Source organism: Paenibacillus sp. FSL W7-1088 (assembly GCF_037969855.1).
In the GTDB taxonomy this organism is placed as follows: Bacteria; Bacillota; Bacilli; order Paenibacillales; family Paenibacillaceae; genus Paenibacillus.
Window position 1 is genome coordinate 692,056 of sequence record NZ_CP150216.1, and the last position, 57,671, is coordinate 749,726.

General features: G+C 48.0%; 52 protein-coding genes (2 of these 52 only partly in view). 38 read left to right on the top strand and 14 right to left on the bottom strand.

Translation table 11 applies throughout. The annotated features are described in order from the left end of the window. The 3 genes from MKY42_RS03265 to MKY42_RS03275 form a co-directional block, all read left to right on the top strand. Positions 1-647 carry the 3' portion of an ABC transporter permease gene (locus tag MKY42_RS03265; protein ID WP_090904246.1) on the top strand. 649 nt of this gene lie to the left of the window's left edge, so the window shows 647 of its 1,296 coding nt (coding positions 650-1,296); the start codon falls outside the window, past its left edge; it ends in the stop codon at positions 645-647. 166 nt (positions 648-813) lie between these two features. After that, the gene (locus MKY42_RS03270) at positions 814-2,034 is read left to right on the top strand and encodes a TraB/GumN family protein (protein ID WP_339848498.1); all 1,221 of its coding nucleotides are present in this window, start codon (positions 814-816) and stop codon (positions 2,032-2,034) included. A gap of 464 nt (positions 2,035-2,498) precedes the next feature. Beyond that, positions 2,499-3,728 carry a glycosyl hydrolase family 8 gene (locus MKY42_RS03275; protein ID WP_339848500.1) on the top strand — a complete coding sequence of 410 codons (1,230 nt, stop codon included), beginning with the start codon at positions 2,499-2,501 and terminating at the stop codon, positions 3,726-3,728. 255 nt (positions 3,729-3,983) lie between these two features. Here the strand turns inward: MKY42_RS03275 and MKY42_RS03280 are convergent, their stop codons facing one another. The 6 genes from MKY42_RS03280 to MKY42_RS03305 all read right to left on the bottom strand — a co-directional run bounded on the left by MKY42_RS03280 (position 3,984) and on the right by MKY42_RS03305 (position 10,756). Further along, positions 3,984-5,309, bottom strand: coding sequence for a 6-phospho-beta-glucosidase (locus MKY42_RS03280; protein ID WP_339848502.1), 1,326 nt, complete (start codon positions 5,307-5,309; stop codon positions 3,984-3,986). Positions 5,310-5,364: 55 nt separating this feature from the next. Continuing rightward, positions 5,365-6,357, bottom strand: a complete 993-nt coding sequence (locus MKY42_RS03285) for a BadF/BadG/BcrA/BcrD ATPase family protein (RefSeq protein WP_339848504.1) — start codon at positions 6,355-6,357, stop codon at positions 5,365-5,367. Positions 6,358-6,392: 35 nt separating this feature from the next. Next, positions 6,393-7,406: a LacI family DNA-binding transcriptional regulator gene (locus tag MKY42_RS03290; protein ID WP_090904250.1), complete on the bottom strand. Its 1,014-nt coding sequence runs from the start codon at positions 7,404-7,406 to the stop codon at positions 6,393-6,395. Between the two features lie 130 nt (positions 7,407-7,536). Further along, a complete protein-coding gene (locus tag MKY42_RS03295; protein ID WP_177185877.1) occupies positions 7,537-8,928 on the bottom strand; it encodes a sugar ABC transporter substrate-binding protein in 1,392 nt (463 codons plus the stop codon). A 53-nt stretch (positions 8,929-8,981) separates the two neighbouring features. After that, a complete protein-coding gene (locus MKY42_RS03300) occupies positions 8,982-9,866 on the bottom strand; it encodes a carbohydrate ABC transporter permease (protein ID WP_339848508.1) in 885 nt (294 codons plus the stop codon). Next, positions 9,863-10,756 carry a sugar ABC transporter permease gene (locus MKY42_RS03305; RefSeq protein ID WP_339848510.1) on the bottom strand — a complete coding sequence of 298 codons (894 nt, stop codon included), beginning with the start codon at positions 10,754-10,756 and terminating at the stop codon, positions 9,863-9,865. Before MKY42_RS03305 ends, MKY42_RS03300 begins: the two co-directional genes overlap by 4 nt. Positions 10,757-11,209: 453 nt before the next feature. Here MKY42_RS03305 and MKY42_RS03310 point away from each other — a divergent pair, with 453 nt between their 5' ends. Beyond that, positions 11,210-11,566 carry a FlxA-like family protein gene (locus tag MKY42_RS03310; RefSeq protein ID WP_179261852.1) on the top strand — a complete coding sequence of 119 codons (357 nt, stop codon included), beginning with the start codon at positions 11,210-11,212 and terminating at the stop codon, positions 11,564-11,566. 128 nt (positions 11,567-11,694) lie between these two features. Here the strand turns inward: MKY42_RS03310 and MKY42_RS03315 are convergent, their stop codons facing one another. Continuing rightward, entirely contained in the window at positions 11,695-16,200 is a 4,506-nt protein-coding gene (locus tag MKY42_RS03315) for an AAA family ATPase (RefSeq protein WP_339848513.1), read from the bottom strand. Between the two features lie 316 nt (positions 16,201-16,516). Between MKY42_RS03315 and MKY42_RS03320 the strand changes: the two genes are divergently transcribed. The 11 genes from MKY42_RS03320 (at position 16,517) to MKY42_RS03370 (ending at position 28,911) form a co-directional block, all read left to right on the top strand. Then, complete coding sequence (locus MKY42_RS03320) at positions 16,517-20,197, top strand: invasin domain 3-containing protein (RefSeq protein WP_339848515.1); 3,681 nt, start codon at positions 16,517-16,519, stop codon at positions 20,195-20,197. 105 nt (positions 20,198-20,302) lie between these two features. Further along, positions 20,303-21,037: a class I SAM-dependent methyltransferase gene (locus tag MKY42_RS03325; RefSeq protein WP_339848517.1), complete on the top strand. Its 735-nt coding sequence runs from the start codon at positions 20,303-20,305 to the stop codon at positions 21,035-21,037. Between the two features lie 175 nt (positions 21,038-21,212). Then, positions 21,213-21,791, top strand: a complete 579-nt coding sequence (locus MKY42_RS03330; RefSeq protein WP_339848519.1) for an RNA polymerase sigma factor — start codon at positions 21,213-21,215, stop codon at positions 21,789-21,791. Next, positions 21,788-23,056, top strand: coding sequence for a hypothetical protein (locus MKY42_RS03335; protein ID WP_339848521.1), 1,269 nt, complete (start codon positions 21,788-21,790; stop codon positions 23,054-23,056). Before MKY42_RS03330 ends, MKY42_RS03335 begins: the two co-directional genes overlap by 4 nt. Positions 23,057-23,116: 60 nt before the next feature. Then, positions 23,117-23,575, top strand: a complete 459-nt coding sequence (locus MKY42_RS03340; RefSeq protein ID WP_090904259.1) for a DUF523 domain-containing protein — start codon at positions 23,117-23,119, stop codon at positions 23,573-23,575. 270 nt (positions 23,576-23,845) lie between these two features. After that, a complete protein-coding gene (locus MKY42_RS03345) occupies positions 23,846-24,523 on the top strand; it encodes an NAD(P)H-dependent oxidoreductase (protein WP_339848523.1) in 678 nt (225 codons plus the stop codon). Between the two features lie 123 nt (positions 24,524-24,646). Then, a complete protein-coding gene (locus MKY42_RS03350) occupies positions 24,647-25,069 on the top strand; it encodes a MarR family transcriptional regulator (protein WP_339848525.1) in 423 nt (140 codons plus the stop codon). Positions 25,070-25,248: 179 nt separating this feature from the next. Continuing rightward, positions 25,249-25,830: an NAD(P)H-dependent oxidoreductase gene (locus MKY42_RS03355; RefSeq protein WP_090904261.1), complete on the top strand. Its 582-nt coding sequence runs from the start codon at positions 25,249-25,251 to the stop codon at positions 25,828-25,830. Between the two features lie 93 nt (positions 25,831-25,923). Then, positions 25,924-26,235 (top strand): helix-turn-helix transcriptional regulator, encoded by a 312-nt coding sequence (locus MKY42_RS03360; RefSeq protein WP_063567799.1) that lies wholly within the window; start codon positions 25,924-25,926, stop codon positions 26,233-26,235. A 164-nt stretch (positions 26,236-26,399) separates the two neighbouring features. Beyond that, on the top strand, positions 26,400-27,434 hold the full coding sequence (locus MKY42_RS03365) for an LLM class flavin-dependent oxidoreductase (protein ID WP_090904262.1): 1,035 nt from the start codon (positions 26,400-26,402) through the stop codon (positions 27,432-27,434). 316 nt (positions 27,435-27,750) lie between these two features. After that, on the top strand, positions 27,751-28,911 hold the full coding sequence (locus MKY42_RS03370) for an AI-2E family transporter (protein WP_179261837.1): 1,161 nt from the start codon (positions 27,751-27,753) through the stop codon (positions 28,909-28,911). A gap of 139 nt (positions 28,912-29,050) precedes the next feature. Here the strand turns inward: MKY42_RS03370 and MKY42_RS03375 are convergent, their stop codons facing one another. Continuing rightward, entirely contained in the window at positions 29,051-29,422 is a 372-nt protein-coding gene (locus MKY42_RS03375) for a metalloregulator ArsR/SmtB family transcription factor (RefSeq protein WP_053779670.1), read from the bottom strand. A gap of 263 nt (positions 29,423-29,685) precedes the next feature. On the opposite strand from MKY42_RS03375, the gene MKY42_RS03380 reads away from it, so the two are divergent. From MKY42_RS03380 to MKY42_RS03410, 7 genes are all read left to right on the top strand, one after another. Then, positions 29,686-32,067: a heavy metal translocating P-type ATPase gene (locus tag MKY42_RS03380; protein ID WP_339848533.1), complete on the top strand. Its 2,382-nt coding sequence runs from the start codon at positions 29,686-29,688 to the stop codon at positions 32,065-32,067. 117 nt (positions 32,068-32,184) lie between these two features. After that, positions 32,185-32,544 carry an SdpI family protein gene (locus MKY42_RS03385; RefSeq protein ID WP_090904265.1) on the top strand — a complete coding sequence of 120 codons (360 nt, stop codon included), beginning with the start codon at positions 32,185-32,187 and terminating at the stop codon, positions 32,542-32,544. 244 nt (positions 32,545-32,788) lie between these two features. Then, positions 32,789-33,229: a MerR family transcriptional regulator gene (locus MKY42_RS03390; RefSeq protein WP_339848536.1), complete on the top strand. Its 441-nt coding sequence runs from the start codon at positions 32,789-32,791 to the stop codon at positions 33,227-33,229. Positions 33,230-33,490: 261 nt separating this feature from the next. Next, positions 33,491-34,711 (top strand): MFS transporter, encoded by a 1,221-nt coding sequence (locus MKY42_RS03395; protein WP_301247467.1) that lies wholly within the window; start codon positions 33,491-33,493, stop codon positions 34,709-34,711. Between the two features lie 19 nt (positions 34,712-34,730). Continuing rightward, positions 34,731-35,153, top strand: a complete 423-nt coding sequence (locus MKY42_RS03400; protein ID WP_339848542.1) for a universal stress protein — start codon at positions 34,731-34,733, stop codon at positions 35,151-35,153. 90 nt (positions 35,154-35,243) lie between these two features. Next, complete coding sequence (locus tag MKY42_RS03405) at positions 35,244-36,668, top strand: aldehyde dehydrogenase family protein (protein WP_339848544.1); 1,425 nt, start codon at positions 35,244-35,246, stop codon at positions 36,666-36,668. A gap of 366 nt (positions 36,669-37,034) precedes the next feature. Continuing rightward, on the top strand, positions 37,035-37,850 hold the full coding sequence (locus MKY42_RS03410; protein WP_179261825.1) for a TipAS antibiotic-recognition domain-containing protein: 816 nt from the start codon (positions 37,035-37,037) through the stop codon (positions 37,848-37,850). 154 nt (positions 37,851-38,004) lie between these two features. Here MKY42_RS03410 and MKY42_RS03415 read toward each other — a convergent pair whose 3' ends face one another. Further along, positions 38,005-38,493, bottom strand: coding sequence for a GAF domain-containing protein (locus MKY42_RS03415; RefSeq protein WP_076290504.1), 489 nt, complete (start codon positions 38,491-38,493; stop codon positions 38,005-38,007). A gap of 186 nt (positions 38,494-38,679) precedes the next feature. On the opposite strand from MKY42_RS03415, the gene MKY42_RS03420 reads away from it, so the two are divergent. From MKY42_RS03420 to MKY42_RS03440, 5 genes are all read left to right on the top strand, one after another. Next, a complete protein-coding gene (locus MKY42_RS03420; protein ID WP_090904270.1) occupies positions 38,680-38,976 on the top strand; it encodes a hypothetical protein in 297 nt (98 codons plus the stop codon). A 197-nt stretch (positions 38,977-39,173) separates the two neighbouring features. Then, on the top strand, positions 39,174-39,746 hold the full coding sequence (locus MKY42_RS03425; protein WP_090904271.1) for a GNAT family protein: 573 nt from the start codon (positions 39,174-39,176) through the stop codon (positions 39,744-39,746). Positions 39,747-39,950: 204 nt separating this feature from the next. After that, positions 39,951-41,459, top strand: a complete 1,509-nt coding sequence (locus MKY42_RS03430) for an MDR family MFS transporter (protein WP_256222442.1) — start codon at positions 39,951-39,953, stop codon at positions 41,457-41,459. Between the two features lie 118 nt (positions 41,460-41,577). Then, positions 41,578-42,066: a hypothetical protein gene (locus MKY42_RS03435; protein ID WP_090904273.1), complete on the top strand. Its 489-nt coding sequence runs from the start codon at positions 41,578-41,580 to the stop codon at positions 42,064-42,066. A 31-nt stretch (positions 42,067-42,097) separates the two neighbouring features. After that, positions 42,098-42,283, top strand: a complete 186-nt coding sequence (locus tag MKY42_RS03440; protein ID WP_143067085.1) for a hypothetical protein — start codon at positions 42,098-42,100, stop codon at positions 42,281-42,283. A 90-nt stretch (positions 42,284-42,373) separates the two neighbouring features. Here the strand turns inward: MKY42_RS03440 and MKY42_RS03445 are convergent, their stop codons facing one another. Continuing rightward, complete coding sequence (locus tag MKY42_RS03445) at positions 42,374-42,835, bottom strand: MarR family transcriptional regulator (protein WP_062326256.1); 462 nt, start codon at positions 42,833-42,835, stop codon at positions 42,374-42,376. A 342-nt stretch (positions 42,836-43,177) separates the two neighbouring features. Between MKY42_RS03445 and MKY42_RS03450 the strand changes: the two genes are divergently transcribed. Beyond that, positions 43,178-44,494: an MFS transporter gene (locus MKY42_RS03450; protein WP_090904275.1), complete on the top strand. Its 1,317-nt coding sequence runs from the start codon at positions 43,178-43,180 to the stop codon at positions 44,492-44,494. Positions 44,495-44,597: 103 nt separating this feature from the next. On the opposite strand, the gene MKY42_RS03455 is transcribed toward MKY42_RS03450, so the two are convergent. Continuing rightward, positions 44,598-44,876 (bottom strand): hypothetical protein, encoded by a 279-nt coding sequence (locus MKY42_RS03455; protein ID WP_256222423.1) that lies wholly within the window; start codon positions 44,874-44,876, stop codon positions 44,598-44,600. 299 nt (positions 44,877-45,175) lie between these two features. On the opposite strand from MKY42_RS03455, the gene MKY42_RS03460 reads away from it, so the two are divergent. The 3 genes from MKY42_RS03460 to MKY42_RS03470 all read left to right on the top strand — a co-directional run bounded on the left by MKY42_RS03460 (position 45,176) and on the right by MKY42_RS03470 (position 47,678). Next, complete coding sequence (locus MKY42_RS03460) at positions 45,176-45,907, top strand: ABC transporter ATP-binding protein (protein WP_179261813.1); 732 nt, start codon at positions 45,176-45,178, stop codon at positions 45,905-45,907. A 21-nt stretch (positions 45,908-45,928) separates the two neighbouring features. Then, on the top strand, positions 45,929-47,179 hold the full coding sequence (locus tag MKY42_RS03465; protein WP_339848560.1) for an ABC transporter permease: 1,251 nt from the start codon (positions 45,929-45,931) through the stop codon (positions 47,177-47,179). A gap of 112 nt (positions 47,180-47,291) precedes the next feature. Continuing rightward, positions 47,292-47,678: a hypothetical protein gene (locus tag MKY42_RS03470; RefSeq protein WP_090904277.1), complete on the top strand. Its 387-nt coding sequence runs from the start codon at positions 47,292-47,294 to the stop codon at positions 47,676-47,678. Between the two features lie 176 nt (positions 47,679-47,854). Here MKY42_RS03470 and MKY42_RS03475 read toward each other — a convergent pair whose 3' ends face one another. Next, positions 47,855-49,123, bottom strand: a complete 1,269-nt coding sequence (locus tag MKY42_RS03475) for an NAD(P)/FAD-dependent oxidoreductase (RefSeq protein ID WP_090904278.1) — start codon at positions 49,121-49,123, stop codon at positions 47,855-47,857. A gap of 169 nt (positions 49,124-49,292) precedes the next feature. On the opposite strand from MKY42_RS03475, the gene MKY42_RS03480 reads away from it, so the two are divergent. From MKY42_RS03480 to nadE, 3 genes are all read left to right on the top strand, one after another. Beyond that, positions 49,293-51,014, top strand: coding sequence for an ATP-binding protein (locus MKY42_RS03480; protein WP_090904279.1), 1,722 nt, complete (start codon positions 49,293-49,295; stop codon positions 51,012-51,014). A 168-nt stretch (positions 51,015-51,182) separates the two neighbouring features. Further along, positions 51,183-51,617 (top strand): BrxA/BrxB family bacilliredoxin, encoded by a 435-nt coding sequence (locus tag MKY42_RS03485; RefSeq protein ID WP_090904280.1) that lies wholly within the window; start codon positions 51,183-51,185, stop codon positions 51,615-51,617. Between the two features lie 137 nt (positions 51,618-51,754). Next, positions 51,755-52,564 carry an ammonia-dependent NAD(+) synthetase gene (gene nadE, locus MKY42_RS03490; protein WP_090904281.1) on the top strand — a complete coding sequence of 270 codons (810 nt, stop codon included), beginning with the start codon at positions 51,755-51,757 and terminating at the stop codon, positions 52,562-52,564. Positions 52,565-52,663: 99 nt separating this feature from the next. Here nadE and MKY42_RS03495 read toward each other — a convergent pair whose 3' ends face one another. Further along, positions 52,664-53,479, bottom strand: coding sequence for an alpha/beta fold hydrolase (locus MKY42_RS03495; RefSeq protein ID WP_090904282.1), 816 nt, complete (start codon positions 53,477-53,479; stop codon positions 52,664-52,666). A 186-nt stretch (positions 53,480-53,665) separates the two neighbouring features. On the opposite strand from MKY42_RS03495, the gene acpS reads away from it, so the two are divergent. Together acpS and mutY are read left to right on the top strand one after the other, a co-directional pair. After that, on the top strand, positions 53,666-54,082 hold the full coding sequence (gene acpS, locus MKY42_RS03500; protein ID WP_090904283.1) for a holo-ACP synthase: 417 nt from the start codon (positions 53,666-53,668) through the stop codon (positions 54,080-54,082). Positions 54,083-54,140: 58 nt separating this feature from the next. Then, positions 54,141-55,472, top strand: coding sequence for an A/G-specific adenine glycosylase (gene mutY / locus MKY42_RS03505; protein ID WP_090904284.1), 1,332 nt, complete (start codon positions 54,141-54,143; stop codon positions 55,470-55,472). Between the two features lie 117 nt (positions 55,473-55,589). On the opposite strand, the gene MKY42_RS03510 is transcribed toward mutY, so the two are convergent. After that, a complete protein-coding gene (locus MKY42_RS03510) occupies positions 55,590-56,201 on the bottom strand; it encodes a superoxide dismutase (protein ID WP_024632995.1) in 612 nt (203 codons plus the stop codon). Positions 56,202-56,738: 537 nt separating this feature from the next. Between MKY42_RS03510 and MKY42_RS03515 the strand changes: the two genes are divergently transcribed. Continuing rightward, positions 56,739-57,164 carry a GNAT family N-acetyltransferase gene (locus MKY42_RS03515; protein ID WP_024632996.1) on the top strand — a complete coding sequence of 142 codons (426 nt, stop codon included), beginning with the start codon at positions 56,739-56,741 and terminating at the stop codon, positions 57,162-57,164. Positions 57,165-57,597: 433 nt separating this feature from the next. Further along, on the top strand, positions 57,598-57,671 hold the start of the coding sequence (lepB, locus tag MKY42_RS03520; protein ID WP_256222425.1) for a signal peptidase I. 532 nt of this gene lie beyond the right edge of the window; only the first 74 of its 606 coding nucleotides appear in the window; the start codon lies at positions 57,598-57,600; the stop codon falls past the right edge of the window.

A 57,671-nucleotide genomic window follows, 5' to 3' on the forward strand; every position in this document is an offset into this window, starting at 1 on the left:
ATATGATTGCTTCCGAGATTACAGCTGAGAAGAGTTCGCGTATTATGGAGATTTTGATTACGAGTGTATCTCCGCTCAGTCAGATGTTTGGTAAAATCATCGGTATTTTCATGGTAGGTTTGCTGCAAATCGGTATTTTCGGTGCAGTAGTTGCTGGCAATATGCTGCTACCACATAACCGTGATGTATTGAGCGATTTCAATATGAATCTGAGTGATGTGAACGTCGCAGTCATTGTATATGGACTTATCTTCTACATTCTGGGTTACTTCCTGTATGCGGTGATGTTCGCAGCCATTGGTTCCATGGTGAGTCGGACAGAAGAACTGGGTCAGGCCGTGCTGCCAATTACGATGTTGTCCCTGGTGTCCTTCTATATCGCGATCTTCAGTATTGCTACACCGAACATCCTGTTATTGAAAGTAGCAAGCTTCATTCCGTTCACATCGCCAACGGCAATTCTGGTTCGGATCGGGGCAGGCGTTGCGCCAACCTGGCAGATCTGGACGTCCCTGGCCATTCTCGTGGTATCCATTATCATCTTCGGTTGGCTCGCAGCGAAAATCTATCGTACAGGTGTGTTGATGTATGGTAAACGCCCAACCTTCAAGGAATTGTTCAAAGCGATGAAGGCGTATAAAATTTGATGTAACTTTACGGAGGAGTAGTAGGTAGTGGTTTTTTGATCTCTCAGTAAAACAATTGAATGGGAGCAGGTGCTGCACTAAAGATAGTGGGTGTGGCACCATCTCTAATTTCTCTTCTAGTGAACATATCTTTTCATTATTTCATTCTTAAAGGAGAATACATAATATGAAAAACTGGAAACGTATGCTCTTGTCCCTGACAATCTCGGTCGGTTTGCTCGCATCGGCAGTACCGGCTATGGCCTCTCCGCAAGAGACATCGGTAAAGGTGAATGACGAAACGGTTGAATACACCGCAGGTGCACCGATTAACAATAAAGGAACAACACTTGTTCCGCTTCGTTCCACGCTGGATGCGATGGATGTGAAGCTGACGACAGCAACAGATGATACAATTACAGCCGTCGTTAACGGCAAGACGATTACTTTGAATAGCAAGCTTACACGTATTAATGGCGTAACATATGCGCCGATTCGTATTGTAGGGGATGCAACTGGTTATGAGGTCCGTTGGGATGCTGCTGCACGCACAGTGCTGCTGGTTTCCAAAGGTGGCGAAACAGAAACTGTTCAAACCGGTGGACGTGGCTTCATGTGGGAAGTCGAAAGCAACGGCAACACCGTGTACCTGGTAGGTTCTATGCATATTGCGGATGAAAGCTTTTATCCATTGCGTAAGGAGTTTGAAGAAGCCTTTGCCGAGGCAGATTACCTAGGCGTAGAGATCGATATCAGCAAAGCAGCTGAAGAAGCGCAGCAGAAGATTGTTCTGGATATGGGCTCGTATCAGGATGGCACAACACTGAAAGATCACATCTCCAGCGAGACGTATACTCAACTGGGCGATATTTTGAAGAAGAATGGATTGGAAGCGAACGCACTGGATACCTTTAAGCCTTGGGTGGTGGAGAGCACGTTAGCCAGTCTGAAGTCTATGAAATCTGGTTATGAAGCTTCTGCGGGGGTTGATCTGTATTTCATTCAGAAGGCAATCGAGCGCAAACTTCCGGTGATCGAGCTGGAATCCTATGAATCTCAATTGGGAATGTTCAATGACTTCTCCAAGGAGCTGCAAGAAAAAACATTGAAAGCGACTTTGGACAATTTCGATGTGTTGGATGACAGCGTGAACCAAATGGCCGAAATGTGGAAAACAGGGAATGACGAGCAACTGCTGGAGCTGACGAACAGCTTTTCTGATGATGAAGAGTACAACAAAGCAATGCTCACTGATCGTAATGTGGGGATGGCTGACAAGATCGATGGTTACCTGAGAAACGGCAAAGGTGAAGAGTACTTCATCGTAGTTGGTGCAGCGCACTATCTGGGTGATCATGGGATCGTGAAGTTGCTGAAAGATAAAGGATATACAGTGGTACGAAAATAAAAGAATTATAGCTCCTTTTATGGGAGCCTGGTATTCTCCCCTCATGGTAGACAATAGATAGTGAAAAAAGAGATCAGTAAAATCCCCCTCAAGCACTGGAAGAGGGGGATTTTTGTATGCCTGTGAAGAAAGGAGTACTGTTCCGTCCGTGAGTAAGGCTGGATGTACAGCTGGATTATGGAGAAAATTAATTAGGGTAAGAAAACGGTGGTCTCTGCCAAAATGTCGAATCAGGACTTTAGATTCAATCTCGGAAATGTCTATTTACAAATATTAGAAGAACAATTAAAATAAATGTAAGCGTTTTAAAAGTTAAAGCGCTTTAACTTTTAGATGGAGGTGATTGTGTCTCTGGATGCCAAAAACGAATCATGGTTTCTCCATCAAGATGCTGCACTGAATTTTCGGCTTAAAGGTTATGTCACGGATCAAGACCCATTTGGATCTAAAAGGAGCGTAAATTTATGAGAAAAAGTAAGGGATTTTCGGTTAGCAGCAAGGCTGTTATGATGTGTTGTCTCGCTTTTCTTCTGATTCCGGCGGGCTTTGCCTTCGCCGCTCCAAACAAGCCATTCCCGCAGCATACGACATATACCAGCGGTTCGATCAAGCCGAACCATGTTACGCAAAATGCGATGGACAGCGCCGTGAAAGCGAAATGGGACAGCTGGAAATCAGCATATTTGAAGACAGCAGGCACAGGCAAGTATTATGTGAAATATCAGTCCAACGGGGATACTGTATCTGAAGCTCACGGGTATGGAATGCTGGCAACGGTTCTAATGGCTGGTTATGACAGCAACGCGCAGACCTATTTCGACGGACTTTATCAATATTATAAGGCTCATCCGAGCGCCAACAATTCGAAACTGATGGCATGGAAACAAAACAGCAGTTTTCAGAACATTGAAGGCGCCGACTCGGCCACGGATGGAGACATGGACATTGCTTATTCGCTCCTGCTTGCGGACAAGCAGTGGGGGAGCAGCGGCAGCATCAACTACCTTCAGGCCGGCAAGGACATCATCAATGCCATTATGCAAAGTGACGTGAATCAGTCTCAATGGACGCTGCGTCTTGGCGACTGGGCAACGGACAACACCTACAAAAATGCTACCCGTCCATCAGACTTTATGCTGAATCACTTGAAGGCGTTCCAGGCTGCAACGGGTGATGCCAGATGGGCGAACGTGATCGACAAAACCTATACCATTATCAACTCCTTATACAACGGGTATAGTTCATCAACCGGATTGCTTCCAGACTTCGTCGTTCTGTCGGGTTCAACGTACAAGCCGGCTTCAGCCGATTTTCTGGAAGGGGCCAACGATGGTAACTACGATTACAACTCGTGTCGTACGCCTTGGCGGATCGCAACGGATTATCTGATGACGGGTGACAGCCGGGCGCTCAATCAGCTCAGCCAAATGAACAGCTGGATTACGACCAAAGTAAGCGGCAACCCTAGCAGCGTAAAGGATGGTTATAAACTCAACGGCACGGTTACAGGTTCCGGTGGCAGCGGCGCGTTCTATGCACCGTTTGGTGTCAGCGCTATGACCTCGTCCACGAACCAAAACTGGCTGAATTCCGTATGGACCAAAACGGCGGGCAGCTCCAATGAAGGCTACTATGAAGACAGCATCAAGCTGTTCTCCATGATCGTGATGTCCGGCAACTGGTGGACATACTAAACAACTTGAAATGGATTGATTGCTCATATGCAAGCAGGCAGGGAGATTAGCTCCCAGCCTGCTTTTTAAATGGAAGGAGAGCTAGAAGAATGATTTATTGACCTATTGGAGCGAGTGATATAGATGGGCAAATGCTTGGAAACGACAAACCGCCATAGCTCAGGAAATCCTGGGATACGGCGGTTTCGTTTGGTGTGAAGGTACGCTGATCGACGTTTTTTATGGCATTAGGAAGAATGGGTCATAGCCGAATTATTATGCATTAGCTGCAGTTTCAGTAAAAAACTGCGGCAAATATTCCTTGTTGGCTTCGAGCATTTCATCCAGCATCTGAATCGCCACTTCGACCGAAGGGACCAGAGGATGATGGACCAATGCCTGTAGTGCCAATCCACGATCGCCGGTTACGGCAGCATCGATGGCGAGGCGCTCATAGGTTTTAACCGCATGGATCAGTCCGACGGCCATAGGAGGAACCTTGGTTAGCGGCAGGGGCAGCGGGCCGGTTTTGGTGACAACGCAGTTGACTTCAATGCTGGCATCGTCCGGCAGGAAATCAATAATGCCTTGATTGGCTACGTTCAACGTCTGAATGTCATTCGTTCCGTTGTACAGTGAGCGCATCAGGTTTACGGCTGCTTCGGAATAGAAGGCGCCGCCTCGCTGTTCCAGCTGTTTCGGTTTATCCTTAAGGTCCGGGTCATTATAAAGCTCGAACAGTTCTTCTTCGACACGTTTAACTACTTCCGCACGGTTGCCGCCTGTTTGTAAGGATTCCAGCTGCTCTTCAAGCATGGCATCAGTCATATAAAAGTATTTTAAATAATAGGAAGGCAGGGCATGCAGGGATTGCAGGAACTCCGGATTCCACTCCCGAGCAGGCACGTTCTTGGCGCTGTACCCGGCCGTATCGGCCAGCATGTCATCCAGTTTGTCTTCACCGTTCACATCGATACGCGTAATCCAGTGCAGATGGTTCAGGCCGACAAACTCGGCATAGATGCGGTCCGCTTCTACGCCGTATTTGGCCGAAGTCTGCTTGATCAGGCCGATCGGTGCATTACAGAGACCAATGCTTTTAACGTTGGAATACTTCAGAATGGCTTCCGTGACCATACCCGCCGGATTCGTAAAGTTCAGCAGCCAGGCATTAGGAGCGAGTTCTTCAATATCACGGCAGATATCAAGCAGGACCGGAATCGTCCGCAGCGCCTTCATCATGCCTCCGGGACCAGTGGTTTCCTGACCGATCACGCCGTATTTCAGGGGAATGGATTCATCGCGGCCACGGGCGTCAAGCATACCGACACGCATTTGAGTGCTGACGAAGTCCGCACCCTTGATGGCTTCGCGGCGGTCAAACGTCAGATGTACTTCAATGGGCAGACCCGATTTCTCCACCATGCGTTTGGCCAAGTTACCGACAATATTCAGTTTGCGCTGTCCTGGCTCAATATCGACCAACCACAGCTCACGTACCGGAAGCTCGGCATGGTGAAGGATGAACCCCTCAACGAGCTCCGGAGTATAGGAAGATCCACCACCAATTACTGCTATTTTCAGCCCTTGTTCATATGCCATTTTTGCACACTCCAGTCTTATAAGAATTATTTATGATGACAGTGTTTACTGACGTTTATCTTGTGGTTTGCTTAATATGTTCGAAGTCACGGAAGGCGCGCATTTTGTTATATACAACCTGGCTTACCGCATGTCCGCCCGCATCCATAGCAGACCATAAGGCGCCGACAACAGGCTCGGTGGCCAACGTTACGATGGTCGCATTCGGAGCGATGGTTGCAACAGTCTGTTCAATCTTGCTCCGAATCCAGCCACGATCCCCCCTTGTTAGCAGACTTCCAGCCAGGACTACGTCAAAAGTATCCTTTTCCATTTCAAGTTTGTGGATCACCGCAGCCGCTGAATTGCCAAGCTCTACGCCTTGACGGGTCAGAATTTCCAGAGCTACAGCATCGTCCTCTGCGGCAGCTTCAAATAGCAGCTTCGCTGCATGGACAGGCACATGTTTGCCATGATCCTGATAGTCATCGAACATATCGCTGACACTGTTATACCCAAGAAAGTTCAACAGCAGGGGAGTCAGGAGCGTTGGCTGCTCACGACCGTCCCAAGAACGGATGACAGAGCGGAACACCTCAATATTGAGGGAACCGCCACCGCCGAAATCACCGTACATATAATCAAAACCGCCGACCTGCACATGTTCTCCTGCCGGATTGCGGCCAGCGGAGTTGGTGCCTGTGCCGCAGATCAGTGCGACCCCGTAAGGTCGGTTCGTACCTGCGCGCAGGCTGATCATGGTATCACAGTTAATCGAGTAATTCTGGGTGAATCCGATTCCCTGAACCAGAGGGTGCAGGATTCGGTAATCTACTTCCCGGTCTGCTCCTGCAAGTCCAAAATAGGTGTGGGAGACTTCATGAATCTGCAGTCCTGCCTCGTTCAGGGCTCCTTCCGCGGCTTCTCGTATGCTTTGCGCGGCCAAGGCGCGGTCAATCTGGTGATTGCCGTTGCCGCCCATGCCTTTGCCAAGCACATTGCCGCAGTCATCGGTCAGCAGGGCGTATGTTTTTGTTCCTCCCCCGTCGATTCCCAAGTAGTAAGCCAATGGTCGTCACTCCTATATATAAGGTTATATTATTTTTATCCAGTTGTACTTTTGGTTGGTGATCCAGATCCAGTAGATTCTCTCACGATGAGTTCAGGGTCGATCTTTACATTAGCCCCGCGTTTCATCGTACCCTCCATGCGTTTCAGCAGCATATCTGCAGCAGCAATCCCGATGCGGTCGGCAGGCTGCCGGACCGTTGTCAGATGGGGGTGCAGCTTGGATGAAATATACTGATCGTCATAGCCGACGATAGCTACCTGTTCAGGCACCTTGATGCCTTCTTCCATGAGGGCGTTCACGACCCCAAGCGCGATATGGTCATCGCCCGCGAACACCGCGGAAGGAAGGCGTCCCTCTCGCAGCCATTTGCGGCAGATGTCATAACCAAAATCGATTTCGAAATCACCTGTAATCATGTCGAACGGTGCCAGGTCTTTTTCCTTGAGTGCATCCAGAAAACCGCTGCGGCGCTCCCTCGTACTGCGGAACATGTTCTGTCCGCTTAAGTGCGCGATGGAGGTATGGCCGAGATCAAGCAGATGCTTCGTAGCGGCATAGCCGCCTTTGTAGTTATCGATGGTTACCGAAAAAGCATCGTTCTCCGGCTTCTGATTGTCGATGAGCACATAAGGAATATTGCGTCGCTTCAGTTCCACAATGTAGTTATCCTCTTCCATCGGGGAGAGCAGGATCAGACCGTCCACCCTGTCCTCCTGGATCAGGTAATGGGTTTCATCAGAGCCAATGCCGGTAGAGACCGAGACGGCAAGAAAATAGCCGTGAAGTGCAAGCACTTCGTTCAGCTCTTTAACGACGGTGTCGAAGAAGGAGTCCTGAAGAGTGGTCATGATCAAACCGACGATTCCTGTCTTGCCGCGAGCTAAACTCCGCGCAGCAGCGTTAGGATGGTAATCGAGTTCCTTGATGGCCTCCAGAACCTTTTGCCTATTTTTCTCTCGAACGGATTCGGCACCGTTTAAAACGCGAGAAACCGTCACGACGGACAGTCCTGATTTCTTTGCAACATCAAATATACTAACCTTCATTGTGTACTCTCCTTGCGGCAGATTTTCCGTACTTTATATTGACTTAACATTAGTATACATGTACGGAGGCTTAGCCGCGAAGCTAATTTGATAGATGTACCGCCCCTTGCGGGACGGCACAACTCTAGCGTTAACGATTGATAATTTCCATGACCTTTTTCTGAATCGTCGGCATCACTTCTTCAACGGTGTTGTGTCCGGTATCAATCGGCTGCATCTCGTTGATGAACATGTCGTTGATCTGAGAATAGTGGGTGATCAGGTGGTTATAGGATTCAAATCCGTATTTTACAGCACCTTCGTAAACCTTCTTCACATCTGCTGGATCGATGCCATCAAAATGCTTGTAATAGGTTTCGGCAGCCTTCGTATTTACAGGAGGGTTGCCACCGCTCAGTTCGATGGATTTTTCCTGAATCTCGTCGCTGACCAGATACTTGATCCATTCAAAAGCTTCCTTCGGATGTTTGGAGCCCTTCAGAATCAAGAGCGGATCGACGAAAAGTACACTGCGGACCTTGTCATTGCCGCCGGCAGGTACTGCAGCCACGCCAACCTTGAAAGGGAAGTCATTGGAGCCCGCAAGGCTCCATGAGCCGCTGACGGTCATACCCACCTTGCCGGTTACGAACGCATCACCGTTTTGCCCCGCTACGCTTTTGCTCCATTCCGTTGTCGGAGACACTTTATCTTTTAAGATCAGGTTGAACAGCTTGTTATAGGCTGCGATGACTTCCGGCGAATCGAAATGAGTCTCGGATGGTACACCGCCGTTGGTCCAGGTATCCTCGGAGTAGGGCTCAGCTCCGAAATAGAGCGGGCGCATATCGCGCTCGGACCATGTGAAGTCAACGCCATATTGAGTTTTGGCAATATCATTGGATACATGCGTCATTTGCTTCGCATCTTCAACCATTTTGTCAAACGTCCAGCTCTTGTCCTCGTAATCGCTTGGAGGATAAGGAACGTTGGCTGCGTCGAACATGTCTTTGTTGTAGAGCATTAGAGAGACGTACATGTTGACCGGGATACCGTAGACATGGTCTTTGACGGTATAGATTTTCATGAGATCATCCGGGATGCTGTAGTCAGATGCTTTAAATCCGTCTTCCTTAATCATGTCGTTCATGTCGAGCAGCATGTCTTTGTTGTAATACTCCGCAAAACCGCCGTAACCATAGTGGCTTGTGACATCAGGAGATTTGCCGCCGGCAATCAGCGTTTGGAGTTTACTGTCGAACTGCTCGTAAGGAGCTTTCTCGACTTTTACCTTAATATTCGGATGTTGGGCTTCAAAATCCGGAACCAGCTTTTCGATAAAGGTGCGATCCTCGGAATCAATGGTGTAGTGCGTTATGGTGACTTGCCCTCCTGAGGAGCCGGAGTTAGCGTTATCGCCATCGTTACCGGTTACGATATCTCCCGCAGATTTGCCGCCGCTACAGCCGGACAATGCGAATACGACGAGCATGCTGGTTGCAAGCAAAAGTGTAAAAGACTTTTTGATCCTTAGCGTTTTCATGAACTACAGTCCCCCATATATTCAAGTTTTTTGCCGCCCCTGCGGCGGAGCCTTTACTTGATGCCTGTAAGTACAATTCCTTCTACAAACCGCTTCTGGGCTATCGCAAACAGAGTCACGATCGGCAGCATGGCGAGCACGGAGGCAACCATGAGCAGATGCCATGGCGGGATTCGGAAACGCGAAGATGTGAAGGAAGACATACCGACCGGAAGCGTAAACTTATCCGATGAGCTTAAATAGAGCACAGGTGTCAGAAGATCGTTCCAGCTGTAAATGAAAGCAAAGATTGCAACGGTTGCAAGCGCGGGACCGGACAGAGGCAAAGCGATCTGTCGCCACATCCGGAACTCGCTGCAGCCATCAATGCGTCCGGCGTCAAACAGCTCATCCGGCAGGGTGGAAAAGAACTGTCGCAGCAAAAAGATGTTGTATGCCGAACCGAAAAATGCAGGGACAATCAGCGGCAGGAAGGTATCGATCCAGTTCAGCTTGGAAAAGAGAATGAACTGCGGGATCATAATCGCCGGATATGGAAGCATCATGGTGCTGAGCATGAGCATGAACCACAAGTTGCTGCCCTTGCCCCGATATCTGGCGAAGCCATAGCCTGCAAGCGCCGACGAAAACAGGGTGCCCAAAACGGTCAAAATGCCGATAATGAGACTGTTCATATACATTTGACCGAAGTTCAGCGTGTCGAAAATTTCTCTGTAGTTACTCCACTGCCAGGACTCCGGCAGAAAGGTCGGAGGAAACGTCAGCAGTTCCTTCTTCGATTTCAGTGAGGTCGAGACCATGAAAAACAAAGGGAGGAGCATGAGAAAGGTGGTGACCACAAGGGCAATGAAGCTGGCAATGCTAACCGCATCGATTTTGCGCCGGCGTTTATTTACAGAAGGTGAAGCCCCTGGTCCGGCAGTCGGAATCGTACTCATTTGCCCCCGCCTCCTTCATAGTGAACATACCGGTTCGAGAGTTTGATAATGAGCGCCGTAAACGCCATGACGACGATCAGCAGCACCCAAGCGAGTGCCGAGGAGTAGCCTGCCCTGTATTCCTTGAAGGCGCTGGTGTAGAGGTTGTAAACGTAGAACCAGGTCGAGTAGTTTGGACCCCCTTGGGTCATTACATACGCCTGAGTGAATACCTGGAAGGAATCAATGACGCCCATAATCAGCTGGAACAAAAGCACCGGTGAAATCATGGGCAGCGTCACGTTCAGGAAAATTCGGAAGCGTCCCGCACCGTCAAGCTTGGCGGCTTCCACGAGACTTGAAGGAACGCCTTGAAGTCCTGCAAGGAACAGGATCATGCCTGAGCCCACCGTCCAGAAGGACATAATCATCAGAGCATAAAGCGCATAATCAGGGCTCATGAGCCAGGCTGGGCCGCTAATGCCGAACCAAGATAGCACGTAATTGAACAGACCGATTGATGGGTTGAAAATCCAGTACCACAGCAAGGACATGGCGACGCCGGATACCATACTCGGAAAATACATGGCCGTGCGGAAAAACCCGCGAAACGGTATTTTTGCATTGAGCAGGAGCGCGAATCCAAGTGCCAGCAGCAGCTGGATCGGTACACTGATAAAGGTATAGCGCACCGTTACGACAACAGATTTCCAAAACAGGTCATTTTGAAACATTTCTTTGTAATTCGCGAGTCCGACATATTTCGGCGGGTGGATAATGTCATAGTCCGTGAAGCTGTAATAAAGGGATGACAGAATCGGATACAAGGCAAACACGAAGAAACCGATAAGCCATGGAGAGATGAAGAGGTACATGTAAAATGTCTGCCGCCGGCTTTCGCGATGGGTCACATAAACACCAACCTTTCTATCGGGTATAAAGTTATAACGCTTTAACTTTCAGAGTTGAGTTTCCCATAAATAAAAGGTTTCACATGATGTTATTTAATCTAAAGTTAAAGTGCTTTAACTTTATTATCCGGACTGATGACAATATCATAGTGGATGGTTTCTCATTTATCAACCCTTTTTTTGGATGGTTGTAAGCGCTACCTTCATGGATGCTGCCGAATTTCTTTTAAGAAGCCTGACGAAGGCTGATATAGAAAGATCTGGGACGGATTTTAAAACGTTCGGAAATTCATGAAATTTCTTGTGAGAAATTTTCACGAAAGGACCTGGTAGCTTTGTCAGAAGAACTAGAAATGGCCGACAGCCAATCATTCAGCAACCTTTCAGTTGAAATTAACGTGCCTTTCGTCTGGATGGGATATAGTGGAACCAAGAAAGAGGAGGAGATCAACGATGAATATTTCTTCTGCAGCAAGTTCCACGACATCCTACATATCCACATCTTCATCCAGTTCGAACAGCACAAGTGAGTTGGAAAAACAAAAGACGAAGCTTGAGGCCGAATTGGAAAAGGTACAATCCAGCAAGAACGATGAGAAAACCAAGGAGACCAAAACGAAGCAGTTGCAGCAGCAAATCAAGCAAATTGAAGCTCAAATCTCACAGCAAAGCTCCCAGAGCAGCGGGGCAACAACAACCAAAGAAGCACCGCCGGCCAAACCACCAACCCATGGCCTGCAAGCAGCCTCCCCGCAAGAAATTGCAAATGCATCAACGGACAGCAATGGCCGATTTGACATTCGGGTCTAAGATATTGAAATAAACCGAATTAATTCATGAATTTTTCTATATAGCAATAAATATCCCCGATCATTACATGATCGGGGATATTTATTATGTGAGACGAAAACGAAAATGATATTTAAGCTCAGCAAAGCTCATTCGAGCAGATTAAGCTCCTTGGCCTGAGCAATAGCTTTGGTACGCCGGTTAACTTTGAGCTTGGCAAAAATATGTTTGACGTGGACCTTTACTGTACCCATCGCAATGACCAGATGCTCTGCAATTTCCTTGTTGGACAATCCGGCTGCAATCAGTGCAAGCACCTCCAGTTCGCGTTCCGTGAGCGGCTCTTCAATCAAGGTCGAAAGAGAATCTGTTCCTTTCGCGATGTCTGGCGAAGACTGAGAAGGATCAGATGTTTCATGGGAATGGTGAAGCAAGCCCATCAGGATAACATGAGACGCCATCGTCACGAGTACAGAGTTGTGCTCCTCATGGAACACGCCTCGTGTGAGCCTGTTTTCCAGGTAAAGAACGCCCAGCAATGTGCCATGAACCGCTACAGGAATACACAGAACCGATTGCGGCTGATGCTTCGACATATAAGGATTGTGTATGAGCCAGCTATCCTCGCCTCCGTTATAATAAACCCTTTCCTGGGTGCGGAACACATAGCGAATGATGCCTTCCGGCAACCGGTTCATGTCATGAATGATTTCATTAGAGGAGGAAGAGGAACTCTCCATATCCGCATAACCCTGTATGAAAAAGGGCTCTGCACTGCCTGTCAACAAGGCCCCTTTGCTTGCACCTGCATAGATCAGGATGGATTTCATGATGTCTGCCACCACAGTATCCATTTCCGTCTGACTGGACGTGTCCTGCATCGTTTGCAGGAGAGGAGAGAGGCCAAGGCGGTCTATGGCAGCAAGCTGATCCGGGAAGGAGGCAGATCGCATACTTTGCTCCATCTTCTCCATTTTATCGCTGCTATCTGAAGGGGGCAGGGAGGTGTGTGAAGCATGCTCCGGCTCTAGTTCCTGGTGCCAGTGCTGCTGCAATTTTTTCAGTTGAGTTACTTTGATAGGCACCTCCCACTGCTCATATCCCTGAATGGAAGATTGCAAATAAAAAGAAGCGCTCTTCCGCTTGCCCTGATTCTCATAGTGAGTAGCAGCAATCTCGCTGGCGAGACTGGCGACCCTCAGATCGCCCCGCTCCCTGGCTTCCCGGATGCATTGATCATACAGATGCTCAGCCCTCTGCATATCCCGCGAGACACGAGCAAGCTCAGCCTCAAGCAACAGCAGCCTGGACTGGTAGTTTACTGGACTCCATGCCGCCCATTGGCGAAAACGACGTATATTTCGATTGAAACGCCGCTTGAGGGTCGACCATGTGGACCTTTGATGGGGCTGGATACAGGCGGCCACCATGGCGAGTGATTCATAGAACAGGCATTCCGGCAAATGGGGCAGATGCGTCGCATAAATTTCATGGGATCGGGCTTGCCTCGCCCATTGCATCGCTTCCTCGTAATGACCGAGCAGATAACATAGCTGCGTTTTGTAGGAATTATATTGAAACAGAGTGGTGCCAGATGTCTCTTCCCCCGATATCCGCTCCAGAAATTCATTTTCATCAAAATGGGCACGGCTGAATGAGTCCGGTGCACCTGTCTTTCCTTGAAGGGCAAGGATATATTGCTGATAGAGGTAAATGTTTTGCCTTACAAATTCATCCTTTGTCGTCTCCAGCACCGTCAGATAATCGGCAAGGATTTTGGAAAATTGCCCAAGGGGTGCCCTTGTGTATAAAGAGTTTACATGTGCGCCGATGGCGTAGCTGGCAAATATATAATCCCCTGAATTCATGCCCATCTGGATGGCATCTTTCAGATACATATCCCCTTCCCTTGCATCCCCGACAAACTGGCACAGTACACCGCCAAACATCGTATAGGTTCTGCTTTGAATGGATGGAATGTTGTAGCGGTTAGATAATTCCATCCCGACCTTGCCCATGGCATATCCTCTTTCAAATTTTCCCAACGCAATGCCCTGAAGCAGGCCATAGGCCGAATAAACTGCTGCGGAAACCGGCGTGTTTCCATATTGAAGAGAGAGCTGAATGGCCCGACACATGAGCAGAAAAAAAACTTTTTTATTGGTGAAGAAGGTTGAGGGGGTAATGGCAAAAATCAGATTCATGGCTGAAATTCGTTCCTGATCTTGCATTTCCTCCAAGTGAGTCAACTGCTCGTATCGATTTTGAAGCATCCATTCTATTCGTTTGCTTTCTATAAACAGCGTGAATTTCCCGGGATTAGGCGTGATGGAAATCCGAAGGTCATGCAAACATTCGAGGCCAAGGGCGGTGCCTTCCGAATATTTTCCCTGGTTAATATATTGCATAATTCGAATCATCTGTACTTTGCTCCGCTCGACCGGATTGCGCGCACGTTCAAGCAAGAGTTCAATCTCCTGTTCGGATTGCGCATGGTGGCCGCATAAATATTCGCATTCCGCCCTTTGGATATGTAATTCAAAGCACGTTTCAAATGCCATTTCCCAATATCCCGCTGGGAGTAGCTCAATCGCTTGCCTGAAATAACCTAACGCAACATCGTGGGCGGAGGCTGATTTGGCACGGTGACCCGCATCCGCATTCAATTGTACGAGCCGCAGAATCTCCTGTGGATCTGCTATTCTGGCGGAACCACGATTCAGATGATGAACCTTCTCATAGGTGTGCTCTTCATTCTCCGGGTACAGATCCCTCAAACAACTGCCAATTCGGAGATGAAGGGCTTGTCTGGAGGTGACATCCATGGAGCTGTAGATCTGCTTCTGAATATGGTCATGAGCGAATTTGAATTGTTGATCGGTGGTAGGCATAATCATCCCTTCGGCAACGATCATGGACCATAACGGAAGCAGCACTTCGGCGTGTTGGTTCACCACCAGGGCAATGAATTTAGGATGAAACGTGCTGCCTACACAAGCTGCCACCTGAAGAAGCTCCTGAGCCTCCTCGTTAAGCCGGCGCAGTTTAAGTGTGATCAGATCCTGAACCGAGTAGCTAAGATTATGCTCAATAATCTGCCCAAGGTCCCACTGCCAATGGCGGTGCTCTTCATCATACAGCAGTGTTTGATCGTCCTGGAGACGAAGCAGAATTTGTTGAAAATGAAACGGGTTTCCACCCGATTGCTGATACAGCAATTCCGTCAATGACTGTGTAGCATGTGTATCGCTGTTTAGCTTCGCCGTCACGATTCCGTTCATATCCTCCAGACCTAGCGGACTGAGATGGATATGTCTGATGACCGCTTGCAGGGCAGCGCTTCCGTCAGCCTGATATCCGGGCAGCTGACTCACGTCGGTTTCCGCCTGACGATAGGCGCACACAATCATCAAATACTGGGATTCCGGATCACAGAGCAAGGCATCAATTAATTGAAGAGAGGAAGAATCCGCCCATTGCACATCATCGATAAATAACACAAGCGGACATTCCCTGGTTGCGAGTGTCTGTACAAATTTGCGAAAAGCATGGACGAACCGTTTCTTGGATTCATTGGCAGGCAGTTCCTCTACAGCGGGTACTTGGCCCAATATCATGTCGGCTTCAGGGATAATGCTCGTGATCACTCCTGCGTATATCCCCAATGCTTCGCGCAGCTTGTGTCCCCACTGCATAGAGGCTTGTTTAGTCTCTCCGAGCAAATGGCGAATAAGTCCACGGAACGCCTGAATAATCGGCTGATAGGGGCTTTCCATGGATAACTGCTCGAATTTTCCGGTGATATAGAAAAATGGTCTTGCATGCTGTTCATTGCGGAAGACCTGGTGGATCAGGCTTGTTTTGCCCATTCCAGCTTCGCCTGCAACGTACATCATCTCGGTTGAGCCTAAGCAAGCGGAATCGAAAGCCTGAATGAGGACTGACATTTCATGCAACCTTCCATGGAAGTCCGACTCTGTGAGAAGTGTATCCGCAGATTGTCCAATACGATCCAGATCAGCGAGCAGATAAGCTGTGTTTGGATAGCGAGAGTCCGGATTTTTCTCCAGCAGCTTCATCACGATGGATTCCAGCGCATCTGATCCATGTATTCCAGACAAATTTAAGGGGGAGGGGCTTTGTGCGAGATGCAGATACACCCATTCAAGTGCAGTATTAGCGAGAAAAGGAAGTCGACCTGTGAGCATTTCGTAAAAAATTGCACCAAGGGAATAAAGATCGCTCCGCTCATCAATTTTTCGCTGCATTCTGCCTGTATTTTCAGGCGAGCAATACGGCAGAGACCCTTCGGGTATACCGCTCTCAATCGGGTGTGGGCGTATATAACCTTCCGCTGAACGCAGCACCGTACAACCGGAAGTATTCAAAGAAACCTCGTAACCATTATTCAGCACGTCGATGTGCTCAGGCCTTAGATCCAGATGTAGGGTCTGCAGTCGATGAACATTCCCGACACAGGATACAATGGCTCTCGCCAGAGGGAGAAACACTTCAAGCTTCATGGGAGAATAATGTTCAATGAATTCTTTGAGGGTTATCTTAGGTGCATCGTTTCTTATCCGATCCAGGGGAAGTCCTTCTTTTCCTGAATCTCTATCTTCTGTTGCATGTTTAATAATGTTAATTCCTGTCATGGCTGTGCACCTCATACATCAACATACTAGCTATTAGGTCTTATTGTAATGGAAGATCAGTCCACGTTACAGACCAAAAGAATAATTATCGAGCAATTATTCCTTATAATGATTCCCTTATCATATCCCGCTTTCAAGAAGAACTCTATACCTCCATGGGATTAGCATTTCAGCGTTGGTTTGCTGAGGATTAGGTATAAGATACCCCTTTGGAGGTATGGCCTAAGAGAACGGTCCCATTTTATGTTATTGGGTACGTGGGTATAGTTCACGGCATGAAGCAAGCGAACAGCAACGATTAAGAAGGGGGATATGAATGAACAGTTGGAACAAGGGAAAGAAATGGTTGATCCTGATTCTATGTATTATGGTTGCAACAGGGGGAGCATCAGGTGCATATGTGATGGCTGACTCGCCTGAGGTCCTGGATCAGGAGCAAGCGAGTTGGTCGGGAAATTCATTTGTTAATCGGGATTATCCCAGATATCAGACGTTTACTCCGGCTATAACAGGCAATCTGAGCAGGATTGATCTGAACATATTCGATAGTTATAACGGTTTGGGTGCCATTCAGATTAAAATTTATAAGGAAAGTGACCTGTCCACCGCAATTGCTGAGGCAAAGACTGTTGTTAACTATGCGTCAGGCTGGACATCTGTTAATTTTTCCGGAGAGTCTGCTCCTTATATAAAAAGGGAAACCCAATACAGAATGATCGTATCTACCGAAAATGGTGGGTCTAATATCGGTTTTGGGTGGTATATGGGTTCTGGTAATCCTTATCCGAGAGGCTCTTCCCCGGCTGCTAATTATGATTATTCCTTCAGAACGTACATGATTGCCGATTACTCGATATCTATGGAAGAGAGCCGCATTGTGAGTACACAAGCCAGTTTGATCGCAGATGGAACGAGTCAGAGCACGATCACGGTGACTTTGAAGGATGCCCAGGGCACCCCGCTTACCGATGGCGGTGAGTCGGTGGCGATTACATCGACACTGGGCACGGTCAGCGCCGTGACGGATAACCAGAATGGCACGTACAGTGCAACGTTAACCGCACCGACGACTGCAGGCAAGGCGACAATCAGCGCCACAGTTGGTGGGAAAGCGCTGACCGCAACGAGCACGGTGAATTTTGTACCCGGTACTCCGTCACCAACGAGCAGTGTATTGGAAACGTCCAAAGCGTCTTTAACCGCCAACGGAACGAGCCAGACCGCGATTAAGGTGACGTTAAAGGATGCGCAGGGCAATCGGCTGACGAGTGGAGGCGAGTCTGTGGCGATTACATCGACACTGGGCACCGTCAGCGCCGTAACGGATAACCAGGATGGAACGTACAGCGCAACGTTAACGGCCCCAACAACCGTGGGTACGGCAACGATCAGCGCAGCCGTTGGGGGAAATGCATTAACCGCAACGAGCACGGTGGAGTTTGCTGCAGGCTCTTCATCATTAGTGAGCAGCGTATTGGAAACGTCCAATGCGTCTCTAGTAGCTGATGGAACGAGCCAGACCGCGATTAAGGTGACGTTAAAGGATGCGCAGGGCAATCGGCTGACGGGCGGAGGTGAGTCGGTGGCGATTACATCGACACTAGGCACCGTCAGCGCCGTAACAGATAACCAGGATGGCACGTACAGCGCAACGCTGACGGCCCCTACAACCGTGGGTACGGCAGCGATCAGCGCAACCGTTGGGGGAAATGCATTAACCACAACGAGCACGGTGGAGTTTGTGCCAGGACCGGTGAGTTCGTTTCAGTCTACTGTGACAGCAAAAGAGTTGGTTGTGCCAGCCGATGGACGCAGTGCAGCCACCATTCTGGTGAAGCTTACCGATAATTATGGCAATCCGTTGCCAGGTCAACAGGTGCTACTTCAGGCTGACGGCGGCGCATCTGTCATCCATGATGCCTACGGCTGGACTAGTCAGGATGGAACTGCTGTTTTTCAAGTCAGCAATACAGCGGCAGAGCGAGTCACCTATGCTGCACGATCGGTAAGTAGCGAAGTGGTGTTGGATCAGACGGTGGAGATTGCGTTTGTATATGAGCAGCCTCCAAAGATTGAATTGCACGCTGACCCTGCCGATCCTACTTTTGACAGTGTGAAGGTCACCGTAACGGCAACGGCTTATGGGCAATTGAATAACATCTCAATGATTAAATGGGCGGCAGGTGCTCAGTCCGTCTCCTATTTTGATACGCAGGGTACAGAAATTACCGATCATTTTGAAGTGCAGGAGAACGGTATTTATGCTGTGTATGTGAAAGATGCCGCAGGCAATGCGAATGTGAGTCAGATTGATGTGCAGAACATTGTGAAGAAGAGCAGCAACGGCAACCTGTCGGACTGGAAAGTTACGGGTGTGGGGGGCGTGCTTGCCCTGAATTTCGATCAGGGAAAAACAACCTATACCATTGAAGCCACTCATGCTGTGAATGGTCTGAGCATGGTAATGACCGTTGCTGATTCATATTCAGTGATAGATGTAAACGGTCAGCCGGTAACCAGTGGATCAAGTACAGTCACGTATCCACTTGTGGTCGGGATGAATACATTCAACGTGCGTGTTACAGCACAGGATCAGTCTGTGCAGACGTACCAACTGAATGTAAATCGTGCCGCGGCCAGCTCAATCCCTGGCCCGACACCAACCCCGAATCCGGGCTCGAATCCGAGTCCGTCTGGCTCAACAAGCGCTGCGAGTCATCCGAGTGATTCCTCGCTGGCGACGTCGGTACGGATCAAAATAAATGATCAGGAAGTATCAGGGATCGCCAAGCTTCAAGCTGATGAGAGCGGAAAGAAATTCGTTGAAATCGCAATGGACATGACTACCTTGAAGAAGGTGCTTGATGGAGCCTCCGCTGAAACGGTCAGCGCTATTTCCATCGCTTACGAGCAAGCGGTGGCGAAAGTCGTATTGAAGCTCCCCGCAGATGCTGTAAAGCTGCTTGTAGGCAAAGTAGCAGATATCACGTTGGTTAGTGCCTATGGGCAGTACCGTCTGCCACTATCTGAACTGGTCCTTCCGAAATCTGGCGTGTCCGGGGATACGGAAGCTCGAATCACGATTGAGCTTGGCGATGCTGAAGCAATAACCGGACTCAAGGATGCAGCCATTAAAGGGGCGCTTCAAATTGCAGGCCATCCGGTGGATTTCAATGTGCAGGCCATTCGGAATGGTGTAGCAACAGAGGTAAACCAATTCAGCCGATATGTGGAAAGGGCAATTTATTTGCCTAGTGATCAGGAAAAGGTCACAACTATTATGGTATGGGACGAGGCGCAGAAGGAATTACGTCCTGTACCAACCCGGTTCGTGGATATAAACGGTCATCCGGCTGCTATTATTCAAAGTCTCACGAACAGTGTATATGTCCCGGTATCCAGGACGTCTACATTAACCGATATCAAAAACCATTGGGCTTCGGCGGAAATCAGCAAAATGAATGAGCGGATGATTGTCCAGGGTATAAATGGCAGCCGATTTATGCCGGATGCATCTATTACCCGGGCCGAACTTGCCACTATACTGGCCAGAGCTCTTGGTCTTCCGGATGCTGATGCAGTGCAAGGAGAGGGTGAGGCTGGCTATAAAGACGTAAGTTCTTCAAGCTGGTACAGCGGGGCTGTTGCCACGGTTAAGGCTTATGGAATGATGGATGGCTTCGAGGATGGGACCTTTAGACCCGAACGGGAAGTATCCAGACAAGAAGCCATCGTGACCCTAGTGAGATCCATGCAACTGGTTAAAGGCTCTACATTAACTGTTCAACCTCAGGCGCAAGTGGACTTGTCTCTGTATGCCGACAGCCATCAAATTGGAAGCTGGGCCAATGCTGCTATGCAAACAGCGATTCAAATAGGTCTGGTGAAAGGGTACGGAGAGGAGCTTCGTCCACAACGCTCGTTAACTCGTGCCGAAACAACGGTGCTGTTATATCGGATGCTGCTTCAAACCGAATTCATTGATGGATCAATGTAAAATAAGTATAATCTGGCGGGCCTTTGGGCTCGCCTTTTTTAGTAAGATCACCATTTATATGGTAGAGTGAATGTATTATTTTTGCAGCGGGAGGTATCGCCAATTATGAAGCAAAACAAATACGATGAAGCCGAGTTTTTCGGCAATTACAGTCAGATGGCTCGATCGACCCAAGGGCTGGAGGCCGCTGGCGAGTGGCATGAACTGCAAACGATGCTGCCTGCATTAAAGGGTAGAAACGTACTGGATTTGGGGTGCGGGTTTGGCTGGCACTGTCGATATGCACGTGAGCAACAGGCTAGTTCTGTGGTTGGCGTGGATTTGTCTGAAAATATGCTGCAGCGGGCACGCGAGATGACGGATGATCCTCATATCGAGTACCAGCGCATGGCGATTGAGGATATTGATTTTGCACCCGGACAATTTGATGTGGTGATCAGCTCACTGGCTTTGCATTATATCGAACGTCTGGATCAGGTATACGCCAAAATCAATGCATGTCTTGTCCAGGGAGGTACTTTTGTCTTGTCTGCGGAACATCCCATTTTCACGGCGCGGGCGGAGCAGGACTGGCATTATGGACCTCAGGGTGAAATACTGCATTGGCCTGTGGATCAGTATCAAGAGGAGGGTCAGCGGGTAGCGAACTTTCTGAATCAGGACGTGGTGAAATACCATCGGACAATGGCGACTCATCTGAATGAATTGATTCAAGCTGGTTTTGTCATTCAACAGGTAGCCGAGTCCAAGCCATCTCCTGAGATGATGGAGCAGGTTCCCGGTATGCGAGACGAGAATCGTCGACCGATGTTTCTGATGATTGCCGCGGTTAAGGCTTGAGCAGCAGCTTTTGGCATCAACATGAAGTTTATAGATTTTATACTCGCCAGACCAGCGCGTTCAGTACATCTGGACCTTGCTGGTTTATTTTATTTTGCAGGATAGGGAGAAGAGATAAACGATTTGGGAACCAAATGGGATTAGACGCAGTCTTATTAAGTGAGGTGAACATCAGTTGGACTATCAATATCTGGCACACGCTCAGACGATCGACAATTACACACTTAGCAGTATGATGGATGATTACGGGAACGACGTATGGAACTACGCGTACTTTCTGACCAAAAGTACCGAGCAGGCGGACGAATTGTCACAGGAAGTGTTTATCCGGGCATATTCCGGGATCGCCCACTTTCGAGGAGAATGCTCATTGAAGACATGGCTGCTGACCATTACTAGGAACACGACATTTACATACCGAAAATCCAGATTTTTTCGCAGCAGTTTATGGGGAGAGACATTGCCAATCCACACGGAACAGGTTACTACGAGCCAGGGTGAGATGAAGCCTGAAAAATGGGTTCACCCCTCTGCCGAAGCCGAGGCGATCAGCAGGGAGCATGTTCATGAAATCTGGGACATCATCATGGCTCTGCCGGACAAATTCCGGGAATTGCTTTTGCTGCATCTGAAGTATGAGCTGACGACGGGAGAAATTGCGGAAATGCTGGGCATCAACGCAGGAACGGTCAAATCGCGACTGTCCAGAGCGAAGGCCAAAGTACGGAAACAGTGGGAGGAGCGGAGCGAATGAAACATAAGGATGACGAATGGGAAAAAGTAGTCAAACAGGAGCCGTTTGCGGCGTCTCCTTTTACCGAGGAGCATAAGCAGAACGTACTTCGCCAGGTAGCCTGGCTCAAATCGGGATCTGCACAGGAAATGAGCGATGTTAAGGATAAGTCCGCCGAGCCAAAAAAACTGCCCAATCCACACAGACGTGGTCTTCGCTCCCGCAGAGCCGTTATGGCGTGCACGACGATTGCAGCCGTGGCAGCGGCGGTCATTCTCTGGAACGGACAGCTTGTGGAGCCTGTGATTGAAACAGTGTATCCCACAGCAGCGCTGCAATATACGGATGATGCCGGCATGAGCCTGCTCACAGACAAGATGAAAAGGAATGTAGCCGTCACGATGCGAGACTACCTTGGCAAACAATTACGTATAACCAAAGTGCAGGACTTGCCTGTGTCTGGAAGAGTGTCCGTCGAGGCTGGAAAAGAAGGAGATGCAGAATATGCGTTGATCTGGCTTGATGCAGCAACAGGCAATCTGCGTGAGGTTCAGATGAGACGAGAGATGGCAGCTAATGAGCTGGAGCATCGTTATTTGCGTCAAATTCCGTCACTGCTTGAAGGGATAAAAAGTGACCCTACGCTAAAACCGATCTCAGCCAGACGTTATGTGAAAATGAAGCAGGGTCAGGAAAAACCAGTATGGTTCACAACAGTGTTTTTGGAGAATAGTAGGGGAAGTGGCAGTATCGAATGGACAAGGGATGAAGCAGTATCCGTTTCTGGTAGTGTGAGTTCAGATACTGTATCACAAGATTTAATAACAGAAGCCAGAATGTCGATTGAAGCCTTGTCTGGTGAGCCCGCACCTGATTTGAAAAATATAATTTTTGAACAAAATGGCAAGACGCTTGAAGATACAACGGACCTGTATTTTGGAGATCGGTATTTAGTAAGTAGAATTGGTGGGAGATTTAGCAACGGATATACAGTAATGGATTACCAGAGGGGGATTCCAGAGCTTGAAACTCGGGAAGAGTATGAGCTTTACTTTGAGAAGTTACTTAACATGAAGGAAAGTGTAATCAGGCAGAAAGCAGCACCAATAATCAAACAAATGTTCAATATCGATCTTAATCATTATAAACTTGAAAGAGATCCTAATACGCCTGGATTGGTCACATTCCGTTCAGCAGAGACAGAGGTTTACCATACTTTTAAGGTTCGATATGAAGAAGATGCACGGATTACGATGATCACAATAGATGCCAATGCCAACCTCTAAAATTTGATTTCATATGGTACAATCAATTTAATAGATGATTGGCGCATAAGGAGCATAACGATGAAATATTTAGTGAGTTCATGTCTTGCTGGCGTAGCCTGCCGTTACAACGGAACAGCGAGTCTGGATGCAAAGATTCAAGAGCTTGTGGAGCAGGAACAGGCGAAGATGGTCTGCCCGGAGCTGCTTGGAGGATTTTCCACCCCGCGGGAGCCGGCTGAAATTATCGGCGGTACGGGTAAGGATGTGCTGGCAGGTACAGCCAAGGTAATGGAGAAGAGTGGCAAGGATGTGACGGATCTGTACATTAAAGGAGCCTATCAGACACTTGAATGGGCACAAAAACTGGATGTCACCTGTGTGGTGCTCAAAGAATTCAGCCCTTCCTGTGGTACACAGATGATCTACGATGGCAACTTTGCTAACCACAAAGTCGCGGGCGAAGGGGTTACTTCTGCTTTGCTGCGGCAAGAGGGATTTACGGTTATTTCGGAAAATGAGTTCATGGAACAGTTGTAATTCTCGTAAATAATCATCTCTGACACGAATGACAAGTAAGTCGCCTTGGGGAGCAGCAGATCCATGGCGACTTGTTTTTTTGTTACAACAGGTTATGCAACCGACCGTTGAAAACCTTGTTAGATAACAATAGTTACTTTTATGAACAAAGAAACATTATTGTGCGTACTTTTATATTTTGATTATAGAATCTAAAATAACACTCAGGTATTCGGTTTAGACAATGACCATGAATATAAACATAAATAAGAAAAAAGGATGTGCAGGCATATGGAACAATCGGCAAAAGCTATTACGAAAGAAAACGTCTTGAACGCTTACCATTTTCGGCATGCAACCAAACAGTTTGATGCTTCACGTATCATTTCGGAAGAAGATTTTGAGTTTATTCTGGAAACAGGACGATTGTCACCAAGCTCAATTGGTTTGGAACCATGGAAATTTCTGATTGTGCAGAACCCGGAGATGCGGAAGCGTCTGTCCGAAGTTTCTTCGGGGGCTTCGAAACAGTTGGCGAAGGCCAGCCATTTTATTGTCATTCTGGCGCGGTCTGATGCGAGTTATAACTCGCCTTACGCGGAATATATGCTGAAAGAAATCAAAGGCATGCCGGATGACGTTTTTGAGTTGACCCGTGAAGCTTATGGCAAATTTCAAAAGAACCAACGAATGCTTGAGAACCCGCGTACTTTATTTGACTGGGCGTCCAAACAGACCTATATCGCTCTCGGCAATATGATGACTGCGGCAGCGCTGATTGGTATCGATTCCTGCCCGATTGAAGGGTTTATCTATGAAGACGTACATCGTATTCTGGAAGAGGAAGGTCTGTTAGAGGATGGAGTATGGGATGTTTCCGTCATGGCTGCCTTTGGTTATCGGGCGGAAGATCCGCCACGCGAGAAATCCCGTCAGCCTTTGGATAAAATCACGCAGTGGATTGATTAAAGCTTCACGTGATCTGCTGTTTATATATAAATATCACAAGCCTCGTCTCTTCCTTTTTGGAAGGTCCAGGGCTTGTGATATAAAAAGCTTGAAAATACATAGATGTCTATGTATAATGAACTCATGCCAAAATACAACGCAATTGCACTGATCGCAAGAATCAGAGATCACATTAACAAACAGATTGTTCAGGAGCTGGAGAAGCATAATGTTACAGGAATCGTCCCGTCCCACGGTGACATCCTCATGTTCCTCTACCGTGAAGATGTACTTTCCATCAAGATGCTGGCGGAGCGAGTCCACCGAACTCAACCAACCGTCACCGTACTGGTGAACAAGCTGGAAAAGCTGGGATATGTAGAACGCAGTAAGAGTGCCGAAGACAGCCGAGTGACGATGATTCGTTTGACAGAGCAGGGGCGGCAACTTGAACCTGTATTTCATCAGGTATCACAACAGATTAACGGGATGGTGTATGGTCATTTGACGGACGATCAAGCGGATCAACTGGAGAGTTTGTTGACCGGTATCGTTAGCAAGTTATAACCATAACCAACTAAAAGCATTTTGCATTATCAATAAACCGAGGCGATCGGACGATCAACAAAATGTAAAATGCTTTAACCCCTTTTTTTGATCATATATATAGACATCTATGTATATGTAGAGTGTCATTCAAGATTTTGGCAGCGAAATTTAATATAAATCTGGAGGGGTTATTTCTTATGAAACATCTTATCGTATATGCACACCCGCGCACAGACAGTTTGAACCACGCCATTTTAAACACGGCAGTGGAAACACTTAAGGGTCAAGGCCACGAAGTCGTTGTACGTGATCTGTACGCACTGGGATTCCAGCCTGTATTGAGCGCGGCGGATACAACGTCCATGCGTGCAGGACAGACGCCTCAGGATATTGCAACCGAGCAGCAATTTGTTGCTGAAGCAGAGGCCATTACCTTTATTTATCCCATCTGGTGGGCAGGCCTTCCTGCAATCATGAAAGGGTATATTGATCGTGTATTCGCATATGGTTTCGCTTATGCTTCCGGTGAAGCTGGCATCGAGAAATTGCTGACAGGCAAAAAAGGTCTGATCATTAATACACATGGCACGCCAAGTGAAATTTACGATCAAATCGGCATGACTGCCAGCATAAAAATGACTTCCGATATCGGTATCTTCGATTTTGTAGGTATTGAAGTGATAGATCACTTGCTCTTCGGCAGTATCGGATATTTGGAAACTACAGCTTATCAGTCCATGCTGGAACAAGTAAAAGAGACGGTCAGCACCAAGTTCTAAACGTATACACATGCATATATTGGCAGGCCGGTTCATTCGTCGAATCGGTCTGTTTGGTTTGCAAAATGAAAGAAAGGCGGTATAATCTTACCCATGGAACCTATACTCATATTCAAAGCATTATCCAACGAGACACGTCGACAGATTCTGTTGTGGCTCAAAAACCCGGAGCAACACTTTCCACCGCTGGAGTTATCCCAGCATCCGGATGCAGGAAAGAGCGGCATATGTGTTGGAACGATTCAGGTGAAGGCCGGACTGGCTCAATCCGTCATATCCAGCTATCTGCTGACTATGCTGAAAGCCGGGTTGCTGATCTCCGAGCGCAGGGGGCAGTGGACGTATTATCGCCGCAACGAAGAAACCATTCGTCAATTTGCCGAGTACGTACAGCACGAGCTATAAGCCGGACGCCGAGACGGAAGCAAGAATGCAGGTGCAGGCGGGTATTCCGTCCGGATGTAAACGGCTTGAGGAGCAGCGCTGGCACATCATTTTTTTGCGCTTTTACATCTATATATCTGGATATACAAAAATAAAAATATACACACAGAGGAGAACTTTCTATCATGTCTACCGAAAACACAGCTTCATCCCCCAAAAAACATATTAACGACGTTAAATTGTCCATTCTGGATTTGGCTCCTGTCGTAGTAGGTGCCACACCTGCGGATGCGCTCCGCAACAGTCTGGATCTTGCTCAGCACGCAGAGCGTTGGGGATATCACCGTTACTGGGTAGCGGAACACCACAACATGCCAGGCATTGCTTCTTCCGCGACCTCGGTTGTTATTGGTTACCTTGCGGGTGGAACGAAGACTATTCGTCTCGGTTCTGGTGGTATCATGCTGCCTAACCATGCGCCGCTTGTCATTGCCGAGCAGTTTGGTACGCTGGAGTCACTTTATCCAGGCCGTATAGACCTTGGGTTAGGCCGTGCGCCAGGTAGTGACCGTCGTACGTCTCTTGCTTTACGCAAAGACCTGAACAGCGGTGAAGATTTCCCTGAATTGCTGGCTGAGCTAAGAGCATACTTCGATGCTTCTGCTACATCGTATCACGCGCCTGTTCGCGCTGTACCCGGAGAAGGATTGAATATCCCGATTTACCTGCTTGGCTCCAGTGATTTCAGTGCTCGTCTCGCCGGACAGCTGGGATTGCCGTTTGCTTTTGCCAGCCACTTCTCACCGGATTACACTCGGATTGCACTTGAAACGTATCGGAGCAGCTTCCAGCCATCCGATTACTTGAAGGAGCCCCATGTTATTGTGGGTGTAAATGCAGTCGTTGCGGATACCGACGAAGAAGCTGCATGGCTTGGTACGACGATGCAGCAGCAGTTCCTGAACATTATTCGTGGCACAACCGGGTTGGTGCAGCCACCAGCTGATATGGAAGGCAAATGGACGGATCGTGAGAAAGCTGGTGTAGAACAGACGCTGAAAGCAGCAGTGAACGGTTCTCCGGAAACCGTGCGTGGTCAACTGGAATCATTTATTGCTCAGACCCAGGCGGATGAATTGATTATTACGTCGATGATCTATGATCATCAGGCACGCCTGCACTCGTATGAGCTGATCGCTCAACTGGCGGGAAAAGCATAAACAAAAGCAGAAACGCAACAGCGGACGTGAACATAAAGCTCGGACGCCGCTGACATATTAACGGTTTGTCTCTTTGGAGGCGAGCCGTTTTTTTGGTAGGGATATTTTTCAAAGGAATCGTATGGGGCAGAAGGTTCTTTTTAGGGTAAAATGAACATACTGGTCTAATTTGAAACGGTTAAACAGCGCCATACGTATAAACTCAGTGTGTTATACATATGTTGGCTTGTACAAGCAACTTTATGTACAGTCAAGAAACATGCAGGTTTACAGCTAATGCTTTAATAAAGGATACATAAGAGAGGAAGACACGCCTATGGAGCAACCCGAGCAACCCCGTATTTGGCCGGATCGGTTTAAACGATTTTTTTTGAATAACAAGTTCGTGCTTTTTCTGTTAATTCTGCTGCTGGTAGGACTGAACGTGATGGTACTTACCAAAGTATCCTTTGTTTTGCACCCGCTCGCGGTGCTGATCAAGACGATTGTGCTGCCGATTATTCTGTCGGGTATTCTCTATTATCTGCTGAATCCGATTGTGGATGTCATGGAGAAGTGGAGGATCAAGCGTGGCTGGTCCATTCTGATCTTATATCTCGCTATCGGGGGTATTCTGACAATCGTCGTGCTGGCAGTCATTCCGGTCGTACGTAACCAGATTACGAGTCTGATTGAAAATTTTCCAACTTACAGTGAGACGGTCAAACAGCAGTTTGAGCAGCTTACGGGCAGCAAACTGTTCGGTCAGTTCCAGGAGACAGTGAATCTGAATTCTCAGGACTGGTGGGGTACGATCTCCCAGAAAGCCACGGACATTCTGAACTCGACCTGGACCAAATTGGGCGGATTCCTCGGAGCGTTCACCGAGACGGTGCTGTCCATTGTAACGGTTCCGTTTATCCTGTTCTATCTGCTGAAAGACGGCAAGAAACTTCCGTCCAAAATTTTATCTTTCCTGCCAATCAAGAGCCGTACAGGTGCAATGCATGTGCTGGAAGATATCAATCACCAGATTAGTTCGTTCATTCGTGGACAGATTATCGTCAGCTTCTGCATCGGTATTCTGCTCTACATCGGGTATATGATTATTGGTCTGGACTATGCGCTGATTCTTGCGATTATCGCATCGTTCACGAGTGTTGTACCTTACCTGGGACCAGCAATTGCGATTACGCCTGCGTTGATCGTGGCTCTGGTCACTTCCCCGGTGATGCTGCTGAAGATGGTAGCGGTGTGGACGATCGTGCAATTAATTGAGGGTAAATTCATCTCACCTCAGATTATGGGCAAAACGCTCAAGATTCACCCCATCACGATTATCTTTGTCATTCTGACTTCAGGCAATCTGTTCGGTGTGGTGGGCATTCTGCTGGCCGTTCCCGGATACGCGGTGCTGAAAGTATGTGTGTCGCATATCTTCAACTGGTTCAAGGAAAGATCCGGCCTGTATGATCCGAAGAATAACAATCTACTGTAACAGGAGTAGGCAAGCCCATAGCTAGAGAATGATAAACTCTTTTTTCTGGCAAAACGGTGCCCTTATTCAACAGAACCCCCGTCCATCGGCGAACAGCCGAGAGACGGGGGTTCTGTTGTGTGAACAGGCAGGCTGATGCCTAGCCATGTTTAATATGTTGGAGCGTCTGCAGGAAGATCTGCTCAATGTGTGCATCATCCAGAGAATAATACACAGTCTTGCCTTCTTTGCGCCGCTTGACAATCCGCATGTTGCGGAGTGACCGCAGCTGGTGCGAAATGGCCGACTGTCCCATATCGAGCAGCACCGTCAGATCATGCACACATAATTCCTTCTGCAACAGCGCATCAATAATACGAAGCCGTGTCGGGTCGCTGAAAGCCTTGAACCAATCAGCCATCTCGGAAGAGGTCTCACGATCCATGAGAGAAGCACGAATGGTCTGCACGTCAGCCTCTGTTCCAGAGCAGGCCGCGTCGCATTCAGCTGGAGCTTTAACCGGTTGTTCCATTTCCTATCACCACCTATGTTAACTCAACCTTTGATTTGATCAAATGTTTTTCGATAAGCCTATTATATCCAAAAAACGTCTAAAGCGAAATAATTACTATTAGCATATTCTGTATGAAAAATCAACTGGAATTGTTGACACTCATGTTTAAGCGTGCATATAATAGGGTTAACAAAACATATGAATGATTGCTCATATATTGATTTAAAATCAAAAAAATTACGGATAACTTTGTCTTACGTTCTGCAAAGGGGAGAGTTCACATGGGAACCGGACAGGAACAGGTGAAAAGGGAACTGCTGCTGGATGGATTGGATTGCGCGAACTGCGCATTGAAGATTGAGAATGGCGTCAAAAAAATTAAAGGCATTACCGATTGCTCGGTCAATTTTGTGACCAAAACTTTATCCATGCACACCACATCCGATATGGATGAGCAGGTGGTGGAAGAAGCGAAGCGCAAAGTGCTTCGGCTGGAACCGCATATTCGTATTTCGGAAAAAGGTAAATCATCACAAGGTAGTCGTGGTGCTGCTGATTCAATAAATCACGCCAAAGGCAATGTGCACGCCCATGCAGGCAGCGGGGCTCACACGCATGAGCATACTTCGAGTGGGCACGATCATGCTGGTCACTCCCATGACCATGATCATACACATGACCACGGTCATCATCACGGAGCCCAAGACCACACGCATGATCATGGAAGTCATGCTGGACATGATCACGGTCATGCAGATAGTCACAATCATGACGCGCATGCCGGACACTCGCATGAACATGGCGCTGGGCAGACAAAGGTGCTGCTGGCACGTTTGGCGGCAGGGTCCATTTTGGTAGCAGCCGCGATCTGGTCTCCGCTGGAAGGATGGGCACAGCTTGCGCTCTATGTTGTTGCTTATCTGATCGCAGGGGGAGATATCGTTCTCCAGGCATTCAAAAATATCATTCGCGGTCAGGTATTCGATGAATACTTCCTGATGTCCGTAGCCACCATCGGTGCTTTTGCCATTGGTCAATACCCCGAAGGTGTTGCGGTTATGCTCTTCTATCAGCTTGGTGAGCTGTTTCAGGGACTGGCGGTTAATCGCTCAAGGAAGTCGATCCAGTCGCTTATGGATATTCGCCCGGATTATGCCAATATGCTGATTGGCGCGGGAGAAGAGACCAAGCGAGTGTCTCCGGACGAAGTACGTATTGGAGATCGCATCGTGGTTAAAGCGGGTGAGCGAGTACCTCTGGACGGTATCGTTAAGGCAGGTCGCTCCATGGTGGACACTTCCGCTCTGACAGGTGAGTCCGTTCCGCGTGAACTGGAACCCGGCAGTGATGTGCTGAGTGGGTTCGTGAACAAAAACGGGATGTTGACTATCGAAGTAACAAAAACTTTTGGTGAATCCACGGTATCCAAAATTCTGGACCTGGTGCAGAATGCGAGCAGCCGCAAAGCCAAAACGGAACATTTTATTAGCAAATTTGCCCGTTATTATACGCCGGTTGTCGTCATTCTTGCCGCTTTGATTGCACTCGTTCCGCCGCTGGTACTCAGTGGTGCGACATTCGCCGATTGGATCTATCGTGCACTGGTCTTCCTCGTGATCTCTTGTCCGTGTGCGCTGGTCGTGTCCATTCCGCTTGGTTTTTTCGGCGGCATCGGAGCTGCCTCGCGTAATGGGATACTCATCAAAGGAAGTAACTACCTTGAAGCCTTGAACGATGTCAAAGTCGTTGTTTTCGATAAAACGGGTACCCTAACCAAAGGTGTGTTCAAAGTTACAGCTATTCGCCCTGAAGGCAGGCGTACGGAAGATGAATTGATGGAGCTTGCTGCAATTGCCGAGGCCCATTCCAATCATCCGATTGCTGAATCCATTCGCGCAGCTTGGGCGAAAGATATTCGGACCCAGGGTGTGGATGATTACGATGAGGTTGCAGGGCATGGCATCAAGGTCAGTGTGGATGGACGTGATGTGCTTGCAGGTAACGCCAAATTGATGGAACAGGCAGGTATCTCCTACACGACTCCGCAAACCGTGGGTACGGTGGTGCACATTGCCGAATCCGGTTCATATGTCGGTCACCTGATCATTGCCGATGAGGTGAAGGATGATGCAGCGGCAGCCATTCAGGCACTCAAGAAGCTCGGTATTCGCAAAACAGTCATGCTGACCGGGGATGCCAAGGCTGTTGGTGAAGCTGTAGGGCGTGAGCTGGGTGTCGATGAAGTATACGCTGAGCTGCTGCCACAGCATAAAGTCGAACAGCTGGAGCGGCTCGAAGCTGCCAAATCACCGAAAGAGAAAATGGTGTTTGTCGGTGATGGTATTAACGATACACCAGTTCTGGCGCGCGCCGATGTAGGTGTAGCGATGGGTGGACTTGGTTCGGATGCCGCGATTGAAGCGGCAGACGTTGTCATCATGACGGATGAACCCTCCAGACTGGCAAGTGCGATCCGGATTGCAAAACGGACTCGAACCATTGTCTGGCAAAATATCGGTTTTGCGTTGGGTGTCAAAGCGATTTTCTTACTGCTGGGTGTATTCGGCATTGCCACCATGTGGGAAGCGGTATTCTCTGATGTTGGGGTGACCGTGCTGGCTGTCCTGAACGCCATGCGTGTACTGCGGGTGAAGGACATTTAAGTTTTACGAAACGATCCGGACGGCTCTTCGTATATACGTAGAGCCGTTTTTATCTTTCATGGCTTCATGTATATACGTTTAATTGCACATTGAAAGTGAAGAGAAGGGGAGAACATTGTGGCAGGAGCAATTGTTGGGATTATATGCGGAGTGTGCTATTTCATTTTGGGATTAATGGTGTACAAAAAGCCGCCGAAAAGGATTAATGGCATATATGGTTATCGTACTCCGCGAGCAATGAGTCATCCCGATTTATGGGAAGAAGCGCAACGTTATAGCGCCAATCTGATGATGCAGTTTGGTGTGATTATTACGGTATTCGGCATAATCGGTTTTTGGCTTACGGATGTACGAGCTTTGGTTCTAAGTCTTGTGGCTACAGGATTCTATACATTCAGGCTATTTACCAGAGTCGAAGGCCGTTTGAAGCAAATGCAGCGTGTACAGCAAGAGGAACAGAAGGAGCAAGGTGCATAAAGTAGGATGTGAAATCGCACCTGAACGAAGATCCGCGAGAGCGGATCTTTTTGCATCTTATAGAGGCGGTGAAACAACTAGAAACTACTTTTAACAACGTATTGTAAAATTTACACTGAGATAATCTGTTCATGTTTGAAACATACTACATACTCAAGCTTAAAATCTAACGTTGACGTTAACGTTAATAATATATATAATTATGTACATAACATTATAGACATATTAAAGTGAGGTGAAGGAAATGAGTTTATATAAAATCGATGACGTAGCCAAGGAATGTGGTTTGACCAAACGTACCATTCGGTATTACGAAGAGATCGGTGTTATGCCTTCACCTCAGCGGACGGACGGTGGCACACGATTATACACCCGGGAAGATATCGATTATCTCAAAAAGGTGGTTCGGGCTAAGGAAGTTCTTGGTTTCTCGCTTCAGGAGCTGCATACCTATGTGGCAACGGCGGATGCACTGAACGAACAGCGTTTTGACTACCAGCAGACCACTGAAGTGAGAGAACGGATCGAGAAGCTCACCAAGATGGAAACGACGTTGGGTGACCAGCTGCAGCTGATCGAGCAGAAACTTCAGAGTATTCATGCCGTGCAGGAGGAACTTGAGGAATTGCGTGAACGAGTTCAGAACGGCATTCGACGATTAGAAGGGCACGAGAACGACACATAAATGAGCATTTTGCATAAATCCAAAGAGCATGTTCCAATCAGCATGATATAGATCGAAATTCTTTTATTCGTCTATATCATGTACCCGAAGCGAATGCATCGAATTATGCAAAATGCTAAATTAGTATTCCACGATAAGCACCGGGAGATCCGGTGTCATTTGTGCCGTTTTCTTACCTATATTTCTGAAAACAAAAATGATAATTTCATTGTTTTTCATAATTACTTCACAACATAAATCATGAATCAGGAGGAATTACGTATGAAAAGAGAACCCTCACTACCTGACGAATTGCCGTCATCCCGTGGTGGGCTGTTATCCCAGCCCAGAGCGGTATGGGCAGTAGCCTTCGCCTGTATCATCTCCTTTATGGGATTAGGATTGGTCGACCCGATTTTGCCTGCGATTGCAGATCAGCTGCATGCTTCCAAAAGCCAGGTATCTTTATTGTTTACAAGTTATAACGCAGTTACGGGGGTAGCCATGCTGATTACAGGTGTTGTATCCAGCCGGATTGGAGTGAAGTGGACACTGCTCAGCGGGATTTTGCTGATCATTGTTTTCTCTTTCCTCGGCGGGACCTCTGACACTGTAGGTGCGCTCGTCGGTTACCGTGGTGGTTGGGGACTGGGGAATGCCCTGTTCATCGCAACTGCATTATCCGCTATTGTAGGACTATCCACTTCGGGGACAGCCAAAGCGATTATTTTATACGAAGCAGCGCTTGGTCTGGGGATTGCCGTTGGTCCATTGCTCGGTGGTGAACTGGGTTCCATCTCATGGCGCGGCCCGTTCTATGGTGTTGCTGTTCTGATGGCGATTGCTTTTATCAGTATTACGTTTATGCTGCCTAAGATGGCTAAACCCAAAACGCGCAGTTCCTTGTCCGATCCGTTCAAGGCTCTGGGTTATCCTTCACTGAAAACATTGGCGATTACGGCCTTCCTGTATAACTTTGGTTTCTTTACCTTGATGGCTTATTCACCTTATGTCATGAATCTGGATGAACACGGACTTGGTTATGTATTCTTCGGTTGGGGTTTGATGCTGGCGATCACGTCTGTCTTTGTTGCACCAAGGCTGCAACGTCGATTCGGATCGGTTCCTTCCATGAGCGTTATGCTGACCCTGTTCGCCATTGATTTGCTGGTGATGGCGGTGGGTACGGTGATGGGATCATCCACAACGGTTATTGTGGCTGTTATCGTTGCCGGGATTTTCCTCGGGATTAACAACACATTAATTACAACAGCAGTTATGGAAGCTGCACCGGTGGAACGTTCGGTGGCATCGGCTGCATACAGCTTTGTCCGGTTCCTTGGGGGGGCGCTGGCACCTTGGCTTGCTGGTAAATTATCCGAGTGGTTCCTGCCGGAGACACCGTTTTATTTTGGCGCATTGATGGTTCTGATCGGGGTCGTTGTGCTTCTGGTACGCCGCAGACATCTGCGTGATATCGATGCTGCCATTACGCATCATTAATGAACAGGAGGAATGGAAAATGCTGAAACGAATATTGGTTGCTGTCGATGGGTCGGATCATGCACACAAGGCTTTGGAGCAAGCTGTTGATCTGGCAGAAAGTTTGAAACAACCGGCTTCCTTGATGATCGTACATGTTAATCCTTCGATCTCGCTGAATGAGCCTGCACTGGGTGTGGATCTGGAAGCGCGGATCGCTGAAGAAGGGCAGCATATTATACAACCTGTTAATGAATTGTTAGCTGCTCGTTCTGTTCATTATGAAACATTGCTGATTGCTGGTGATCCCGTGAATGAGATCTGCCGTGTAGCCAAGGATAGAGACTGTGATCTCATTGTAATGGGGACGGCCGGGAAAAGCATGCTCGCTGAAATCGTGGTGGGCAGTGTCAGCCACGGCGTCTTGAAACATGCAGGATGTCCGGTGATGACTGTCAAATAGAGGTATGACTTTCTTGTGTTGATGATGCTAAAGTGGTGTATAAATAGGTATGGGATAACGCTGCGTTAAACATGAATGGAGGATACAACCATGAAAAAACAACATCTGTTCATCGGGGGCAAGCCCACCGAATCAGTAGACTATATAGCACTTCAGGCACCGTACTCGAAAGAAACATTGGCAGAAGTATCTTCTGCGTCAGCGGAGGAAGTCGAAGCAGCGATTGCCGCCGCAGTTCAGGCGGGCAAAGAGATGCGCAGAATGCCTGCCCATCAGCGTGCAGACATCCTTTACAAGCTGTCCGCCCTGCTGGAAGAGCGGAAGGAAGAAGCAGCACGAATCATTGCGCTGGAGGCAGCGAAGCCGATTACTGCGGCACTGGCCGAGGTTGATCGTACGGTGGAAACGTATCGTTTCGCCGCAGAAGAAGCCAAGCGGCTCACCGGAGAGACGGTTCCTATGGATGCAGCCAAAGGCGGAGAAGGACGCATAGGATACACGATGCGGCAGCCTTTGGGCGTTATTGGAGCCATTACGCCGTTTAATTTTCCGATGAACCTGGTGGCCCACAAAGTAGGACCAGCGCTGGCAGCAGGCAATACGATTGTGTTGAAACCTGCGGAGCAGACACCGTTGTCTTCGTATTATATTGCCAATTTGCTTCAGGAAGCGGGATTACCGGATGGCGCATTGAATGTGGTGAGCGGTGACGGCAAAACGATCGGTGATGTACTTGTAGAGCATACTGACGTGGCCCATATTACGTTTACAGGCAGCCCTGCTGTAGGTACCAGCATTCGCAGCAAAGCCGGACTGAAACGCGTAACATTGGAGCTGGGGTCCAATGCAGCCGTCATTATAGATGCGGATGCCAATTTGGATAAGGTGGTACCGAGATGTGTGACCGGGGCTTTTACTTACCAAGGTCAGGTATGTATTTCACTGCAGCGAATCTATGTGCATAGCGCGATTGCGGATGAGTTCATTCGTCGTTTTGCAGAAGCAGCCCAAAAAGTCGTAGTTGGAGACCCGTTGAATCCGGATACCGTTGTCTCTGCGCTCATCACATCCAAAGATGTACAGCGTACGCTGGATTGGATCGATGAAGCGAAGCAGGCAGGCGCTGAGGTGGCGACAGGTGGCGAAGCCGAGGGAGGCGTATTGCGTCCAACCGTACTGATTAACGTTCCGCGAGATGCCAAGGTGTCTTGTCAGGAGGTCTTTGCCCCGATCGTTGTCATTCATTCGGTGGATTCGGTTGAAGAAGGCATTGAGCATGTGAATGATTCCATCTACGGGCTTCAGGCAGGTGTGTTTACCAATGATATTCATACTGCATTGCATGCAGCGGACCACATCGAAGCTGGCGGCGTGATGATTAACGATATTCCCACTTTCCGTGTGGATCATATGCCTTATGGCGGTGTGAAGCAGAGCGGGATGGGACGTGAAGGTGTTAAATATGCCGTAGAGGAAATGACCGAATTGAAGTTTGTCATGTTTAACAAGAATTAAGATCCAACCGTGAGACGATGGATATTCGAGATAAAATAGAAACTGGTGATCCTGTGCCCAAGTTAGCGGGTACAGGATTTTTTCTTTTTCTGCGTTCAGCCCATACCGTAAAAAAATACATAGCCTTTCTTTATTAACCCCGGGTTCACATCTGATGAGAAGGGTATAAATACTTATCATACCGCAAATCTACCAATGACATGCCGTTCATATCACCGAAGCGTTGTGTATCCATCCAGAGAATGAACGGATTACTGGGGTACAGAATTGATGGAAGTCTTATAATATCTCACTTAAATTTAAATAAAATGCAGTATGAACAAGCCTGAACCTTGGAGTTACAGGCCAGACAGGAGGTGTATTCCAATGGCATATTCCATGGTTGATGTATCCGGGATGTCCGGTGTAAGTCTGAGTGAATTGGGACAGTATGCAGAGAAAGGTCTGCTGAATCCAGCCTTCGTGGGTCAAGATGAGGATATCTACTATGAGAAGCCGGAGCTGCTGAGACTACAGCAGATTCTGTTCTGTAAAGAAGTAGGCATGGAGGAGGAAGAGATTGGCCCCATGCTCAGGGATACTCCCCGGGACATGATCCGTATTATGCAGCAGCATCGGATCGAGATGCTGGAGAAGGCACTTCATCTCCACGGAATGATTCAGACACTGGACAAAACCATCTCTTACTTACGTGGAGAGCAGGAAATGGATGAGTACGAACTGTACGCCGGGTTTTCCAGGAAGGGGCGTCACCAGCTTCTGAATGAACCGATCTCTGACCGAGCGCCAAAGAATGACTATTCTGAACGGATGCATACAGAGAACAGTCAGAACTACAACGCCAATTCACCGGAGCAGTCCAAAATGCCTGATGGTCAGGAGATGAAGACGAAGGAAGATTTTCTCGATTCACAGGCGAAGATTGATCGAATTCACTTGGACTTGCAGGACGCTATTGAAGAAGGGTTAGAACCCGGCAGCCCGGAAGTACAGCAGATTATTGGCAGACATCTCGATTGGATCAAGGATTATTACACCCCAACCGCAGAGATTTACCGGGATTTGGCCAATCTGTACGTCGAGCACAAAAATTTTCGTCAGATGTATGATGGCTACCACCCCAAGCTGGCCGAGTTTTTGCGAGACGGGATGATGATTAAGGCGGAACAGGATTTATCCTAGCTGCATAAAGTATCTTGGGCGAGCAGAACATGGGTGTGAAGAAAAATAATCATAACAAAGAGCGCAGATCCTCTAGGAGAGTGCGCTCTTTGTTATTGCATATCATCGTATGACCGATGAACTCTGCATCGGCTTAAGACCTTATTTCAGGCAGTTAGGATAATTCCAACTGCTCTGTGATCAGGCTTACCGCCTTTTCCAGAAAGATGCGGTCTTCGTCGTCAAAACGGTTTTTGAGCGGGCTGTCGATGTCGAGCACCCCGTACAATTCGCCGTTTTTGATAATGGGTACAACGATTTCACTGTTTGATGCGGCATCACAGGCGATATGGCCTGGAAAGGCATGAACATCTTCAACGACCATCGTACGTCGCTCCGCAGCAGAAGTGCCGCATACACCGCGCCCAAGTGGAATACGGATGCAGGCAGGCAGTCCCTGGAATGGACCGAGTACAAGTTCTTTTCCATCATACAGATAGAATCCGACCCAATTGGTGTCGGTCATAAATACATTGAGCAACGCCGCAGCGTTTGCCAGATTGGCAATAGCGCTAGGTTCATCGCGGATCAGAGCACTTAACTGTCCCAGGACGGCGGTTTGCTGCTCGCTTCGTGTTCCTTCATAAGAAACAGCTTGAAACATGATGAATCACCCTCCCGAGCAAAAATGGTACTTATTTTCAAGATAGTGCAGAGCCTGCGGTTAGTCAAGCGGAGGATTTCGGAAAGGGCAGGTCAATTATGAATATTCCTCCTGTTTCTCATCTTCCTGGGTGGGGTAAATACTTAGCAACCACGGCGGGCTACAACCCGGGAAGGAGCTTGGCTTATGCATGCAGAGGTACAGAATCTTTTTGTACGAATTCATCTTCTATATTTGGCCCAAAATCAGGATTTAACCGTTAGCGACGCATTGCCTCTATTGGAAGAACGGGGGTATCGCGTTGGAGAACGGGAGATCAAGCAGGAGCTTGAGCATCTGACACAGGAGAACTTCCTGACCGCCCATGGAGATCAATGGAGCCTTACCGGGACAGGCATTGAGGAGTTTAAGGAAATCTTAGCCGTGTTCGGCCGGGTTAGTGAAGAGTTGCTGGCGTCGGACAAGAAGACGTCTACAGCCTGAACCTAAATTCGGATAAGGTGTGCCGAAATTAGGATGTAAACTTGAGCTGTTCTTACGTACAACAAGACCGGGAGGGGAAGTGGCCCGGTTTTTTGACGTGATCATGATGATTGAACAGTTGCCATTCGGTGCAGGTTATGGTTAGATGGCTATTGAATATGAGGTCTGTGGGATAGATCGGATCGGAGTGTCTTTTCATGTATAAATGCAAAGGGAGAATTCCCGAACTAGAGACAGGGCGGCTGCGTTTGCGTAAAATGCGCCGCCGGGATGCGGCCCAGATGTTCGCTTGCTGGTCTGACCGGGAAGTGACCCGTTATATGAATTTGGCGCCTATGATCGGGACAAGTGAGGCTGCGGATATGATCGGGCTGCTGAACCATATGGCAGGAGAAGAGGAGGCGATTCGCTGGGGCATTGAACTCAAGGAAACGGGCCGAATCATCGGAAGCTGCGGATATAACACTTGGCAACTTGAAGGTGCATTCCGTGGGGAGATCGGTTATGAACTGGGGCGCGACTACTGGCGTCACGGTTATATGACGGAAGCATTTTCGGTCATGTTACCATTTGGGTATGAGACGATGGGTCTCAATCGGATTGAAGCGCTGGTTGATCCGCGCAATCTGGCTTCGGGAGAGTTTCTGACGAACCGAGGCTTCACGCGGGAAGGCCTGCTGCGTCAGGTGCAGCACACGTCTACCGGGTATAAGGATATGGTGATGTACTCCCTGTTGTATGATGAGTTTTTGCGTAAGAGAGATAAATAAAGAAAGCAACGAAGGGGCAGAACAAAGCTGGAGAAGCGTAGCGTTCGCATTTATCACCGGATTTCCCCTTTGAAGGGGATGAAAAAAATCTGGGGATAACAGCGATCAAAAGGTTGTTCTGGTTCGTAGTGGGCTGTGTAAATCAATGTTCCAATTATATAGAGAATTGAAGAGAGAAGGGTTTGTGTGAATACAACAGGAGGTTTGAACCGCAGTTTCATCCTGGCGGGATTGCTGCTGGCGACTTTTTTATCTGCAATCGAAGGTACAGTGATTGGTCCGGCAGGGCCAACCATTGTCAGTGAGCTGGGAAGTGTACAGCTGTTGAGCTGGATTTTCACGGCTTATCTGTTAACGATGGCTGTGAGCACGCCGATTTTCGGCAAAATCAGTGATATATACGGACGAAAGCCAGTATTCCTGATTGGATGTGCTTTATTCTTACTGGGTTCGCTTCTTTGCTGCCTTTCGCAGAATATGGAGCAGCTGATTATTTTTCGAGCGATTCAAGGGATTGGTGCAGGTGCGGTTGTGCCTGTTACGTTTACGATTATTGGCGACATCTACCGCATTGAAGAACGAGGCAAAATACAGGGCTGGATCAGCTCCGTGTGGGGCATTTCATCTCTGGTCGGACCGCTGCTGGGCGGTTATTTCGTAGATAATCTGGGCTGGCAATGGATCTTTGGGTTCAATTTGCCGTTCGGACTGCTGGCGATGTGGTTTGTGTTTCGTTATCTGAAGGAAGAAATGTCTCCGCGTACCGCGAAAATTGACTATATGGGTGCGTTGACCTTTACCGTCGGTATTACAGCATTGCTCTTTGTATTGTCCGCGGGTGGACAGTATTATGCCTGGAGTTCTCCTATTATTGTGGGACTGAGTATTGTCGCTATTTTATTTATGATTTTATTTTTTGTGGTGGAAAAAAGAGCCCAGGCCCCGATGGTACCGCTCCATCTATTCCGTATTCGGGACATCCGGGTGGCGAATATCGCCGGATTACTGACCAGTACCCTGATGATTGGCCTAACCAGTTATTTGCCACTATGGGTGCAGGGGGTTCGGGGCGGTAATGCGACTGAATCCGGGTTGCTGCTTGCGCCGATGTCTGTTGGCTGGCTGATCGGTAGTGTACTTGCCGGCCGTCTGTTAATGAAGATTGGATCACGCTTAACAGCGGTGATTGGCTTAACCGGGATCGCCATTGGATCGGGAGGACTTTTCCTGGTCGGTGGAACATCGCCTCAAGCCGTACTGTTTATATTGACGTTTATTTACGGACTCGGCTTCGGATTTGCTTTTACCATATTCACGATCATTTCACAGTCGTCTGTTGGGTATAAAGAGCGTGGATCTTCCACGGCGTTACATACCTTTATGCGTACGCTTGGACAAACCATCGGTGCAGCAGCCTTCGGCACATGGTTGAACTACCGGATATCCACGTTGTCGAGCGAGCAGCATCTGGCTGAGGCTGGGATTTCGGATGGGGACCTGAATCAACTGCTTGCTCCACATACGGAAGCCGCTCTGTCGGATGACAAATGGGCACTTCTGCGTAACGTGCTGGAAGGAAGTCTGCATTCCTTGTTCATCATTATGTTTGTCATTGCTATTATCTCATGGGTAACGACATTGGCTTTACGCAAACGGTTAATCGTTCCTGAAGATGCAGATGCTCCGCCGCAAGCGCAAGCTTCTGGGCAGTAAACGAAGTGAAAAGAATAATCATTGGATTAAGGCAGCTGTTTCTCAGCTGCTTTTTTGTTATTATTTTCTAGAAGGGATTATCTATAATTTACAATAATGGAATGGGAGGCGAATTAAGATGAGTAAGCAATCCCTGCAATCGTTCCGGTATGTGCCCTTTCCAATCAAGCTGCTGGCAGTCCTTATGACTTGCATTTCACTTTCCATCGTTGTCGGACTCATGCAATATGTTCCCTTGGCGGAACGAGCGGAAGATACATATTACTATCCCTTCTGGTATACATTGATCATAAGCACTCTTATCAATTTGGCTGTTCTTCTGTTTCTGATCCTGCCTTTATCGCTATTTGTGGACCAAGTGCTTGCTTCTCTGAAAATGAACAGACCTGTATCCAGGGTAATATATACAATCGTAGCTTATTTTCTTCTTGGTGTAGGCAGTGCGCTGTTGTTCTCCATCTTTGTGTACAGAATGCATGCCTTTCAGAATGCTGGCCCTTATCAATACGTAGTCATAACAACTTTTGTTTTTTTACTGTGGCAATCAGGTCTGGGATGGATCTTGAATAGATCACGTAAGCAGAAGCAGCAGACCAGCACAGGATAATATAGATATCTCATTTGGAGTAGGGGTGAGGATGATGTTTCCCAATAATCTGAATTCGTCCAATGAAGATGAAGCCAAAAGCAAGTACGAAGAGACGCAGAGGGAGATTGAGGGTCACAGCCGTTCAGGTCTGTCCAGTTACATTGTGGATTTGCTCATTGCAGGTGGATTGGTTGTTGCTGTTCTCACGGTGTTGATGTGGATTCTGTACCTTTGATTAGATTAGTAAATAAATACGAATAACCGGTTCGCCTAAATAGGCGTTACCGGTTATTTTTAGTTTGGATCAGGTGATATGGGGCTGGCCTTAGCCGTTTGCGGATAAACGATCCGCACCAAGTGCAAGCCTTTCCAACAGCTCAGAGAGCAATGTCTTGTCATCCTCGCTCAGACCGCTGACAGCACGATCTATTTTGTGAGCGTACCCTGGATAGATGTCATCCATCGTACGCTGACCTTCCTCAGTCAATTCCACGAAAATAATGCGTCTGTCCTGCGGACAGTGTTTTCGGTGTAAAAGCCCCTTTTGCTCCAGCTTGTCAATGACATATGTGACATTCCCGCTCTGTAACAGCAGTTGTGCACCGACTTGTTGAATGGGCTGTGCTCCTTTCATATATAACACTTCGAGCACTCCGTAAGCGGTGGGGTTGAAGCCATGCACTTTGCTTCCGGATACAGCGTGTTCATTCACGCTCTTAAATGTCTGGGCCAAGGTGCGGTACAGATGAAGAGAACGTTCGGTTCCGATTTCCTGTAATTCCAGCATACTGATCCCGCCTTTTCAGATTTATTGGAGTTGATGAATTTACATTTGACGATTCAGAGGTTCGCCATATTTCTATTGTAAGCACCTGTTTGCACGAAAAACATGCGATATGTCACAAGATTTGCATTTTTAGCAATTAAAATTTAATCATTTTCGTCTATATAAATTGAACTAAAGAATATTTACACTTGTAGTCAGAATTCATAAAACTCGAAAATAAGCTATGGAAAGATCATCCTGAAGGCGCCGCGGCTTCTCCGTCTCTGGCAGGAGGTGGGGGCACAGCCTGCTCTCTATAATAAATTCATATCATGAATGGGTTGAGGGCGGAGGAGAAGAAGGATGACAAGTGGATTAACGATGCAGGAACGAAGACCCCTGAAGCACAATCGATCTTTTATCACTTTGATGGCTGCGCAGGCTATCTCCAATCTGGGAGACTGGCTGCACTTGCTGGCAATCCTTACGTTGGTGGGTATTCGCTGGAATGCAACGCCATGGGAGATTACGTTTACCACGCTCTGTGCAGCATTGCCTGTCTTACTTACAGGTCCATTTGCAGGGGCGCTGGCAGACCGGGTCAATCGCAAGTGGCTGATGATCGGCGCAGACGGTGCGCGAATTGTGATCGTTGGCGGGCTTATTTTTGCGGATCAAATCTGGCATGTGTATGTATTGCTTGTTCTCAAGTCTTTATTCGATGTGATGTTCTCACCGGCCAAGAACGGCAAGCTTAAGGAAATTGTGCCTCAGGAGCAATTGGGGCAGGCGGTATCCATCAGCTCGGTGATTGAACAGATGTCCAAAATTATCGGTCCAGCCCTTGGCGGGCTGTTGGTTGCTGCTTTTGGGATTACCTGGTGTTTCGTGTTGGATTCCGCGTCTTTTCTGATCTCAGGCATTATTTTGCTATGGATTCCTGGGGCGCGAGTGATCCAATCTGTGAATCAGAACGTAGAACAAGTAAGGGAAGAGACAGCAGGTGTTGCACAAACAGGTGAAAAAGCTACGTTTTTGAAAGATACAATGGAAGGCATCCGCATGCTCGCATCTCTTCCTCATGTGGGAACCTCGCTGGTCCTGCTTGCTTCAGCCCTTCTGTTTCTGCAATTTGCGGATTCCCAGACGGTAGTCCTGTTCAGGCAGCTTCCCGGTATTTCAAGTGATCTGCTCGGATGGTGCGTGGCGGCTAGCGGTGTTGGAACGTTAATTGCTGCGATGAGTGTTCAGAAGTGGAAAAGGGCGGGGCATGTTATCAAGATGGGGCTTGGAACATCATTGATGGGTCTTGTCATTGGTGGAGTAGGAATGATCGTAGGAGTATGGCCGCATGCCGGTCTTGGCGCCAATTTGCTGCTGATATCGTTATTTGCCCTGGCGGGTGTGGGGGTTGGGTTTGCCATTGTTCCGTTCCAAATTCTACTTCAGGAACAAACACCTGAATCCATGACGGGGCGTGTGTTTGGAACGGTTGGCAGCATCATGACAGCCAGTAACATCATGGGTCCGGTGGTAGGTGGATTTTTGGTGACCTCATTCGGAGTTATTCCGGCTTTTATTAGTTCAGGCATTTTGCTGACGCTGCTTGGCGTGATTTATGTAGTGATTCGCAGGCAAAAAAAGAACGATATGGACGGGAGTCTTGCAGCAAATCCATGATAACAGGTGAGTGAAACGAGTATACAAATATGAGATTTTCACTGTAATATAAAAAAGCAGGGGATCCAGATCCCCTGCTTTTTTCGTTTATTATAAAATTATGTTATCGCACGACTGAATGGTACTTTAATATAGATGCGATGCTTTCAAATGAGTGCTTGCCCTCTGCAATATTGACCATGAACTCTACTGCATATTGACGTTCCATTTGCCATTCAACATCAAAAACATCAAAAAAACCTTCCAGTACTTCAGGTCTCACATTTTCAGGTATTTTCAATTGTCTAACTTTTTTGAGTATAATCTCACCTTGACTGTTCTCAATAAATTCAATCTCATCACCTTGTGACACATCGAGCTTATCAATCAAAACCTTTGGCAAGCTAACGCCTAAGCTATTTACCCATTTTACCTATCTTACGAGATAAAATGTTCTTCTTAAAATTGTCCTCTTTCATTTGGGAACCACCATTCATAGTATGTTCCTCCTATCGTATGATCCAACTTAAGAAATGAATACGTAAGTAAGTATAAATGTTAGTACGTTATAACATATAACATGAATTGCAAATGTAAAATCATTATACAAAAGCTCAAAATGATCAAACAATTCCTCAAGAACTCGATTACAATATCAATATAGAACCCAACAAGCACCTGACAGGACAGGGAGTGAATGATATGGAAATCGAAAACGAAGATACAGCCGCACAGGAGTCCATACTGGACGTACATATTACGAAAGCAGGGTATGAGGCGGGTCAATCCACGATTAGGAACATCCGATTACACGTAGCGCCGGGGGAGCTGGTGGGAATTATCGGACCAAATGGGGCTGGCAAAAGCACGACCATCAAAACATTACTTGGCCTGCTTGAGCATGCGAAGTATGAAGTAACCATTGGGGGAGACGGACGCTATGCCTATATCCCGGAACAACCTGTGTTTTACGAATATATGACCCTGTGGGAACATCTCGATCTGGCAGCGGCGGCCTATGAGATGGAGGAAGAGGTCTTTGTTGCCAGGGCGGAGGAGATGTTGGTTCGTTTCGGCATGGATCACGTCCGCAATGATCTTCCGGCCAGTTTTTCCAAGGGGATGCGGCAGAAAATGATGCTGATGATCGGCTTCCTGTCCTCGCCGGATGTATATATTGTGGACGAGCCTTTCATCGGGCTGGACCCACGCGCTACCAAGGATTTTCTGAAGTTGCTGGACGATGAGCGCCGCCGTGGTGCGGGTGTTCTTATGTCAACGCATGTACTGGATACCGCTGAACGAATCTGTGATCGGTTTATTCTCATCCATTCCGGACGCTCTGCTGCTGAGGGAACACTGGACGAAATCCGTGCAGCAGCAGATTTGCCGGACGCCTCATTGTTTGATTGTTTTGACACACTGACATCCTGACCGGGAAGGGGGGGAGAAGAGATGGAGACCTCTCGAGCATACACGCCACTTGGTTTATATAGACGCAGACGCAAGGAGCACTTCAATGAACAGTTAAAAAACCTGAAACTGGTAGTAGATTGGACGGTATGGGTATACCTGCTTATTCCGGGTCTGCTGTATTTCAGCGGATGGTACGTGAGTTTATGGTCCAAACCACTGCCCTCCTGGGCGACCGGATTAACGCTGCCTATACTGACAGGGCTGATCGACATCATTATGCTTACAGGTGGAATTCTACTATTTGTAGAGGAAGCGGATGTGTTGTTCCTGAAATCAAGGTCGCTGTGGATGCGTACATTGATGAAACAAGGGATCTATCGGGGTTGCTTGCAGCATCTGGGTAAAATGATTGCAATTACGGCGTTGACCTCACCACTATGGTCCCGTGTGTATGACATGTCATTTATCCATATCGCGTTAATAGCGATTTGGTTTGGCACAGTAGCTTCATTCCAGGTCATTGTACTCCATATGACGAAAGTACGTTATACCGGATGGAGACGCTGGATTCGCATCATCCCTTTAGCAGTTGCAATGGGCATGTTCACGATTGGGGTAACATCCTGGATGCATGGACACATCTGGACACTGCTTGCAGGCATTGTAGCCGCAATCCTTCTTCTGATTACGGTTGCCCGAATGAGGCTGGAGATGAAGGGAACCTTTGAGGGTGATGTGCGTGAAGATTTACGAGAACGGCTAAAGTTTACCGCCCTTTTACTGAGCCGGTCTGTGACCAAGCCGAAAGCGCCGCGCACCCGGACGATCATATTCCGCAAGCAGCGAAAGTTGCTACGTCATCGAACCATCTCTAATCGGACAGCTGAGACGGCATTCAAAGCATTTTTTCGTAACTCCTCGACTATGAAATTGTACTTGCAGCTTGGGGGCCTTTCGATCGCTGCCGTTGCTTTGCCACCTTTCCCGGTCAATGTAATCGTGTGTGGCTTGTTGGTCATCATGTTAAGTGTACTTTTCTATCGCTCCTGGGAGGTATTTGCAACCTCGGACTATGTTCAGCTCGTATCCTACGATTCGGAGGCGTTAAATCGTGCAGGTGTGACCATGGTACGGATGTTGTTTGTTCCGCTGGGGATTTTAATGGGATTTTCACTGGGGGCAGCTTGGCTAGGCTGGTTGGAAGGTATCGTGACGGCTGTGGCTGTCGTGGCATTCGGGCTGTTCGTCCTGTCTATAACAGGCTGGATTCGCTCCATTCGATCCGCTTAGTTGATATTCTTCCTTGTACAGTAGCATATCAGATGAAGTAACTGACCATGCTATAGGAGACGGATCTTACCATTTTGAAAGTAAGGGATCAGCTCTCGCAAGGAGGAAAAAGATGATGATGGATGATAGTGAACTTCAAGTGCATTTCGCAGACAATGCAGCGCTGCTGGCGGCGCAGGCCACACTGGAGGAACTGGGGTATAAGCCCTACCAGTCAGGCCCGCTTGAATTGTACATTCCTACAGATCGCCAGGATACGCAATCTGCTGTGGAGATCGTACAGTCACACGGTGGTAGTGCGGTGTTTCTCTCCGAAACAGATGGATTGGATCAGTTTCAGAATATATCCATTCCGGCTCATCTTGTGAATGAAGATTGGAATGAAGGTTATGCGAGCGGTGGACAAGGGAGCAATCCCGAACAGGGAATGCATAACCGGGATGAAGATCCGACATTCGATGACTCAGTCGATGGTTTCTCGGGCAGTGTGAAGGCGTAAATATAACATGGGCAACGATGCTGCTTGCCTTGTTGATTACAGTGATTTTGAATTGGCATACATTTCAAAAAAACCTCGATACCCCACCGATAGCGGGATGTCGAGGTTTTTTCGTGCACTTAGTAACCTTATATGATGTGGAACCGGAATCGGTCCATGAACATCTTATGTTCAAGTTATGAGCGAGCGTTTTTATACTCTGCAGCATGCATGCCAGCCGTGTACCCCGTAGAGAAGGCAGCGGTAATATTATAGCCTCCCGTGTAGCCATGAATATCCAACACTTCTCCGCAAAAGAATAGTCCCGGTAGCAGCTTGGATTCCATTGTTTTGGGGTATATTTCCTTTAAGTGGATTCCCCCGCCCGTAACAAAGGCTTCTTTGAGAGAACGAGTTCCGTCCACGCGGAAAGTAAAATCCTTCATTAACCCCACTAATGTATTTAACATACCTTTGGGGAAATGGTGGAATGTGAGGTCTTCGCTGATCTCTGCACGCTTCATCATCAATGGAATCATACGCTCAGGAACCCACGTTTTGAGTATGTTTTTGACGGCCTTTCGGGATTCTTGCTCCAGCACCTGCTGAACCTGGGTTTCCAGCGCACCTGGGGACAGATCCGGGAAAAGATCAATACTCATCGTGACCTGGGGGTTCCCGGATTTCATTTGCACCTTACGAATGAACTGGCTGCAACGAAGCGCGATCGGTCCAGATACGCCGAAATGGGTGAAAATCATATCTCCACGATGAGAGATGACTGATTTGCCTTTGGCATCTAGAACAGATAACCCAACATCGCGCAGGGACAAGCCTTGCAGTTCTTTGGATTGAATCCAGCTCTCACCAGACACAATCGGCACTTCCGTCGGATACAGCTCTGTAATCGTATGTCCAGCCGCTTCAGCCCAAGGATATCCATCCCCGGTTGATCCGGTTTGTGGGACTGATTTGCCCCCGGTAGCGATAATAACAGAGCGTGCAAGTATCGTTGTGCCGGAAGCCAGCTTCACGCCCTGCACGTGTTGACCATTCTGAATTAATTCCTTAACCGGCTGTTTGGTGCGAATCTCTACCCCAAGGGAAACAATTTTGCCTACCAACGCATCAACGACTGTTTTGGCTTTATCGGTTACCGGGAACATTCTCCCGTTATCCTCCTCTTTCAGGGCAATACCGAGATTTTCAAAAAAACGCATAATTCCCTGATTGTCCAGATTCTGAAACGAACTATATAAAAAGCGTCCATTTCCCGGAATATGCCGGATCAGTTCATCCGTCTCCTTGGCATTGGTCACATTGCAGCGACCGCCGCCAGAGATCCCGAGTTTGCGGCCGAGTTGATCTCCTTTATCCAGCAGAAGCACGGAGGCTCCATGCTCGGCAGCAGCAACACAGGCCATGAGGCCCGCAGATCCACCACCAATTACAATGACATCATACATTCGTTATTACCCTCTTTTTTCATTGATTTTGTCTGTTTTCCGAAAAAGCTGTCTACTCCTGCCTGAATATGAAACAATACAAATGTATTAGCAGTTCTATTATGCAGTCTTAAGGGATATATTGTAATATACTGTCGCCTATGTTTTAATCAGAAATACATGAGGGAATGTGCAGGCAGAGGAGGGAGATGGCATTGTGGTTGCGTTGAAGGACATTCTTTTACAAATACTGCTTGCAGGAGCTGCGGTATTCCTGATTCCATTATTGCACTTGGGGCTCTCCAGGCAAGCGGTCGTCAAGGCAGGATATCATAGGATGGTACAGACCAGTTTTGCCGCGACCAGTGTGGTGAGCATGTTACTGTGCCTGCTTTTTGCCCACTATGGGAGCCCGGTGTCAATCTCCATCTCCTTGGGCATTGTGCCTCTGACGCTCGTCATATTGTATTGCAGGCCTCGCTTAGGCCTAATGCTGTCTCTTCTCCAGATATTCTTCTATTTTCTCTTTGCGCATCCCTATAATCTGTACGGATTTCTACTTCAAACGGGCATTCTTCTCTATCCTATTGTATGGTTGTCAGCCAAACGATTCAAGCATTATACACGTTCACGCAAAATGGGAACTGTTATCTCTCTGATAACGGCAGAGATGGTTGTGGCCAGTGTACTGTATATCGCATCCATGGAAAGCCAAACAACATTCTCCATCGTACAGTGGATATTGCCAGCTCTGGGATATACGATCGGTGCAATTATTGCTGGAATTCTTAGTATGCTCTGGATTGAACAGATGCAGCATCACCGGGGGCTTGAGCAACATTTGTCCGAAGTTCATCATAGATACATAGCCGAAACGGAAAAGCTTAACCAAATTCTGAATGCCGTTCCTTTATCCATAGCAACCGTAGATAAGGAAGGGACCGTTCAGTTCGTCAACGATACGATGGAGCAAACGGCGCGAGATCAATTGCCTTGCACAACCACACCGGATTTGATTGGGCAACCTGCGAGTCAGTTTGTTGATCAAGCTCAGGCAGACAAGATGGAAAGTAGTATTCGTAAAGCCATTGTTCATGGAGAAGTGAGTGGGCTGACGGTGCGTTACGGTTCAAACGTGTTCCAATCCCGGACCGTTCCCATCTACGCGTATTCAGCAGAACTGCCAAGAGAGGCTATCGGGGCCATGTTAATCATTCAGGATATTACTGAGCTTGAAATGCTGCGAAGCGAGCTCGATAATGTGGATCGCCTCAGTCTGGTCGGCCAAATGGCCGCAAGTATTACCCATGAAGTACGGAATCCGATGGCGGTTGTACGTGGATTTCTTCAATTAATGCAGGAAAAGAGTCCGGAATCCCTGGATCACTATTATCGGATCGTTCTGGAGGAGCTTGACCGGGCAAACAGCATTATTAATGATTTTCTGTCATTGGCTCAGAATCGAATTGCGGAGAAAGAAGAATCCCAGCTGCATGATATCATCCATGAACTAAGTCCTTTGTTATGGGCGGATGCGAATTTGCGAGGTCAGAGTATTGAATTTATGCTGGATCACAATGTGCCGAAGCTGCATCTGAATTCAAAGGAAATCAAACAAGTGGTACTTAATCTGGCTCGTAACGGCATGGAAGCCATGAGTGAAAAAGGGGTACTCACACTTGAGACCCGGTTGGTGGATGACACCGTAGAGCTGTGTGTGCGAGATACAGGCCCAGGCATTCCTAGAGTGAAGCAGGAGAAGTTGTTTGAACCTTTTTTTACGACTAAGGCCAAAGGAACCGGATTGGGTTTATCCATGTGTCTGAGTATCGTCGAACGACATAACGGAACCATTACCATCGAATCGGAGGAAGGCCAGGGTACAACGTTCAAGGTTGCATTTCAACGCTGAACTTTAAGCATGTTTTGCCAAGGAATGAGACATAATATTAATGGAGAAGCCTTTCCGCAGGCGGTGTTTGAACCTTGCTTTCATTGATTAGGGATGTATAATAGGAATAGCACAAAAGCATTTAATTTTTTAAATAATAGAACTTACATGTTTAAGGAGTGAAACCGAATGTCTATGTCATTTGATCAATACATGAAAGATATGGTTCAACCGATGCGGGATGATCTGACTCGTTTGGGAATTCAGGAGTTGCGTACTCCAGAAGAAGTTGAAGCAAGTTTGCCGGATGCCAAAGGTACCGCTCTGGTTGTCATTAACTCGGTTTGCGGATGTGCCGCAGGTCAATGCCGTCCAGGTGTATCCCAAGCCCTTCAACATGATATTACACCAGACCACCTGTACACGGTATTTGCCGGTCAGGATAAGGAAGCTACAGCGAAAGCTCGTGAATACTTTGCACCGTATCCTCCATCCTCACCTTCCATCGCTCTGATGAAAGACGGAGAACTCGTTCACTTTATTGAGCGTCATCAAGTGGAAGACCGTTCTGCGGAGGAAATTGCGGCTGAGCTCACAAGTGCGTTTGACCGTTTCTGCCGTTAATTAGCTCAAAGTGCGCCCCGCCCTTCGGATGACCGATGCCGGGGCGTTTCATTTTGAGCGAATAGGGTTATTGAACCATTCGGACCTTTCAAAATGGACATCAAATTTCATTAATTTAGAAACGGGGTGTGTGTACGATGAGTTTGCAACAACAGATCATCGCTGAATTGAAGGTTAAACCAAGCATTAATGAAGAAGAGGAAGTGCGCAAGCGCGTTGACTTTCTCAAAACCTATGTGAAGAATGCCAATTCCAAAGGATTGCTAATCGCAATCAGTGGCGGGATTGACAGTGCTGTAGCTACGGCGCTTTGCAAAAAAGCAACGGATGAGCTTACAGCAGAAGAGAATAAGGAATACAAAACGCTGGGTGTATTCCAGCCTTACGGTGAGCAATCGGACATTGACCACAGCTATGCTGTGGCAAAAGCTTATGACCTGAAGCATGTCGTAGAAACCAACATTGAAGATGCAGTTAACGAGATCGCACTGGAAGTGGAGCAAGGATTCAAATCCATGGGCAGCCCGCGTCATATGACTCACCAAGGCAAAGGGAACGTGAAAGCGAGAACCCGTATGGTGATGCAATATGCTCTATCCTTTGAGGAAAACCTGCTGGTTGTCGGAACTGACCATGCCTCTGAAGCCATCACAGGCTTTTACACCAAATGGGGTGACGGCGCCGTGGATATTACACCACTGAGCAGCCTGAACAAACGTCAAGTGCGTCAGCTGGCTGCGTATTTGAACGTGCCACAGGCCATTTTGGACAAGGCTCCATCAGCAGGACTCTGGGAAGGCCAGACGGACGAAGATGAGCTGGGCATTTCGTATGAAGCGAACAGTGACTATCTGGAAGGCAAACAGATTGATCCGGCTGCGCAAGAGCGTCTTGAAGCTTTTTACAAGCGTACCCATCACAAACGCAATGCCATTCCTGGCATCTAATATGGATTGCAAGCATGCCATGATTAGATATGGACAATGCAAGCATCTGAACGGCAAAGAGTCACTGCATATGGCAGCGACTCTTTTTGTTATGCAAGATTAGTTCATCCAAGTTGCGATCTGGCGAAGTGTTTCGTATATCGCCTGCTCAAGCTGCGGTGTTGATTCCTTGAATGGATGCACCGTATTAAAGGTATGATTTCCGCCGGGAATCTGATGCCACGGGATATCCGGGCGAGCCTGAACCAGTGCGGCCGAGCCGTCACGCAGCCGTTTGCCGTCTTCTGTTCCCTGAATAAGTGCCACACGCAAAGGAGAAGAAGCCAAGCGATCAATAATGGCGTAACGCTCCTTATGCGCGTCCAGGTCTTCCAGAATAGATACGTCCAGAGGCATCTGCTGGCCTGTTCGCCCGTTCGTGACATGGCTGCGGCCATGTGTACGCATTTCTTCTTTTTGTTCTGGGGTAAAGAGATCCAGGTTGGTTACCCCGTTCCAGGAGATTATGCCAACAATCTGCTCGGGATGATCCAGCGCATACACGAGGCTTACGCCTGCACCGCGGCTATGTCCAAGTAGAATTACCGGCAGTTCGCTAAGTTCTGGCTGTGTGGACACATAATCAAGCAGCGTTGCCAAGTCGGCAAGCTCCTGGCTGTACGTATTGACTGCAAACTTTTCAAGTTCAGAAAATTGCTCCAGATCTTCTCCAACACCGTTGTGAGAGAAATTGAAGGTCAGCACGTGATAGTTCTCGCTCAGCTTCGATGCAGCATAGGGGAACATGCCCCAGTCTTTGAAGCCTTTGTAACCGTGAGCCAGGATAATGATTCCTTGAGCAGGTTGCCGTGCAGTGAATATATTTCCGCGAATGACGGCATCTCCGCCTGCAGGCAGTTCAAATGCTGTGGACATATCTTATTCCTCCTAAAATTTCATCTAGTGCTGATTCATATTTTAACATAAATGGTAATGTGAACGAAGGTACTCGCATCCGTGCGCGCCTCCTGCTACAATAGAATACGTGTTCGGATAAGGTACCGATCGGATGACCGAATGGAGATCGTTTACAGCATAAAAGGTTAAGCGGGTGAAGCGTTGATGATATATGGCATTGGAAACGATGTACTGGAGATTGGTCGCATGCGCAAGCTGTTGTCTGGTCGCCACGCCGAAGCGTTTATGAAGCGGATTTTAACGCATGCAGAGCGGGAGATTGCAGATCAACGGGGAAAACGGATGGAAGAGTATGTATCCGGTCGATTCGCAGCAAAGGAAGCGGTGTCCAAGGCGTTTGGCTGTGGCATTGGAAGCATGATGAGTTTTACCGACATTGAAGTGCTGCCTGATGCAAAAGGACGTCCCGTTGCCACACTTTCTGATGAAGCATGGGAAAGACTGCAGCTGCCATACGGCAAACAGTATAATATTCATTTGAGTATTACGCACCAGACGGAGCTGGCTGCGGCCTTTGCTATTGTCGAGCAGATGGGGAAGACGTTGCCCGGATCTGATTAATAGTACTGTGGGAGAACGTGTGAAGAACGTAAGCATGGTAACAGGAGAGGACGGGAATATGGGTTTATTGGAACAGAAACGACATTTCAGCGTGAATTTGCTGGATTGGTATATGGTCAACAGACGAGATTTGCCGTGGCGTCGCCATAACAATCCTTATTTCACGTGGGTATCGGAAATTATGCTGCAGCAGACTCGGGTGGATACGGTGATTCCGTATTTTAACCGTTTTATCGGGAATTTTCCGACTGTACAGGCTCTGGCTGAAGCACCGGAAGAAGAGGTTTTGAAAAATTGGGAGGGACTCGGATATTATTCGCGTGCCCGCAATCTTCAGGCAGCTGCCAGACAAGTCATGGAGCTGCACGGTGGGGAGATGCCGCAGGACAAGCAAGCGGTCTTTGCGTTAAAAGGGGTGGGCCCGTATACAGCCGGGGCCATTCTCAGCATTGCCTTCAACCAGCCGCAGCCAGCGGTGGATGGCAATGTGATGCGGGTTCTGTCCCGATACTTCCTCATTGATGAGGACATTATGAAGGGCAGCACCCGGGTGCTGATGGAAGAGCTCGCAGGAGAGCTCATTCCGGAAGGGCGTGCGCGTGATTTCAATCAGGCGCTGATGGAACTTGGCGCGCTGGTGTGCACGCCCAAAGCGCCGCACTGCCTGACTTGCCCGGTCATGGAGCAATGTTCCGGCCGCATCGCCGGACGGGAGCTCACGCTGCCGGTCAAGACCAAGGCGAAGCCGCCGCGCCCTGAGCAGCGGCTGGTCGCCATTGTGGAGGGCCACGGTGCTCATCGCGGCCGTGTACTTGTGCGCCAGCGCCCAGCGACGGGCCTATTGGCCCGCATGTGGGAGCTGCCGCATGTGCTGGCGGCGCCCGCCGCAGCCGGCAAGGCGGCGGGGCCGCTGGCAGATGAGCCGGCCATGGCTTTGCTGGCCGGCAGTCTGTGGGCGGAAGGCTTCGCTGCCCGCCCGGAAGGGCTGGCTACCCATGCGGAGCATGTGTTCAGCCACATTGTCTGGAGCCTGCAGGTGTACAAGTGCACCGAGCAGGACCAGAGTAACGAGCTTCCGCTGATCGCCGCGGAAGCCAGAGCCGCCTACGATGCACAGGCGGCTGCCAAGGAAACTACTGCTCCAGCCCAAGTATCGGAGCTAGGCATCATCGATGCAGCCAACATCTCAGGCTCGCTTGATGAACAAGGCGAGCCGTTGTCAGCATTTGCTGCAAGTAAACAGGCGCATGATGTAATGAGTGGAAAAGGCGATGGGCTGACTTATCGCTGGATTGGTCCGGAAGATATGGACAAAATGGCGTTCCCTAACATTTTCCTGAAGCTTATCAGCAGTTATTTTGCAGGGGCATATGACGATGTTAGTGAGTAAGGGGCGCTTGCCATACAAATATTAAATCAACCAACGTGCAGCAAGCATAAGTATACAAAAAAAAGAGCCTGATCCGGTCGTTTGACCGAATCAGGCTCTTCTATTATGCTGGCAGTCTTATTTCGCTGCAGCGTAACGTTTGTTTACTTCATCCCAGTTGATTACATTCCAGAAAGCACCGATGTAGTCAGGGCGTTTGTTTTGATATTTCAGGTAGTAAGCGTGCTCCCATACATCCAGACCCAGAACCGGAGTCAGACCTTCGAAGAGAGGGCTGTCTTGGTTAGGAGTGCTAGTGATGGACAATTTGCCATCTTTACCAACTACGAGCCAAGCCCAACCGGAACCGAAACGAGTTGTAGCTGCTTTTGCAAAATCTTCTTTGAATTTGTCAAAGCCACCCAGTTCACTATCGATTGCTGCTGCGATGTCGCCAGTAGGAGCGCCGCCGCCGTTAGGTCCGATGATTTCCCAGAACAGGCTGTGGTTAGCATGTCCGCCACCATTGTTGCGAACCGCTGTGCGGATACCTTCAGGTACGCTGTCGAGGTTAGCAATCAGATCTTCCAAGCTTTTACCTTGCAGTTCAGGAGCGCTTTCCAGAGCTGCGTTCAGGTTCGTTACGTAAGTATTGTGATGGCGATCGTGGTGGATTTCCATCGTTTGCGCATCAATATGTGGTTCCAGTGCGTCGTTAGCGTAAGGAAGTGCTGGTAATTGAAAAGTCATAGTGAAATACCTCCTGAGATTTTTGAATTTTTGTTAAGGTCAGCATTTTGCATAATTCAATTCGAATCGCTTCCGGGACAAGTTCTAGACGAATAGGATCACTTCGATCTATATCTTGCTGAGTGAAAGTCGCTCACAGGATTTATGCAAATTGCCCAGGTACCTATGTAATAATACCCTTGTCACTAATATTAAACCGCATTCGGGCTAATTAAGCAACATTTTTGTTTATTAAGTCCCCCCAGACGTTAATCCATTCATGGGTCAGAGATAACAAACATATTTTACCCATTATGAAACTATTTATGTGATTTCAGGCGTTTAAAGAGAGGAAAAGTTTAATATTCGGATGTAAACGGTTACAATTAAGCGCTTTCAAAAGAAAATGCGTGTTTTATGGCGTAAAGTATGGTTTAATTGACGAAGAAGCGGTATTTTCTCGTTTTTTGTCATTATATGAACATTGGGTTTTTGGTAAAAAGGGGAGCCCCTTTTTGTAAAACCTCATCTAAGCTAACGAAAAGGGAGATTTAAGACATGCACGTTCGTTCCTTTCAGTTGAGTGATGCAAGCCAGATGACAGAGCTTCTCCAGGTTGCACTATCGGAAGAGTGTTATGAGAACACGATGGGCCCGTTTGCCCGTCAATTGTCATGGGATTCTGACCTGATCATGGTTGCGGAAGAAGAGGGAGACCTCGTCGGCGCTTTGATCGGTACGATTGACCACAACCAGGGATGCATCTATCGTATTGCGGTCCATCCAGACTATCGTCGCCGCGGAGTCGGCAAAAAACTTGTCGAGGCCATGGAACAAAGGTTCCAGCAGCGTAAAGTCAGTCAAATATGGGTGGCGGGTGATGAGCACAACAAAGTAGCCATGCCTCTTTATGAAGCAATGGGTTACGGTGCCAATCAGATTATGAGCGCTTTCCAGAAACTCAGTATCTTGTCCAAAGCTTAGTTTGCATGGTTAAAAAAGAAATATAACAGATTTTCATTTCATATTAGGCGTATCTTTCAGCGTGTAACAACGTGAGGGATATGCCTTTCTATTTATATGAGTGCTATTCACCGATTATTCCCCTTTTTTCGCCACTTCTGAACGCCATTTCATTTAAATTAATCCCTGGTTTAACTGTTTTAATCTCGTTGTTATTCACCCTTCAAGGAGTGTTGGTGCTCATAACCAATTGTTTCACCCTTGCAAATGAAGTAGAATTAAAAGGATTATGATCACTCGATTTTGGTAATATCAGAACATATAAACACGGATAGACACGAAGCGTCAGCTTCCTGATATTTTTAAGAAAAACGTTCACTATATGCGATCTGTGTTCCTTGAAAGTATGCCGATCGACGTTTTTTATTACAAAATGGATAAACGAGGTGTCTCTTTGAACTCCAACAATCTTTCAACGGAGCATGTAGCCTCCAAGGAACGAAACAGTCCGGGAGTGCCTGATCAACC

Bases quoted from the DNA above. Each gene is read 5' to 3' on its own strand.
- MKY42_RS03515 (WP_024632996.1), top strand. From the start codon at position 56,739: ATGCACGTTCGTTCCTTTCAGTTGAGTGATGCAAGCCAGATGACAGAG.
- MKY42_RS03440 (WP_143067085.1), top strand. From the start codon at position 42,098: ATGATGTTTCCCAATAATCTGAATTCGTCCAATGAAGATGAAGCCAAA.
- MKY42_RS03365 (WP_090904262.1), top strand. From the start codon at position 26,400: ATGTCTACCGAAAACACAGCTTCATCCCCCAAAAAACATATTAACGAC.
- MKY42_RS03320 (WP_339848515.1), top strand. From the start codon at position 16,517: ATGAACAGTTGGAACAAGGGAAAGAAATGGTTGATCCTGATTCTATGT.
- MKY42_RS03370 (WP_179261837.1), top strand. From the start codon at position 27,751: ATGGAGCAACCCGAGCAACCCCGTATTTGGCCGGATCGGTTTAAACGA.
- MKY42_RS03355 (WP_090904261.1), top strand. From the start codon at position 25,249: ATGAAACATCTTATCGTATATGCACACCCGCGCACAGACAGTTTGAAC.
- MKY42_RS03390 (WP_339848536.1), top strand. From the start codon at position 32,789: ATGAGTTTATATAAAATCGATGACGTAGCCAAGGAATGTGGTTTGACC.
- MKY42_RS03295 (WP_177185877.1), bottom strand. From the start codon at position 8,928: ATGAAAACGCTAAGGATCAAAAAGTCTTTTACACTTTTGCTTGCAACC.
- MKY42_RS03450 (WP_090904275.1), top strand. From the start codon at position 43,178: ATGACAAGTGGATTAACGATGCAGGAACGAAGACCCCTGAAGCACAAT.
- MKY42_RS03465 (WP_339848560.1), top strand. From the start codon at position 45,929: ATGGAGACCTCTCGAGCATACACGCCACTTGGTTTATATAGACGCAGA.
- MKY42_RS03270 (WP_339848498.1), top strand. From the start codon at position 814: ATGAAAAACTGGAAACGTATGCTCTTGTCCCTGACAATCTCGGTCGGT.
- MKY42_RS03415 (WP_076290504.1), bottom strand. From the start codon at position 38,493: ATGTTTCAAGCTGTTTCTTATGAAGGAACACGAAGCGAGCAGCAAACC.
- MKY42_RS03495 (WP_090904282.1), bottom strand. From the start codon at position 53,479: ATGTCCACAGCATTTGAACTGCCTGCAGGCGGAGATGCCGTCATTCGC.
- MKY42_RS03460 (WP_179261813.1), top strand. From the start codon at position 45,176: ATGGAAATCGAAAACGAAGATACAGCCGCACAGGAGTCCATACTGGAC.
- MKY42_RS03420 (WP_090904270.1), top strand. From the start codon at position 38,680: ATGCATGCAGAGGTACAGAATCTTTTTGTACGAATTCATCTTCTATAT.
- MKY42_RS03405 (WP_339848544.1), top strand. From the start codon at position 35,244: ATGAAAAAACAACATCTGTTCATCGGGGGCAAGCCCACCGAATCAGTA.
- MKY42_RS03290 (WP_090904250.1), bottom strand. From the start codon at position 7,406: ATGAAGGTTAGTATATTTGATGTTGCAAAGAAATCAGGACTGTCCGTC.
- MKY42_RS03485 (WP_090904280.1), top strand. From the start codon at position 51,183: ATGTCTATGTCATTTGATCAATACATGAAAGATATGGTTCAACCGATG.
- MKY42_RS03335 (WP_339848521.1), top strand. From the start codon at position 21,788: ATGAAACATAAGGATGACGAATGGGAAAAAGTAGTCAAACAGGAGCCG.
- MKY42_RS03400 (WP_339848542.1), top strand. From the start codon at position 34,731: ATGCTGAAACGAATATTGGTTGCTGTCGATGGGTCGGATCATGCACAC.
- MKY42_RS03425 (WP_090904271.1), top strand. From the start codon at position 39,174: ATGTATAAATGCAAAGGGAGAATTCCCGAACTAGAGACAGGGCGGCTG.
- mutY (WP_090904284.1), top strand. From the start codon at position 54,141: ATGGGTTTATTGGAACAGAAACGACATTTCAGCGTGAATTTGCTGGAT.
- MKY42_RS03475 (WP_090904278.1), bottom strand. From the start codon at position 49,123: ATGTATGATGTCATTGTAATTGGTGGTGGATCTGCGGGCCTCATGGCC.
- acpS (WP_090904283.1), top strand. From the start codon at position 53,666: ATGATATATGGCATTGGAAACGATGTACTGGAGATTGGTCGCATGCGC.
- MKY42_RS03360 (WP_063567799.1), top strand. From the start codon at position 25,924: ATGGAACCTATACTCATATTCAAAGCATTATCCAACGAGACACGTCGA.
- MKY42_RS03470 (WP_090904277.1), top strand. From the start codon at position 47,292: ATGATGATGGATGATAGTGAACTTCAAGTGCATTTCGCAGACAATGCA.
- MKY42_RS03275 (WP_339848500.1), top strand. From the start codon at position 2,499: ATGAGAAAAAGTAAGGGATTTTCGGTTAGCAGCAAGGCTGTTATGATG.
- MKY42_RS03350 (WP_339848525.1), top strand. From the start codon at position 24,647: ATGCCAAAATACAACGCAATTGCACTGATCGCAAGAATCAGAGATCAC.
- MKY42_RS03325 (WP_339848517.1), top strand. From the start codon at position 20,303: ATGAAGCAAAACAAATACGATGAAGCCGAGTTTTTCGGCAATTACAGT.
- nadE (WP_090904281.1), top strand. From the start codon at position 51,755: ATGAGTTTGCAACAACAGATCATCGCTGAATTGAAGGTTAAACCAAGC.
- MKY42_RS03280 (WP_339848502.1), bottom strand. From the start codon at position 5,309: ATGGCATATGAACAAGGGCTGAAAATAGCAGTAATTGGTGGTGGATCT.
- MKY42_RS03315 (WP_339848513.1), bottom strand. From the start codon at position 16,200: ATGACAGGAATTAACATTATTAAACATGCAACAGAAGATAGAGATTCA.
- MKY42_RS03410 (WP_179261825.1), top strand. From the start codon at position 37,035: ATGGCATATTCCATGGTTGATGTATCCGGGATGTCCGGTGTAAGTCTG.
- MKY42_RS03435 (WP_090904273.1), top strand. From the start codon at position 41,578: ATGAGTAAGCAATCCCTGCAATCGTTCCGGTATGTGCCCTTTCCAATC.
- MKY42_RS03380 (WP_339848533.1), top strand. From the start codon at position 29,686: ATGGGAACCGGACAGGAACAGGTGAAAAGGGAACTGCTGCTGGATGGA.
- MKY42_RS03345 (WP_339848523.1), top strand. From the start codon at position 23,846: ATGGAACAATCGGCAAAAGCTATTACGAAAGAAAACGTCTTGAACGCT.
- MKY42_RS03340 (WP_090904259.1), top strand. From the start codon at position 23,117: ATGAAATATTTAGTGAGTTCATGTCTTGCTGGCGTAGCCTGCCGTTAC.
- MKY42_RS03395 (WP_301247467.1), top strand. From the start codon at position 33,491: ATGAAAAGAGAACCCTCACTACCTGACGAATTGCCGTCATCCCGTGGT.
- MKY42_RS03300 (WP_339848508.1), bottom strand. From the start codon at position 9,866: ATGAGTACGATTCCGACTGCCGGACCAGGGGCTTCACCTTCTGTAAAT.
- MKY42_RS03310 (WP_179261852.1), top strand. From the start codon at position 11,210: ATGAATATTTCTTCTGCAGCAAGTTCCACGACATCCTACATATCCACA.
- MKY42_RS03375 (WP_053779670.1), bottom strand. From the start codon at position 29,422: ATGGAACAACCGGTTAAAGCTCCAGCTGAATGCGACGCGGCCTGCTCT.
- MKY42_RS03510 (WP_024632995.1), bottom strand. From the start codon at position 56,201: ATGACTTTTCAATTACCAGCACTTCCTTACGCTAACGACGCACTGGAA.
- MKY42_RS03445 (WP_062326256.1), bottom strand. From the start codon at position 42,835: ATGCTGGAATTACAGGAAATCGGAACCGAACGTTCTCTTCATCTGTAC.